Genomic DNA, 57,671 nt, shown 5'->3' with positions numbered 1-57,671 from the left:
AAAGCCCAGCTCCTAAGCGATCTCACGCGTCGACAACAAACCTCTCACTCGTAGATAAACGTGATCGGCGCATCGATATCGGGATGCAAACTTTGGTGGACGGGGCACTTTCGCGCCGCTGCTTCCAATCGATCTCGCATCGCCGCATCGTTCGCCAATCCGGCGGGGACCGTGACAATGGTTTCAAGTCGTCCGATTCGGCGAACCGGTTGCGCGATCATTTCTTTGGTCACGCTAACCTTGGTTCCCGTCAAGTCGACATCATGCCGCTGCGAGACCAGCCCCAGGATCGTTAGCACACAGCTGCCCAGCGCCGTGGCCACCAAATCGGTCGGTGAAAAACTGGTTCCCTGCCCACCGTTGTCCACGGGTGCGTCGGTCGTCAGCTGATTGCCGCTCGGCCCATGGGTTGCGCGGACGCCGAGATTGCCAGTGTAGACCGCTTGGATATTGACAGACATGTTTCAGAAAAACTCCGTTGGAAACGTTGCGGGTTGAAATCGGCCGAGGCCCCGAGGACCTGAGGAATGGCCAAGGAAGATGAAGTGAGCCAGGGAAAGGTGAGGGTCGCACATTCGTTTTCACCACAGAAGCGTTGTTACCCCAGTGGCGTTGCGACCGAACTTGCCAGCGACCGCGTCGCTGCTATTTGGTCGCTCGCAGATTCCGCCGATATTGCCCGGGGGTCATGTTGGTTTCGCGGCGAAACACGACGTGCATGTATTCGGGATGATCGAAACCGCAAAGCGCCGCAATCCGGTCCATCGGCAGATCGGTCTCCATCAACAATTGACGGGCTCGTTTGATTTGCACGTGGCGGATCTCTTGTTGAGGCGACCGGCTGAGCAGTTTTCGCAGTTGCCGTTCCAAGGTACTGCGTGAGAGTCCCGAATGAGCGATCACATCTTGGACCGTAATCCCGCTACAAGCGTTCTCGCGAATGTAGGACAGCGCGGTCGCGATCGAGGGGTCATCGATTGCCACGATATCGGACGATTGCCGAACTTCGATTCCAACCGGACGAATCACGTGCAGCAGTTCATCCGGCTTTTCGCCGTCCATCAATCGCGACAACAAACTAGCGGCCTGGAACCCCGTCTCTTCCGCATCGGGAATCACGCTGGTCATCGACGGATCACAAAGTTCGCAAATCACGCTGTCGTTGTCGGTTCCGATCACCGCGACTTCTTCGGGGATCACCAAATCGGCTTGGGCACACGCCTCGAGTACCTGTTGACCGCGGACGTCGCTGCAACAGTAGATCCCGACCGGCAATGGCAGACTGTGAAGCCAGCGGACGAGCTCGGTCCGCTCGTCCTCGGCCGTTCTCGCGTCGGGCCCCTGCCATACCGAGCGATAGATCGCGCATTGCTTGTCGGGCTGGGCAACGTACCGCGCGAAAGAGGTTTCCCGCCGCGTCGACCACTCTTCGTGCTCGAAACCACAATAGGCAAAATTCTGAAAGCCCCGTTCGATCAAATGTTCGGCTGCCAAGCGAGCAATTTCATCGTCATCGCTACGAATCACCGGGAACCCATAATCTTGACCACGGTCGGTCAATTCAACGATCGGAATGCCACTTTTGCGGACCGCCTTGGCAAACTCGGGCGTCGTGACACGCGAAATGATCCCACTTCCCTTCCAATCCGCCAGCCATGCCGGCGGTTTCGCGGTCAGATCGCGCTGTTCGAGAAAGATCGACCAATCGTGGTGCGTCTGCCGAAACCGTATGACTCCCTTCAGCAATTCCCGCCCATAAATCGTTGAAGTTTCGATCATCAACGCAACGCGTTTTTTCTGCAGCATGAGAATGAGTGAGGTAGAAAAAGGAGATCGAATCGAGCCAACCGCGGGGCAAGGTTTACAGTAACGCCTACGCCACCATACGGGTAGGCTAAAATGCAATCAATCACAGGGCGCATCTTGCCTCGCGATCCTGTATATAATGGGGCGGGATCGCCAATAAATTGCCTGTTTTGGGTATCTCACCGCCCGAGAGTCCCCCTAATTTGAAGTCGACCGGTTGATGTTGGCCGGTTGAATCGAAGCTCGCCGCGATCCCGAGTTCCCACCTCACTGGTTTCATCTTCCATGCGAATCCTGGATCTCGTCACCCCTCGCGAACTCTCACGTGTCGCGGCTCTGCAATTGTTGGCGCGGCAGATCGTCGAGGGGTTCTGCTCGGGACGACACCGCTCACCGCACAAAGGGTTCAGCGTCGAATTCAAAGAACATCGTCAATACGTCCCCGGTGACGAACTAAAAAACATCGACTGGAAGGCCTTTGGAAAGAGCGATCGGCTGTACATCCGCGAATACGAAGAAGAGACGAACCTGCGGTGCACATTGGTGGTCGACCGCAGCGGTTCGATGATGTATCGCGGCGAGCGATCGGGCGGACTAAGCAAGGACGAATATGCTCAGCGGTTGGGAGCGTCATTGGCCTATCTGATGCTGGCCCAACAAGACGCCGCGGGCGTGATCACCTTTGACGATCGACCACGAACGATGGTCCCCACTCGCGGTCGCCCATCACACCTGCGGCTTGTCATCGAAGCACTCAGCGGGCCGCCACCTGGGCTGGAAACGGATCTGGGCGGAGCGATCAGCATGTTAGTCCCCAAACTCGGCCGACGTGGGTTGGTTGTCATTCTGTCCGACGCGATGGGAGACCTTGATACGCTGAACCGATCGTTAGCACAAATTCGCTCGCGTAAACACGAAGTCATCTTCTTTCACATCCTGGATCCTGACGAAGTCGATTTTCCGTTCACCGGACGCGTTCAATTTCACGACCTCGAAGAACGTGCCGAAGATCAAACCGTCGACGCGGTCTCCATTCGCAAAGCCTACCTCGAGCGACTCGAAAAACACAACCTGCAACTGCGTGACATCTGCCGACGTCATCGAGTCGATTTGGTCAACATCCGCACCGACCAATCGTACGACGACGCGTTGCATCAATACGTTGCCCTGCGGAGGCAATTGTCATGATGTTTCTAAATGGGCTGCTCGCGTTTGGCGCCCTTGCCTTTACGATTCCGCTGGCCATCCACTTGCTGTACCGAAGCAAGTTCAAAACGATCCAGTGGGGAGCGATGCATCTGCTCGAACCGGTCGTCCGCATCAATCGGCGAAGGATCCAGTGGATGCATTTGTTGCTGTTGTTGTTGCGTTGCTTGCTTCCCGTACTGTTGGCGTTTTGTTTGTCACTGCCGCTGTTGACCGGTTGCCGAGCCTTGCCGGGTGATTCGCCACAAACCGTCGTGATGATCATCGACGATTCGCTCAGCATGGCGGCCCGCGACGATTCGGGAGTGTCCAACGTCGATCGCGTCAAAAACCAACTTGGCGATTACTTGGCCAAAATGTCCCGGCGAGACGAGATCATTTGGATGCCAGCCAGCCAAATTCAGTCCGTTGCGTCCACGGTCGGGCAAGCCACCATGGGGCGCGACGATGCACGCGACCGGCTCCGCAGACTGACCGCTTCGGCGGGCCCCTTCGATCTTGCCAAGCTGGTTCGCGCCGGCATCGCCGCAGCCGACAATGGATCACATCTCGAACGTCAAGTGTTGATCGTTTCCGATTTCCAGAGCTGCAACGTCAATGACGCGTCGCTCGAGGGGTTGAAGACACTGATGCAGGCATCGCCAAGCGATTTGGAACGCCCGGCGATCCATTTCTTGAATGTCGGAGGCATGTTGAACGACCAATCGAATCTGTCCGTCGATTCGATCGAGACGATGTCGCCTGCGTTGGTCCCCGATCGTCGCACGTCGTTTACGGCGCGAATCCGCAACGCCAGCGATAAAGCCGTCAACGATGCGCGAGTCATTTGGTCGATCGATGGCGTCAATGCCGAATCGGGCACGGTGTCGGTTGCGGCGCGGTCCACATCCACGATTAAACACACCGCCGCGTTTTCGACATCCGGTATCCACGAAACCGCCGTGACGGTCGAGCATCCCGACGCGCTGCTCGAAGACAACCGGCGAAGTGTCGCGGTCGAGGTGATTCGCGAGATCGATGTGTTGTTGGTCGACGGACAACCGGGAAAAGAACCTCTCGAAGGCGAGACCGACTTTCTGGCCATCGCACTAAGCCCGTTCGCCTTTGCCCAACAAGATCAAGTCGACGCGGTACGTGCCTCGGTGATTTCCGCATCCGAATTGTTAAAACGGATCAGCGAACAACCACCCAACATCTTGGTGTTGGCCAATGTCGCCTCGCTCAGTGACGAGCAACAAATTAAAATTGCCGACTTTGTTTACCACGGCGGCTCGTTGATTTTGTTCGATGGTGCGAACCTTACCGATGCTGCGTATACCAAATCGTGGACTCGCGGCGAGGGTCAGATGCCGCTTCCTGCTGAATTGGACGCAATTATCGGAAACACCGACAAGGACGGTGAAACACCGATTCGAATTGGCAACCTGAACTCGCAATACACCCCATGGTCGCGACTCGCCCCCGGCGACCAACGCCCCCTCTCGGGCGTGGACGTATTCGCCTATCGCAAATTAATTCCTCGCACGAAATCCAATAGCGACGACGAGGATGGCGAATCGGGGCGTTCGCCTGATTCCGACTCGATCGTGTTGGCTTCGATGTCGAACGGCGATCCGCTTGTCGTCTCGGCCCAGCGCGGCCGTGGACGTGTGGTCCAATTCGCGATTCCCGCGGACGATTCGTGGACGTCGCTTCCGCTGCGACGCGTCTACGTGCCGATGATGCAACAGTTGGCACTCGATTTGATCGGCAGCGGACGAGCGACCACCGTGACCACCGGTGAACCCATGATCGTAACGCTGGACGAATTCGAGCAAGAGGACGTCGAGACGGATGAGTCTGATTCAACCGATCCGAAAAATAGCCCCTTTCAATCCAAAGGCAAACAATCCAAGTCTCAACTTGCTGACAACTCGGATGCGGAACCGCCGATTTTCACGGTGCAGCCGCCACAATCCAGCGAAATCACGATTCCGCTGCCCACCGAATCGACGGCCGACGACGTGACTGAACTGGTTTGGACGCAAACACGCCAAGCGGGCGTTTATCGATTCCGCCAGATACGTCCACAAGCCGATGGTCAGCGAGTCGTGACGTCAACCGTCCGAGTCGCCGAGGTTCCCGCCGAGGAATCGCAGCTGCGTGACACGGAACCCGAACGGATTGCCGCCGCAGCCGAGATGATTGGGGCCACCGTGCACAGCGAACTTGATTCGATCGTCACCGCAGAACAAAACCGACGTTACGGCCGCGAGATATGGCGTTGGTTCTTGGTCGCACTCTTGTTGGCGATGATATTAGAGATGGTGGTGCAGCAACAAATTGTGCACAAAAACCACGGGAGCATCGCGTAATGGAGTTCATGCCGACGATTCGTTTTGCGGGTGAATTGCCATTCACCGTGGTGTTGGCGATAGCACTGTTGGCTGCGTTTGCCGTGATGTGGTATTACGCTCGCGAAACCCGCACGATGGCCAGTCCTTATTCGTACCTGCTGCCGGCACTACGAGCCGCCGCAGTCGCATTGGTAATCTTCATCCTGGCCGGCCCCGTTTGGCACCGTCGTCAAGAGATCGGCACGCTGGGAAAGGTCACGTTCGCCATCGACACATCGGCCAGTATGTCGATGACCGACAGCTCTGGTTCGGACACCTCGGAATCACGCATCCGGCGAGCCACGCGACTGTTGGTGGGGACGCCAGAGCATCTCGGACTGGTCGACCAGTTGAGCGAAACGCACGACATCGAAGTGATCGGCTTCGGTGCCGCGGCCCCCGTGCCGCTGTGGTCCAATCGTGACGAAGAAACGCTCGAAACATCATTACAATTGATCGCCGAGGACCGACGCACCAATTTGGCGTCAGCGGTGTCCGCTGCGATTGTCGAAGTCGACTCGGATGGTGTGCAATCAACGCTGGACTCCGTCGCCGAGGAGTCCGACCGTAACACGCCGCAAGCAAACGCCCAATCCTCGGACGAATCGGAATCGGAATCCAAACGCGTGCGTTCGGCAATCGTGATCATCAGCGAAGGTCGCCATAACCTTGGTCCTTCGCCCGTGGACGCCGCACGCCGTGTCGCAGCATCCGCCACCCAAGTGATGACGCTTGGCATGGGCTCCGAAGACGAGCCGGTTGACGTCGGGATCGCTCAGGTGATTCGTCCCGATTCCGTGGCCGCCGATGGCAGGCTTTCGGGAACGATCATCGTCAAGCAGTTTGGGATGACCGGCAAACCGCTGGGGTTGCGAATCGAGCATCAAAACCAAACCGTGTGGCAACACACCATCACACCAGACGTCGAGGGAGAGATCGAAGTCGACTATGACTTTGAGGTCAGTTCCTTGGTCGAGGCGACTCAGCAGGCGACCGTGCGCGGGGTCAGCCGCGATGCGGTCGCACTGGATTTGCGGGCGGTCGTCGACAGCGGCGTCAGCTCTGACTCGGTTGGACTCGATTCAGGTGCCCCCGGGAACTTGATGAGCGAGAACGACTCGATGCCATTTCGAGTGGCCGCCTCGGTACGAGATCGCCGCTTGTTAATTCTTGATGGCTCGAGCCGCTGGGAAACGCGTTACCTTCGCAATCTGTTCCAGCGTGATCCCGCTTGGCGAGTGGACACAGTGCTGTATGGCCCCGGGACCGATATGCCCAGTGTGACACGTGGCAGTCAATCGGGACAATTCCCAGCGGATGCCGAAGCGATCTCGCAATACGATGCAATCATCCTGGGTGAAATACCGCCCGAGCAATTCAAACATGCCGACGCGGCTCTGCTGCGTCATTTTGTCAGCCGTGGTGGCGGGCTAATTGTGGTGGATGGGCGTTACCAGCGAGTCCGCAAATTGGCAGAGACATTCTTGTCCGATCTGATTCCCGTGAACTACGCCGGGGGCGATGCGGTAATCGACGGCGCCAAGATTTTGCCGACGGTGACCGGTGGTGAACAGCCCATGATGCTGCTTCGCCAAAGCGAGAACTCCGACGTCACCCGCGTGGCCGACATGTGGTCACGGTTGCCGCCGCCGCAATATGTCAACCAGGTGCAGCCGCAAGCCGGTGCCGAAGTTTGGGCCAACACGGTCAGCCGCGACGGGAAACCCACCCCTTGGCTTGTCACTCGTCTATTCGGTGCAGGCCGTGTGTTCTATTTCTCGTCGGATCAATCGTGGCGTTGGCGTTACAAATTGGCAGACGAACTGCATGCTCGATTTTGGAACCAAGTGCTCAGCGCGGTGATGCAGCCGCCTTACTCGGCAAGCGATTCCTTTGTCTCGCTCGGGACGGATCGAGTCGAATACGCGGCTGGGGATTCGTCGCTGATTCGCGTGCGACTGCAAGGTCCCACGGGAAAACCCATCGGCGATGCCACTGTCGATGCTTTGTTGGTTACCGACGATCGCGTCGTTGCGACGGTCGCGTTGTCCATCGACGATCCATCGCGAGGAACCTACCAAGGCGAAACACAGCCGCTGGACCCCGGTGCGTATGAGGTGCGAATTCGTGCTAGCGGGTTTGATTCCACGGCACTTCAAGCAACGACGCCGATTTGGGTGGGGACCCCCAATCACGCCGAACTGCGTCGCGTGGGGCTTGATAAAAACGCCTTGATGCAAATTGCCCAGGCAGGCAAGGGCAGCTATTTCCATGAGTCATCGGCCGACCAATTGCTCGAACAACTCAAACCGTTGTCAAGTGGTTCAGTGATCGAGTCGGATGTTCTGATTTGGCAGTCGTTCTATTGGTTTTGGGTGGTCATCGCGTTGTTGACTGCCGAATGGTTGTTGCGCAAACGAGCAGGGTTGGTGTAAACGATGTCCGCAGCAGGCTCTTCATTCCTAAACCATTTAAAACTTGATCCCGCGACGGCGTCGGCGCTTCAGTCGTTTGCGCGTCGGCGTCGATGGTTAATCGGACTGCGATGTGCGGCAATCGCTATCTTGGCTTTTTTTGGGACGCTGTTTGTCGTTGCGATTGCGGATCATTTTTGGCTGCTGCCTGATTCGCTACGGATGACATTAAGTTTGGCGGCTTACGCAACGACCGCCGGAGTGCTTTGGTTCTTTGGACTGCGTCATCTACGTCACCAAGATCCACAAAAGCTTGCCCGTCAACTTGAATCGACCGCCCCACGCGTACGTGACGACCTGCTTTCAGCAGTGGAACTCGCTGATCCGCGGCTCGCCAACGGATCGGTTGAACTACAAAACCGGTTGCAAAACTCGGTGGGACGCCGGTTGCAAAAGGTTGACGTCACTGGGCTGCTGCCGATTGCGATGATTCGCAAATGGTTGATCGCAGGATCGGTGGTGCTGGCGATTTGCGTCCTGTTGGCGTTGATTCCGTCGCTGCAGTTTGGTCGCCGAATGGCAAGAGCCATGTTGCCGATGGCGTCCATCGAGCGTGCATCGGACATCAAAATTCAAATCATCCAGCCCACTCCGGCAACCCGCAATGTGGCCGAAGGGGATGCGGTCGCCGTGGTCGTCGAAGTCACTTGGCCACGTCCTTCGGAACGGTCGCCGTCGGCCGTAGCGAAACGGCAACAAATGATGGACGACGTGATCATTCAGTGGCGGGTCGACGGCGAGACATTCGAATCGACGATGTTATCACGTGCGCCGCTGCTAAACCCACATTCGGTAGATCCCACCCTCGCATCGGATAGCACGTCCACAAGCGACCCCGCCCCAAGTGCATTCGCAGCCAATCTTTCGATCAAAACGACGCCGGTTCAGTATCGCGTGCTCGCCGGAGACGCCGTGACACTTTGGCATACGTTGACACCCCTGCCCCGCCCGCGCGTCGTTTCGCTGGAAAAACGATACGAGTTTCCCAAGTACGCGAAACTTCCTGATTTAACGGAGACATCCGACCACGGTGATCTGACGGCCTTGGCCGGTACGACCGGGCACTTGACGATTCAATTTGACCAACCCGTTCGCGATGCGACGCTGCGTTATGGAACCCGGGGCGTGGTGTTACCTCTGAAACCACATGAGAACGATCCGACATCGTTCACGATCTCGCTACCCATCAAAACGCCTGGAAATTACCAGCTTGATGCCATCGGATTGGACTCGGATCTCGACAATCCGTTTAGTCCGCAGTACACGATCGTGCCCATCCCGGATACGCCACCTGTGGTCCGCTGGAGTGACGAGACAAAAACCAACATGTTGGCGTCACCGCTGGACGTGTTATCGCTCTCTGCGTCGATCGAAGACGATGTGCCGGTGGACGATGTTTTCCTCGAGTTTCAGGTCAACGCGTCGATTCCCGATCAATTTACGATCCCCATCGAATCGCCGCAAACGAAACTTGCTCCGACATGGAACTGGGATCTGATGCATCGCAACGACTCGCCGACCGATTCGACGACGTTGGTCAGCAGCGACATCATCCATATGCGGGTGGTTGCCGTCGACCGCAAAGGCCAACGTGGTGAATCGAGATTGATCGAGGTGTTGATTGTCGACGAAGGGTTCACGCAATCACGGCAAGATCACTTGGACCGTTTAAGCGAAGTCGTCAGCGAGACGATCGACTGGACAACCGATGCATATTCGCTGATCGATCAGTATCGGGAACACCTCAGCGATGACAACGCCAGTAAGTTGGACCAATCGAAGCTAAAAAATCTGCAAAACGACGCGTCGCTGTTGTCCGATGCCAGCGTGCCGTTGATCCAACGGATCATGACCGTCCTGCCTCACAGCGACGATCCAGTCCAATCCGCCGGACTTGAACAAATCGGTTTAGCAGTGGTCGATTTGCAATCCAAAATCAAAGGGTTAGTCAATCCAAGCGGCGACGAATCGGCGATCTTCGACGACAAACAGCAGTTCGATCGCAATGCGATCAAGCGTTTGGACAATCGATTGGCCAACACACGCAATGAAGTTTCACGAATCGAAGAATTTGCACGCTCGTTTCTTGCACATCACATGGACGTCGGCGTCCTGACCGACGCTGCTGCGTTGTTGCGTAGCGTCCAACCGATCGCTGACCCGCAGGCCAAGGTGCCGATTGAACTGTTCGAACGATACGTCAACGTCGCCATCGCTCGCATGAAAACAATCGATGCATTGATCGAAACTTATTCGGACCTTCTCACCGAATCTCATCGCAGTCATTTGCGACGATGGCACGAATTTTCGAGCACTTGGCAAATCCGACATCGCAACACCATCAATGACCCACCGGGGCGCGAGAACCTTCGCTCTTTGATGCAGCAATACGCCGACGAACTATCGTCGCATGTCACATCCAACTTGATCGACCAACAGCTCGAAGGCCGTTTAAAACATTTGCTCAGCGAGCTGAATTCACAGCGCCGCAAACCGCACGAGATCCTGCGTCAAGCAAACGATGATGGACGCGCCGCCAAGGCATTGCTGCAAAAACTTGAATCGATCGACGATGCCAACGAAGCCGCCACGACGAACCGTCAGTTGAAAGAGAAACAAGCCGCCTACGACGCGGCCATCTCGGATCTCATCGCACGACTCGAGCAAGAAGAATCGCTTCACCGGGCACGGCCGATCGTGGATCTAAGTTATGCTTCCGACACGAATCTGTTCTTACGCGCTGTCAAAAACGTTAGCGCCGAAGGATATCAAGACTATCACGAGGAACCGATTTCCGACGTCTACGAAAAGTTGTCCAAAGCATTTTCCGTGATCTTTGCAGCTCATCAAGTAACCACACTGCAGACCGAACTTGCGACGTTGCAATTGGCAGAAAACCGATTGGATCATTATGCCGACGCGAGATTGGAACATCCGATGTGGGTTGAACGCTTCATGCACGAAATGGAAAACGCGGTGCGTTCGCTACGTTCGGCCGGGGTTCCGTCGTCAGTCACCGATGCGATTGACCAATCTCGATACGGCGGTGCAATCCAACAAGCTGCCGAACAGATCCGTCCGCGTCGTTGGGAATCAAGCACCCTCGTCTCGGCATCCGCATTCTTACGAACCGCCGTGGCCAAACTCGACGCGGCGGTCCAGCCGCTGACGCCGCTGGTGGACGAAGCAAGGCAGGTGATTTTGAGTTACGTGCCCACGCTGGCGGAACAGGCTCGCCAAGCCGCAAAGAAAGCAGCCGAGGCGGAACAGCGCACCAAACAACGCGAGGACGCGTCATCGGAGACTGCAAAACAGCTTGACCAACAGCAACAAGCCGCCGAACAAGCCGCAACCGAAACGATGCAGCGGCTGGCCGACCGCGCGAACAACGTCGATTTGACCGATTCGGCTGAGCGTGAATTGGCTCGCGATGCCGACGCGGCGACGGCCCAAATCGCCGATGCGTTGAAACGCGCTCAGCAACAAATGGACGCCGCAACCACCACGTCTGCAGCAAAACCGCGTGAAGAGCGACTCGATGAAGCCGCCCAATCGCTCGAAGATTTAAAAGAAGCACTTGAGCAAACGGCGGAACACTTTGAGCGTGCGGATGCAGGCGAAGACGTTTCGGAGTCGCGAGATCAATTGCGAGAAGCGGAGCGTGAATTGCAGCAAGCCGCTGAACTGCAGCAACGTTTTGATCAAGCCGAAGCCTTGGCCAACGCCGCCAACCAATCCCCCGAAGCATTGATGCAGCAGCTCGAACGCGAATTGCAACGCAACGAATTGATGCAGGATGAATTGTCAGACATCGCCGCCAATGCGGCGGAAACGGCCGCGGCTTCGCTGAATCAAGCCGCCCAGGCGGAACGCGAAATCAACAAAAGCCTCGAGCGAAGCGATCCCGAAATTCAAGAACAAAAACAGCGAATGCGGCAACAGTTACAAGAGGTTGCAGAATCGATCAACACGGTTCGTGACGCGATGTTGCACCAAGCCGAACGCGCAGCCAACCTCGCACGCCAACCGCAGCTGAAAGACGACGTCGCCGAACTTCGTGACGACTTGCAGAAAGCGGCTCAAGCTGTGCAAAACAGCCGAAACGACGACGCGTTGATGTCCGAGATGAACCAAGCCGCAACGCAAGCCAAAGAAGCGATTGAATCGGCAAGCAAGGCGACCGAGCAGTTGAAGCAGCAAGCTGACGCCGCAGCGTCCGAGTCGGTCACCCCGCGCGAAAAAGAACGACAATCGCTGGAACAACAAGCCAGCCACTTGCAGCGAGAATCGCGGAACCGTCGTAGCCAGGATGCGGAAAACGAACGCAAACGATGGGACAATTTCGAAAGAGCCGCCGACAACCGGATCAGCCAAGCGAAGCGGGAAATTCAGAGCGCCGAACGGCAAAAAAGCGATTTGGAAAAGAAGCGGAAACAGAATTCCGACGAGACGTGGCGAGACCAAGAGATCGAGCGAGCTGAGGAACGCATTGCATTGGCCAAAGCGGCCGAAGCCGCGGCTCGTCAATCGAAACAGTTTGCTCAAGACAAGAAGAACGCTGCGGATAAAGCCCGCAAGGAAGCTCAGTCCGAAAGAACTGAATCGCTCGATAAAGCCAACCCCGCAGCACAGATGGCGGCGCAAATGGCAGCGAAAGCGAGTGCCGAGCTAGAGCAGGTCGAAAAGACACTGGATGAACTCGCCAAACAATCCGCGTCGACTCAGTCGCTACGTGCAGCACCCCCGGCGACCGAGCATGCGACCGCTAGTCAAGCGGCAATCACCGAGCAAACCGAAACCGCAGCGGAGTTTCTCGAACGGGCTGCGAGACATGAAGAACGTCTCGGAAAGGATCCGGTTGCCGAAAAATTGAGTGAAGCAGCCGAGTCAGTCCAACAAAATGCGGTGGCGAGTTCCAAGGCGGCCGAACAGTCACTTGCCGAGGCTCGCGCGGACCAATCCAAATCCGCGCAAGCGAACCAGCGGGTTGCCGAGGCAAGAGAGCAGATTCAAGCCGAAGCCGACCAATTGGCCAGCATGTTGGCCGAGGCGTTGCCGGAAGATCCCGCATCGCAAACCGCATCACCGGCCAGCTCATCACCGGCCAGCTCATCACCGGCCAGCTCATCGACGCCGCCATCGGCCTCGGAGTCTTCACCGTCCGCCCAGTCACCGTCAGCCCAGTCACCGTCGGCGCCGGCGCCCGCCGCCAATACGCCCGCTGGACGCGCCCGCCAACTTGCCCAAACGCTTGACGAATTGGACCAAGCGATGTCGGGTTCGACAGCCCAATCCGCCAGTGAATCGCAACCATCCAACGATCAACCTGGCGAGCAGGGTCAACCTGGTGAGCAAGGCCAATCCGGCGAGCAGGGGGAATCCGCTCAGGCCGCTGCACCAAGCCAGACCGGGCAACCGAACACGCCCGGGCAACAGGGCCAACCGGGGAAACCAGGGCAACCCCAAGGCCAAACCGCTGGCCAGGCTTCGCCGACGCTGGCGGCGGCAATGCAGCGACAGGCCCAGCAAATGGCGAAGCAACGTCAAGCCCAAGTCAACGCGGCGCAGCAGGGCAACCCGGCTGAGTCCCGTTCGCAATCGATGGCTCAATCGTCCAACAGCACGATGAGCACCTCGTCCTCCGACGGGATCGCCGACAGCGAGTCGATCGATGCCAAACAAGAAAACCGCAAGGGATCCCAGTGGGGCCAGCTTCGTGAACGAAGAACCGATGATGCCAAAGAGACCGAATCGAATTTGGGTGCCCCGGAATACCAGCAGCAAATCGAAGCTTATTTCCAAGCTGTTGCACGCCGAGCCGCCAAGCAGCAGTAACAGTGCCGCCGCCCCAATTGCGGCCGACCGACCTTAGGGTGCGGGGCAGTAGCGAGACAACCACTTTGGTTGCCGCGGACCCCACCGTTCACGAGTGAATCGAAACGATCCAATGAATTCCATCACAATCAATCGCCGAAGCGTTTTGCAAAAGTTCGTTGCCGCAGCCTGCTTGCCGCTCGCCACGGCCACCTTCGCCAAGCCGACGTTTGCGGATGACTCGCTACAAACGCTTTACGTTCCCGACGAAGTCGACCGTGCCGTCCGCAAGGCGGTCGAATACCTGGCGGGGACTCAGCGAGAAAGCGGTGCATTGGCTGATCGCAATCACCATGTCACAATGACATCGCTGGCGATCATGGCGATGGCGTCCATCGGAACTCAACCGGGAGACCAATCGGAATTGGGCCGAGTGATGCAGCGTGCCATCGATTTTGTTTTGACGCCCCGACATCAAGACGACAATGGGTACTTTGGCAAAAGCGATGGCTCGCGAATGTATGGCCACGGCATCATCACATTGATGCTGACCGAAGTGCTTGGAATGGGAGCGACGGTCGAGCAAAACGAACGAATTCATCAGGCGTTGGTGCCGGCGATCCAGTTGATTTTGGCCGCCCAAAAAGTACGCAAACCGGAATTGCATCAGGGCGGGTGGCGTTACGAACCCCGCAGCACCGATTCGGACCTGAGCGCGTCGGTTTGGCAATTGATGGCACTGCGTTCGGCCAAAAATGATGGCATGGAAGTCCCCGGTGAAGCCATCGATCAAGCGGTCCAGTACTTGAAAGCATCGTACACGTCGCCCCGAAAACCTCGCGGCAGCAACGTAGAGGTCAGCGGATTTAGCTATACCCCGGGGACGCACCAAGCCACATTTACCATGACCGCCGCCGGCTTATTGGCGATGCAGGTATGTGGACTCTATGATTCGCCGATGGTCGCGGGAGCCGCCGATTGGTTACTCGAAGATCCACCGCAACTGCATGAACGCTACTTCTATTACGGCATCTATTACTACTCGCAGGGCATGCATCAATTCGGAGGCAAACATGCTGAAACCGCCTCGAAATTGGTCTCCGACTTATTGCTAGGGGCTCAGCATCAAACCGGAGCCTGGCAACCCCAACGCGAAGAGCACAATTACGGTAGCGTCTACGCCACCTCGTTGGCGGTGCTCAGTTTGAGTGTGCGTTACCACTACCTGCCGATCTATCAGCGGTAACGTGATCGCGGCACGGGATTGTTTTGAATGAGCAAGCACGAAACACCACTGGATTGCCGCCGGATGCGGCAAGAAATCTGTATTGCATTCAAAAGCGGGTTCTGAGAACCTGTGCTTGGGGCGTGCAACGCAGCGTCCGACTAGCCCGATCTTTCTAGAGGATGGAGACTCTGACTGTGTATCGAAACATTTTCTTGGCTGCCGCGACATTTTTGGCCGTTGCTTCTGGTGTCAACGTCGATGCGGTGCACGCCGGCGATCCCACCACGGACGGAAAAAGTGTGCTCGAGCGATACACGCTGCGTTATTCGCTAGAAGCCGGCGAGAAGCTGCACTACGAAGTGACTCATGCGGCAAAAACCAAAACACGGATTCGTGGTGCCGAAGAAATTTCAACGGTTCACACCATCAGCCAACGTCACTGGGACGTTCTAGCCGTCGATCCCAATGGCGAAGTCACCATTGATCACGTCGTCGATTCGGTGGAAATGACTCAGCAACAAGGCGAACAAGAAGAAGTCCGCTGGGACAGCATGTCCAAGGAAGAGCCACCGGCGATCTTTGGCCGAGTGTCCGAACAGATTGGCAAAAAATTGACGACGTTGACGTTCGACCCGCGAGGCATCGAAGTCAAACGCGAAAACCACGGTGGCACCAAAGCATCGTTGGGAATGGGCACCTTGACGCTTCAATTGCCCGAGGAACCGCTTGCGATCGGCGACTCATGGTCGGTGCCACACGAGGTCAAAGCACGACTGGACAACGGCGAAGTCAAAGTCATCAAGATTCGAGAGCGATACACCCTGGATAAAGTCCAAACCGGCGTCGCCACACTTTCGTTACGCAGCGAACCGTTGACACCGATCACCGAAGAATCGGTGCGGGCCCAAGTCGTTCAGCAGCTTAGCAACGGCACGATCCGCTTTGACATTGATAACGGCCGCATGCTCAGCAAACAGCTGGATTGGGACGAAACCGTAGTCGGTTTTCAGGGCGCCAACAGCTTGATGGAATACCGCTCGCGAATGACCGAAAAACTGGTCGACGGCGTCGAGCGAACCGCGAAAAAGCCGTAATTACTCGGCTATGTGCACCGCTGCCCAATTGGTGCCTGCAAAGCATCTTAACTAAACGAGTTTGGCAATTTAAGCGTAGCGGAAGTCGTCAAGACTTTCGTTCCACCACCTATCGCTGCTCCGAAACTCTTGACGAGTTTCGCTACGAGATCCTTTCGCAGCGCTGGCCTGAACAGTAAATCAAACGTAGCGGAAGTCGTCAAGACTTTCGTTCCACCACCTGTCGCTGCTTCGAAACTCTTGACGAGTTTCGCTACGAGATCCTTTCGCAACGCCAGCCTGAACGGAAAATCAAACGTAGCGGAAGTCGTCAAGACTTTCGTTCTGCCACCTATCGCTGCTTCGAAACTCTTGACGAGTTTCGCTACGAGATCCTTTCGCAGCGCCCGCCTGAACGGCAAATCAAACGTAGCGGAAGTCGTCAAGACTTTCGTTCCACCACCTATCGCTGCTTCGAAACTCTTGACGAGTTTCGCTACGAGATCCTTTCGCAGCGCTGGCCTGAACGGTAAATCAAACGTAGCGGAAGTCGTCAAGACTTTCGTTCCGCCACCTATCGCTGCTTCGAAACTCTTGACGAGTTTCGCTACGAGATCCTTTCGCAGCGCCCGCCTGAACGGCAAATCAAACGTAGCGGAAGTCGTCAAGACTTTCGTTCCGCCACCTATCGCTGCTTCGAAACTCTTGACGAGTTTCGCTACGAGATCCTTTCGCAGCGCCAGCCTGAACGGCAAATCAAACGTAGCGGAAGTCGTCAAGAATTTCGTTCTGCCACCTATCGCTGCTTCGAAACTCTTGACGAGTTTCGCTACGAGATCCTTTCGCAACGCCAGCCTGAACGGCAAATCAAACGTAGCGGAAGTCGTCAAGACTTTCGTTCCACCATCTATCGCTGCTTCGAAACTCTTGGCGACTTTCGCTACGAGATCCTTTCGCAGCGTCAGCCTGAACGGCAATTCAAGCGTAGCGGAAGTCGTCAAGACTTTCGTTCTGCCACCTATCGCTGCTCCGAAACTCTTGACGAGTTTCGCTACGAGATCCTTTCGCAAACCCAGCCTGAACGGCAAATCAAGCGTAGCGGAAGTCGTCAAGACTTTCGTTCCACCATCTATCGCTGCTCCGAAACTCTTGGCGAGTTTCGCTACGAGATCCTTTCGCAGCGACCGCCTGAACGGTAAATCGAGCGTAGCGGAAGTCGTCAAGACTTTCGTTCCGCCACACCTATCGCTGCTCCGAAACTCTTGGCGAGTTTCGCTACGAGATCGTTCGCAGCGCTGCTCCGAAACTCTTGGCGAGTTTCGCTACGAGATCGTTCGCAGCGCTGGCCTGAACGGCAAATCAAGCGTAGCGGAAGTCGTCAAGACTTTCGTTCCGCCACCTATCGCTGCTTCGAAACTCTTGACGAGTTTCGCTACGAGATCGTTCGCAGCGCCGGCCTGAACGGCTTACTTCAATCGTACGCGACACACTTTGTCGTCGGCGGTGATGTACAGCGTCTTTTCGTCGTCGCTGAGCGTGCAATTGCTAACGCGGCCTTCGGTGATGATTCGACCGATCAATTTGCCGTCCGGCTGAATCACGTAGATCGCCCCTGGACCGCTGCCGTAAATTGTTCCGTCTTTGGCAACGTCCAATCCATCGGGAAGCCCCGGGTACTCAGCCATAAACCGTTTTGCATCCAACAAGACTTTGCCTTCGCCAAGGCTCTTGTCGTCGTTAATCGGAAACGCCATCCATACCGGAGCCGCAGGATCACTCTGAGCGACGTAAAGCGTTTTTTGATCCGGTGAGAGTCCGATCCCATTGGGACGAGCCAGCTGCTTGGTTAGCAGATTCAACTTGCCATCGGGATCCAGCCGATAGATCCCACAAAAATCGAGCTCGCGACGGGGATCCGATGCTCGTTCGGGAAGTCCATACGGTGGGTCGGTAAAGTACAGCACGCCGCCGTCACCGAACACCAAATCATTCGGGCTGTTCAAACGTCGACCTTCAAAACGATCGGCTAGCGTGATCTTGCCACCACCTCGCGTCAGCAAAGACACCCGGCGATCCCCGTGCTCGCAAGCGACCAGACGACCCTCGGAATCCAATGCCAATCCATTGCTGCCGGGTTCAAGCCCGTAGTAGCTAATCCCGGTATAGCCGCTTGGCTGCATGTACAATTCGATACCTCGCGACGCTGTCCAGCGGAAGATCGAGTTGCGTGGGATATCCGAGAACAACAAATACCCTTCGGCCGCATCGCTGACCCAAACCGGGCCCTCGCACCAAGTGAATCCGCTGGCCAATACCTCGATCTTCGTATCCTCGGAAATCCGAGCATCAAGAGCGGGATCGAGTCGCTCGATTCGCCCCAATGTGGTTGGCGTTTGAGCGCACGCGGTCGCCGCACATAGCATCAGCGGAGCGAGCAGGGTGGACAGAGCAACGAAAGAGAAATTTCGCATGATGAAGCGTAGGTCTATCGGTGGTGGCAAGCGGGTGGGATGCAGGCGAACAATCAGGGAGGGCGGCAAAAATCCGGACCGCTAATCGGGTGCGGAAACCGTGTGCAATTGTACTCAAAAAGTTTCTCGGTTGCCCTAAAACCCGGTATTTCTTGCTGGGAATCCCCTTCATGCGACCGGCCCGATCGTGTCGCGACGTTTAGGGGGGCCGCAACCGAAAATGCCGATCCTAACGATCACGCGAACACGGCGATCGCGATCTCACCAGGCAGATGACAAGTCCGATCGATGCCGCCCGCAGAACATCACCGACATGTAACGAAACGGTGGGCACTTTTCGCTACGATGGGAAGAGATTGAGGTGAGGACCGGTGAAACTCTCGGAGAGTTTCGCGATGATCGGCCCCCGTTTCGCAACCGAAAACCGAGACGTAGCCTTGACGATCTGGCCCATCCTTACGCTGGCGATCACCGCACTGTGCATACTGATTGGTCTCGGTTTCATCCGCACGTTCTACGTCGTTCAGTGGCTCTCGCCGACCGAGCACGCGGCCTCCAATCGACCTCGCATCGATGTGATTGTTCCGGCGCGTAATGAACAAGATGATATCGGTGACGCGATTCGCAGCATCCTGGCGCAACAGGACGTCGATGCTCAAATCACCGTGATCAATGATCATTCGACGGACCAAACCGGCGCGATCGCGGATTCGATTGCTGAAAACGATCCGCGAGTCCGTGTGCTTCACGATCCTCCGCTAGCAGACGGTTGGTTTGGCAAAGCCAACGCGATGCAACACGCGTATCGATCGACAAATCGGCACTACGTTGTTTTCGCAGATGCGGATGTGATCCATTCACCTCGCTGTTTCATCACCGCACTGCAGCACATGCAGGCAAAACCTTGCGACTTTCTCAGCTTGTTCCCCAACGTGCAACTGGTTTCATTCTGGGAAAATGCCATCGTGCCGCACCTGATGGTGTTCGGTCTTGTCACCTTTTTGAATTCGAAACTTGACGATCCCGATTCGCCTCATGCGGTAGCCGCGGGCGCATTTATGCTGACCCACCGCGACGTATTGGACACCATCGGCGGATTGTCGAGTGTTCGAAACGAAGCTCTCGATGACGTGATGTTGGCTCGAAATGTCAAAGCCCAAGGATTCAAGACGTGCATCGCGTTGGCGCCACAATTGCTGAGCGTCCGGCTCTTTAAAAACAACCGAGACGCATTTTGGGGATTCAGCAAAAACATCCTGGGCGCGGTTTCGCATATCGCGTTCGCATTCCCAGCGATGTTGGTGCCGATTGTCGTCTACTGGATCCCAATCACTGTGTTATTGATCGGTCTCTATCGGCACAACCCGATCTGGATCGCATCGGGGCTTAGTGCATACGTCGCGCAAGCTGCGATCCTGGTGTTGGCAAGTCGACTTGCTCAGATGCATCCGATCAAAGCACTCGCCTTTCCGTTGTCTGCGATCCCGATCGGCTGCTGTTTCGCGCGCGCGATCTATCACCATGTCGTTAGCGACGGGGTCGTGTGGCGAGGCCGTGTGATCCGTCGAGGCACCGAATGATCGATCCACGATCGTTCAATATCACTTGGGGAAACCCGGCAATTCAAACTTCTTTTCGGTGTTGGCGGTGTGTTCGCCGTAATGACGCTGCATTTGTTTCAGCAATGCACGCAGCGTCGGCCAACGGCTTCCAGGCGCCTTCGTATCAAGTTCCACTCCGTCAAGCAGGTAGGCGAAGCGGCGAGTGAAGTCGCTGACTCGTTGCATTTGCCGAGCCTCTTCGGCCCCATCCCAATCCGGATGTGCGAACTCATAATCCGGTGGCATTTGTTTGGGATTCAAGTCGAGCGTCGGAATCGCTGGATCGATTGCATGGTAGATCTGGGAAAAGAACAACAATTGACGTCCCATCATGTGCTCTGCATTCCAACGTGGCGTATGAGTTCCATTTTCGGGGCGAAAGTTCGTTTGTTCAACGGACAGCTTGGCAAAGACCTTTTGCGATTCGCGACAAGCTTGCTCCATCTTCGCAAACTCTTCGGCCAACGGTTGCGGCATGGTCCAAGCAGTATCACGTAGCAGCACGATCTGCGACTGCGTGGCTTTGTTGCCCGAGTGCGATACGGCAAACGTGTTGTGCGTTTGGCGAATGACCTTCGCTTTGAATTGCTCCGATTCAACCAGTGTTCTCACGGTTTCGTTCGCCGAATCGATTCCCAGCGGAATCACAAAACGCGGCCGCCATTGAGCCGCCCATTTTGCGATCGACTTATCGGTCGGCGTTGATCCGTCGCCGCTCGCCACCACAAGGACATCCACCCCATCAGGCACGTCGATGTCGCGGTCAGTCGTGCTGGGATGGACCACCACGACTACAATGCCGTCCACGGTGATGGTGACCACGCCGTTGCCCACCGACCGAACGCGAACTTGGTTCGCATCCTTGGTTGTGGCATCGGCAATTGGCAACCAAGAAGAATCCGAGGCGTTAGGCTCGCGAAACAATACATGATCCACGCGGTCGGACGTCGAGATCGTTTGATCCACGCCCCCCGGCAACTCCCCCACCGCCGCGTCCGGCGTCTTGATTGCCAACTGCAATCCCCAGTGAGTTTCCAGCGAAACCATGTCGCCGGACCATTTGCGAACCGCGACCGGATCGCCCTGGGCTGCTTCGCCGGATCGGCAACACATCAGAATCAGGAGGGCACAAATTAAATAACGCGGCATCACGATTTCTCTTACGGGTTTTTTAGGGGATGGTGAGTTCCGCTGGCCGTCCGCCTCGGAAACTCGCAGCTCAACGGGGCGGACCATTCGGCGAGATGAACATCCAATGTAAGTTGGGGCCCCCGTCTCGTCACGACCTGCGAGCCAATTGGATTTCATCGAACTTTTATGTTGGGTGACTCAGAAACTCAAATTGGAGTGTCTGAACGTTGGGGGGGACGCCAACGATGACCACTTCTTCTGACTCTGAAAATTCTTTCAAACCGATTAAAAACCCGGAATCGAACCATGCTCAAAATGCCGACCTTTTCTCTGCTCACTCTCGCTTTGACATTCACGCCGTGTTTCGCAGACGATCCACAGCCCAAAACGCTGCAACAAGAATTAAGCGACATCGCATCGACCACGGCAACACGGTTCAGCCCCGAGTTGGCAGCAAAATTTCGCGGCGGCGTTGCTGAGGTTAAGGCGAGCGGAATTGAAAAATCAGCCAAACAGGTCGGCGATGCCGCGGTCGATGGCAAGTTGACCGGATGGGACGGGAAATCGGTCCAATTGAGCGAACTGTGGAGCGAAGGCCCCGTGGTATTGATGTGGTACCGCGGCGGATGGTGCCCCTACTGCAACGCGCAGTTGCGGGCCATGCAGAAACAACTCTCCACGCTCGAGGGTGCCGGGGCGCGTCTGGTCATTTTGACCCCTGAACTGCCCGAGAAAGCAAAGCAGACGGCGGCGGCAAACAACTTGAACATGGTAGCGCTACACGACAAAGACAATCAGCTCGCCCGGCAATATGGAATTGTATTTTCGCTTCCGCAAACGATCGCGCCGATGTTCAAGGACAAATTGGCAGATTTCAATGGCAACAACGCCGCCGAGCTTCCTTTGTCCGCTACGTATGTGATCGACGCCAATGGCAAAATTACTTACGCCTACCTTAACGCAGACTACACAAAACGGCCCGAACCGGCTGATGTGATCGCCGCGGTGGAAAGCCTATAGGCTTCCCCAACCCATTTCGGGGCGAATTCTGGGTATCCTATGCGAGCTAGAGCACGTGTGCCGGATTGAATCCATGCGGACAAGACACCGTGCTGTTACCATGACACGCTCGCTCGCAACATTAGCCCAATGAATCTAGTAAACGCCCCTTCGACGCGTCGTGCTTTTGTCCTCAATGGAACGTTGGTCTTGGCCGCCACGTCCGCAGCGTCATTGCCGCTGTATGCGGCCAGCGCGGAGGATGATTTGTATGTCGGCTTGGTCACCGACCTTCACTACGCGGATAAACCTGCGGGCGGCAGTCGTCACTACCGCGAAACGTTGAGGAAACTCGAAGAAGCGGCATTGCAATTCGAACGTCAGCAACCTGCGTTCGTAGTCGAGCTAGGCGATCTGATCGATGCCGCAGATTCCGTCGACACCGAAAAGAAGTATCTACGTGCGATCAACCAACCATTCTCAGCAATCTGTGATTCGCGTCACTACGTGTTGGGAAATCACTGTGTCGACACGCTGAAAAAAGAAGAGTTCTTGGAGGGCGTCGGCCAAGAAAAATCATACTATTCGTTTGATCATGGTGACTACCATTTTGTCATCCTTGATTCCTGTTTTCGCAGCGATGGCGTCGCGTATGAACGCAAGAATTTTAAGTGGACCGACGCCAATATTCCGGCGGCCGAATTAGAGTGGCTCGCAGCCGATCTGGCGGCAACCAAGAAACATGTCGTCGTGTTCGCACACCAGCGACTCGACGTCAACAATCATCATGGCGTGCGAAATAACGCCCAGGTTCGTAAGGTGCTCGAGACGAGCGGGAATGTCAAAGCAGTATTCCAAGGCCATAGCCACCAAAATGACCTGAACGAGATCAACGGAATCCACTACTGCACGTTGGTGGCGATGGTCGAAGGATCCGGCGCCGAGAACAACGGATACTCGCTACTCCGCTTGGCGACCGATGGAACCATCCGGTTAACCGGATTTCGAAACCAGCTGGACCGTGACTTTCGCTAAGCGAAGTGAACCTCCATTCTTCGTTCGTCCCCCGAACTTGATCGTCCACCCAATTCACAGCCACGCTTTGCCGTAATAAGTATGCCGCTATAAGACGGATACGAATTCGACGCGTAAGAAACCACGCACGGCAAGTCGAATAAGGCGTTCGATCGATACTTCGCTTAGCACGACTTGCGATGCAAGCAGCAATCGGCCATTTTCCAATTGAATTGGGTCAGCCAGCACCATTCCGGGTTGCAATTGCGACAGCGACAGATGTCTCGGTCCCGTCTGAGGTTCCGGCAATGAAGCTGCTGCAGCCTCGTCAGCCAACGACTTCGTCGGTGGTTGCTTCTTGCTCGCCGCGATCGCTTGCACGGCCGTTTGCTGCATCGCCAACTGCATTGCCACCACCTTTGACAATTTGATGTGCGTCTTTGTATACGACTCGATCGACTTGCTGCTAAAAAACAAGAACCCGAGAGGCTTGTTTTTCGCGATCACAGGGCACGTCAGCGACGACTGCATTCCCTCTCGAATCATCAACCGTGTCGATCGAGAATTTGGACGTCGTTCTAAATAGTCATTCAAATTGTTCAGCACTCGCGGTTGCTGCATTTTCAGCACCACCGACAACGATGAATCGGCAATCGCGGCTGCGTAACCAAGTCGCAGATGCGTAGGTTCGTTCGAGCGGAGCCATCGCGATGTGGCATATTCCGCAATCTCGTCGATTTCGGCATATCCAATTCGATCGTACGGGATCAGCCCCTGAAAGGATTCAAACACGAAATTAAGCGATTCATCCAGCGTCGCACCGTTAACGATTCTGCTGGAGAGTCCGAATACACAATCAAGTGTCGATGTTTCGACAACGCTAATTCCCATTTCTAGCATCCTCGTTTAGTTAGCAGCTCGGGAGTAAGCCGCAGCGTAGTCCACGTAACATGGTGCCCTTAAAAGTTACGTCGCAATTAGACACCCCCCCGTGGGAATCGTTAAATTTCCGCGAACTGTTTCCAGCAGAACCGTGATCACGCTCGGTTTGGGTTGGTCGCGGGCGGCACCGTTCACGTCGCCGCGATGGATCGGGTACGATGGCGTCAAATGTCGCTCGAAAACACGGCGAAAACGCAGCGAAAACGGCGACGGATGACGTTCAAAAAATGAGCTGGATCCAACCTGGCTTTAAAAGTTCTGCAGAAGCTGTTACACGCTTACCCAAAGGAGCCCCTGAGATGAACAAAGAAGCATCCAGTGATCACCCTATTCATGAATTGATCCGCAAACGATGGAGCCCGTATGGATTCGACGAACGCTCGGTTTCCAAACAGGACATTGACGCGTTAATGGAGGCGGCGCGTTGGGCTCCGTCCTCGTACAACGAACAACCCTGGTCCTTTATCGTGGCGACACGCGACGATGGCGAGCGGTTCGATCAACTGCTGTCTTGCTTGGTCGACGCCAACCAAGCCTGGGCCAAGGCGGCCCCGGTACTGGTATTGTGTTGCACCCGTTTGAAGTTCTCGCGAAACGGTAAACCCAACGCAGCGGCAACCCACGATTTAGGACTCGCCGCTGGCAATATTTGCTTTGAAGCGACCGCCCGCGGATTATCCGTCCACCAAATGATCGGCATCCACTCAGACAAAGCACGTGAAGTGTTCGAGGTTCCCGAGGATATCCAACCGTTGACCGCGATGGCGATCGGATACGCGGCCGATCCCGAGTCGCTTCCAGAGGAGTTGAAGCAGCGAGACCAGGCAACACGACAGCGAAAACCGCTCTCGGAATTTGTCTTTTCAGGCAAATGGGGCCATCCGGCCAACTAGACAACATGGCCGCAACTAGGGCGACGTTGTCTTGAGTTCTAAGGACACTTTCTTGATATCCCGTTGGATGAGCGACGCCTCACGGGCGTCGACGGCAGGAACGATCCCCAATGTGTTCCCAAACCACGCCTTCGCCCGTACCGTCGCCGCGAAAGTGTAGGATCGGATTGACCTGTTTTCGGTTCAAACACTTGATCGTATCGCTTAACCGGCGTTTGGAATCCTGTTCCGCATGAGGCGGCAACGGATCGTCGATCCGTGCGGGCCAGTGCTCTTCCTGGAACGCACTCAGAATCGCTTCTTGGTTGTGGGCAGTCCACCTAAATTCTTTGACCGCTACCCCATTGAATCGCAACTGCCGCCGCTGGGGATCCCACTGCGGAAGCAGAATTGTTTTTGCCATTGGCTCGTTCGTCGCAGCGGTCGGCGGCGGTGCGACATCGCCTCCTTGCTCGGCCTCTGCCGGTGTGATCCGGTTGCCGTTTACTGCACTGGTTACCACACCATGGTGGATCGCACCATGATTGATCGAGACCGCGCAATAACTTCGGGCAAATTCAATCCCCAATTTTGTCAGCACAAAGCAGGTGCGATCGGGAAACGTTAAATCGCCCGTGGGCCGGAACGCGCGACCGTCATCGCGCTCGAGTGTCACTTCGCGTTGATGTTCGACGTAGTGGCACCGCACCAGCCAGCGAAAGTCATTGAAGGTCAGCCCGTAGGATGTTAAACGATCCAGTTCAACTGCGAATTCCCAGTAATCGCCGCTCGTCTGCTCGGCATACTCAACCGCTTCGAGCAAAGATGTCAGACCTGGACGAAATCGCTCAGGCAGTGACACGTCGCGAGAATGATGATTAGTGAACACGATGCCAACTCCAACGTAGTCCCCTGATTCTTTCCCGTCGGAAGGCTGGCGATTCACACCGCTGCAAGCGAAGCCCCCCGAACAGAACGAGCCTAACACCCCTCCAGTGCGCCGACAACAGTCTATTGTTCCAGATTTCGGGTTTCGCCATCATGTGCAACGACAAGTAACGGAAACCGTAGAGCGTTTGGCTGCGACAGCGATTTGGAAACAACGACGACAAAAGCCTGCGAAAACGACTTCGCGTTTGGTAAGTGCAGCAATGCCAAACGGGTTCCGACGCCAACTCATGCGCAAGAAATGCGCAACTCCGGTGTGTTGCACCTGTAACACTCATCATTCGTCCACCTGTACACTTTTCAGGCGGCAGCAACCGAGCACCTTACGTTCCGGATTCCTGCAGCCCCAGCGCAATGGAACTGGTCAACGGCCTGTTGTTTTTGTGAGCCGCGACGCGTCAGCGGCCGGGTACCATACGCTACCAAGTGCCTTACGGCCATTGTCATCGACTTTCGCACCAAACGTGTGGTGTTTGTAGCGTTGCGTTTTTCGTGAGCCGCTCGCAACTCCCTACCTCGCCCCTCAAACCTGCACGCCCCAAACGCGCCATGCAATGCCGCCGACGCGAATCCGTCGCTTAGAAATGCAGAGGCAATCTGGAGCGGATTTTCATGGGCTTAGTTTGAATTAAGCTGCCGAAATACTGCCAGAGTAGCCCTCTGCCCCACTTGCGTGATTGCGTTGGTGTGTCGGGTTGCTAAAGTGAGACTCCCTACCGCAGACCCGATATCCGAGTCTGACCATGCCTCTTGATCGACCGAGAGGCATTTCTATCCCCTCCCATTTCACTGGAATTCGCTTATGTACGCCGTTTTGTCTCGTTTCATGCTTTTCCTGACTGTGCTTTCGACGCTCTCATTCGGCACAAACGCGATGGCCGAAGACGCCGCCTGGACATCTCTGTTTGACGGAAAAACGCTCGACGGATGGCAGAAGGTTGGCAAGGAGAACAGTGTTTGGGAAGTCAAAGACGGCGCCATCCAAGGGTCCGGTTCGCAATCGATGCTGGTCACCACCACTGGCCCTTACAAAAACTTTCGCTACCGCGCCGAAGTCAAAATCAACGATGGCGGAAACTCGGGAATGTATTTCCGCACCACCGAGAAACCAGGATTTTCGGATGGCTACGAAGCTCAAATCGACAGCACTCATACCGACCCGATTCGTACTGGATCACTCTATGGAATGTGCCATGTCTACAAGCAACACGTCAAACCCGACACCTGGTTTACCTACGAAATCGAAGTGCGTGACGACGTATGGCGCGGTCGCGAAATGACGCGGATCAAAATTACGGTCGATGGAAACGAATTGTACGAATACCTCGACTTTGACAAGACGTTCAAAGAAGGTCACTTCGCGTTTCAACAACACGATCCCGGAAGCAAAGTCAGTATCCGTAAGGTCGAAGTGCAACCGTTGCCATAACCGCATTACTGGCGTGCAAACCAACGAGCGGCCGCGAAGCCATCGCGACCGCTCAATGGGTTGTCTTGGAAACAGTCCAGAGTATCACTCCGCAAATCGGATTGCCGCCGCACCGCCTGGTGGGCCCGGGCAACAAAATCCGAACTTGAAACAGCGTAAACTTTAACGTCTTCCTACCAATGGCCATGCGAATGTCGACTCTACGATCTTGGTTGCTTCTGTTGTTGGTTTCGCTCGCACCGTTCGCGGTGGCGGACGAGCCTGTCAAGCTACGGGTCCTCAGCTACAACATTCACCATGGCGAAGGAATCGACGGACAATTGGATTTGCAGCGGATTGCGGCGGTGATTAACTCGGTAAAACCCGACCTGGTTGCGCTGCAAGAAGTCGACCAGAACGTTGGCCGGTCGCAGTCGGTGGACCAGCCTGCCGAGTTGGCTCGACTGACCGACATGAACGTGGTATTTGGAGCCAACATTCCGCTGCAAGGAGGCCATTACGGGAACGCGATATTATCACGTTATCCGGTCCGCGCGCACACCAATCGCATGCTTCCCAATCTTGCCGACGGCGAACAACGCGGCTACATCGAAGCGACGATTCAAATCCCTGGCGTTGCCGAACCGCTGCTGCTGATGGCAACTCATCTGGATCATCGCCGCGATGAACGCGAGCGACTTGAATCCGCCGATGCAATCAACGCGAGCGTAAAGAAAGCGAAGCAACCGATTGCATTATTGGCGGGTGATATGAATGCGACCCCAGACAGCGAAACCATGAAACGGCTTGGTGCCATGTGGACATCGGTGACCGACGCCCCGATACCAACGATCCCGGTGACCGAGCCCAAGCGGCAAATCGACTTCATCCTCTATCGCCCTCAAAATCGCTGGAATGTCGTCGAAGTCAACGTACTCGACGAAGCAGTCGCTTCGGATCACCGAGCGATCTTTGCCGTGCTCCAGCTGCAGCCAATGCATACCCCTTAGCGATTTCGCGACGCCATCACCGCTGTTGAGTCCGCCGCCCTGGGCGAACGCGGTGAAGCAGTTAAAGTCGGCAGTTTCACCTCGTCATGGGGACCGTCGCCGCGCATTCACATTTTGAAGTTGCGCTATCGTCGATTTTCCCGGGGAATCACAACCCGACGCGTCAGTTTTGAAGTTGCGCGTTTTTCGTTCTTCGGGCCAAAGGCCCGGCCATTTGCTAGCCGCCCTCATTAGGTCCCAACAAACGGCCGGACCGTTGGCCCTACAATTCATTGGTTTTCTTGGTCCCAGCCCGTTGGGCTGGGCTGGGTAAACGTCCGGGGCTTTGCCCCTAAATAAAAACACGCAACTTCAAAACAAACACGAGGCCCCCTTTCTGGCGCAAGCTGCCACTAAGAAATGCGTCACGACGGGGCTTTGGCCTCAGGTGCAGTTGGCAGAATTGTCGCTTTCGATAGCCACAGTCGATGCGTTCACGCCCCACCGTATTCGACATTGCCGCCCCCCCATCCAGCGTCTTGCGACTCGCCTCTCGTGCAGACCAGCGATCGCAAAAGTCTATACAGTGTCCCCAGCAAAGAGGCGAGGCCTGTCCCCCCGGCAGGGATTCGCATTGGAGAAAGTAGGCGGCACCCCCGCAAATTCTCATTTACGGTTGCCTTGTTTGTCGTTAGACTGGCTTTAACGGAGCGACGCCCCTTCTTTAGGGGTGTCCCCTTTTCCCGCCTTTATCCCCCCTCCCTTTCCTTTTTAGGAGAATTGCGTTGCACGCTAGACTTCAGCGGCGAAATGCCGCATTTACTCTGGTTGAGCTGCTCGTTGTGATTGCCATCATTGGCGTATTGGTTGGCCTTTTGCTGCCCGCCGTTCAAGCCGCTCGGGAAGCAGCCCGTCGTATGAGCTGCAGTAACAACTTCAAGCAAATCGGCTTGGGGATCCACAACTATCACTCTGCCTACAACCAGTTACCAGTGTTAGGCACTGGGACTTATGTTGTGGGCGGACGTGACCTGTGGGATCAACCCTCGCCCACAACCCCCTCGGCAACGGGCTGCTCAAACCACCGACTGTCGATGCTGGTCGGCATTGTGCCGTTCATTGAACAACAAGCCTTGTGGGAGCAGATCAGCAATCCGCTCGCGATCAATTCGAACGGAACTCCAAAATCGCCACCATGGCAAGCAATGGGACCGCGTCCCGATGAGCGAAACTACCTGCCCTACGTGACCGAATTGGCGACGCTTCGCTGTCCGAGTGACCCCGGAACGGGATTGCCATCGTTGGGACGCACCAACTATGTGGCGTGCACCGGAGATTCGTCGTATCGATCGCGTGATCCGTATTTGAATGTCAACGAGCAATCCGAGGATTCGAGTGTAACCCTTCCCTACACACCTAGCACGGGTTCGGCACAACATTCCAACGCGGCCCACCGCGGGATTTTCGTTCTTACCAAGAACATGAAATTCCGTGACACGCTGGACGGGTTGGCTAACACCATCATGTGCGGCGAAATTGCAACCGATCTAGGCGACAAAGATGCTCGCACCTCGTTGCCAACCAGCGGTGGCGTCGGGGTGACGGGGGAACGTAAGGATTGCCATCTAAATCCATCGTTCATGAAGGCATCGCTTGATCCAGAGCGTCCACAGTTTTGGATCGCCAGCATCGGTGTCAATTCCAACTGGGGACGTGGATACCATTGGTACGACGCCATGCCGGTCTACGGACAAATGCACACCATTTTGCCACCCAACTCGGCGGTCTGTACCGACGCCGGCCCCGGAGCGGGTCACGGCGATTTGGTCGCCACCGCTTCGAGTCGCCACCAAGGCGGTGCTCACGTTTTGATGGGTGACGGAGCGGTCAAGTTCATCACCGATTCGATCGAAGCAGGGAATTCACAGAACCCCGTTGTTTATCTTGGCGGTAGCGCTGCAACCAAGAACCAAACGGGTGCTCAAAGTCCGTTCGGACTCTGGGGTGCACTGGGCACACGCGCTTCGAAGGAAGTGATCAGCAGCGAATTCTAAAATGCGGTCGTGCTGCAGACTTGAAAATTGATTCGCACTCTGCGTGCGAATCGTCGCAAAAAAAACAACCTCGGGCTTTTTCAAGCTCCGAGGTTGTTTCGTTGTAATCGTTCAAGGTTCGATAGGGTTACTTTTCGACTCCCTCGTAACCGTTCAACATCTTCTCGTTCTCAGCGGCCTGCGCGTCATACGCGTCAATCGCTGCTTGATCTGCATCTTCTAAGATGTTGGTGGAATCCGACGACGAGCATCCGGTGATTGCGAGTGCTGCAACGAGAATCGCAAATGAAAAAATTCGACTCATCATAAACCTTTAGGTGGGAAAGAAATGGGGGGCCAGCCATACATTTTGGCTTCTCTCTGATTTTACTTCATGTTCATTCTTTTGACGAGCTGAGTTGTTATTGTTTTCTTGTTGCAACTCCATGCACGCGTCGACAATGACCGCGATCGTCAATCGATCGTTCGTTGAAAATTTACGGTAATCGTAGCGTGATCTTCCAGACGACGACAGTGAGCTCACGTCGCGAGGAACATGCGACCGACTGGCATCGTTTCCGTTTTTGGCAATGCAATCGCGGTCGAGCTGTGCGATCAAGCGATCGTCTCACGCGTTGCTACTGATCACCAATCGCGAGGGAGAATTGGGCACGTCCACCATTTGGTTATTGCTGAACCCAGCCGCCGTAAGCATTTGCTTGTATTCAGCAAACGTGTAGGCATCACCTTGATCGGTACTCATTAGCATCGTCAGCGCGAACGTTGCGGCGGTCGGCGGAGAAACGCGATCTTCGTTCGGGATGAAATCGAGCAAGATGACAGCCCCCTGCGGCTTCAGTGCGAACCGCACTTTTTTGAGCAGGGTGTTGCAGGTATCGACGCCAAAGTGGTGCAAGAAATTGGTCAGCAAGATGAAGTCATAGTCGCTTCCGAAATCAACAGACATCGCATCGCCGGGCAGCAGCGTGTATCGATCCTGGACGCCGGCAATGTCGGCATTTTGCTCGGCGACCGCTAGAACTCGTTGATAGTCTTGAGCGACAATTTCGGCGTCCGGCATTTGTTCGGCGATCGTGATCCCGAACATCCCATGCCCCGCAGCGACATCCAACACCCGCAAGCGGCTGCCGGCGTGTTTCTCGGCGACGAGATTCGCGATGAAGTCTGCGGCGGGCTTCATCATTGGCGCCATCGTCTTGGCGAATTCGACCCACAGCGAAAAATCGACGTGGGTGCTGCCACCGCCGGGCAGCAAGGTGCCGCCGTGACGAACCGCTCCCGTGACGTCGCGGTAGGTATCCATGATCTCATCCGCGGCCACAAACCCAGCGACGCTGCCCATGTAATGGGGCGAGTTCTGATCCAAGAACACCGCGGCGGTGGGTGTCAATGAATACGCCGCGTGGGCTTTCTCGAGAAAACCAATCACCGTCAAATAGTCACACAGAATCCGCATTCCTCGCACGCTGGTGCCGCACGCCGTTGCGAGCGAGTTTGCATCTAGCGGTCCTGCACCAAGCGCCGTGAACACTTTCAATTCGATGGCTGCCTTGAGGGCTCCCGTTCGCTGAAACGCGTTCAATGTCTCAAAGATGATGACGGGATTGGGTTCGTTCATCGCGACTCCAAAAAGATCAAATGAGCACGCAGACTATTGCTGTTGTTGCAGCTCGCTTTGACGCTTCAAGATTGCCGTCTGCAACTCGCCCATGTTCGCTTGGACGCGTTGCATGCCAATTTGGGCGCCGGCGGCCGACAGCGTCGGCAACTTCTCGATCGCCTTTTTGCCTACAGGTGTGTTGTAGAAATCGGTCAGTGCTTTGATCTCGGGTTCGGTGAATTCCGTTTTGTAAAGCTTGATCAAATCGGGTTTGAGCGATTCGAACGAAAGATGTTTGTGCAGAAACGCTTTCATGACATCTTGGAATGCAGCCATCTGCGGTTGCTGTTGAATTTGCATCTGCAGCATCTGATCCACCGTCTGCTGCGTGGTCTCTTTCATATTCATACTGTCCAGCAGTGCTTCGACTGCGAGCGTATGAGAATCTTTTTCAACTTCCGCTTCGGCTGCAGCTTCAGCGGCGGGCGCTTCGGCGGCAGCGTCCGAAGGGTCTTGAGCGTGAACCCCTTCGGAAGCGAAGACCAGGGCAACGCCCAACGCGGAGGTGAGGCAGAAACGGACGGCGGGACGCAAGCAGACTTTCATCGTTGGCTCTTGATTACATTGCAAGGTAGATACAGACGATGAAGACCATCGTCTTTGTACCGGCAATTGTATACCAAAAACCGCTTTGATAGTCCCCCAGAGCTAGTTTGCGTTGAACTGGGTACCCGGAGGCACTAAACCGTAGATTCCGTCGGTAAAGACTTGTTGAACCCAGTTGTCAAAGCGGACAATGGGTCGAGCGGGAATGATGATCACGTCGCCGTCGCGAACCCAGATTTCGTCGGCCGGAGTTGGACGTTTGCCATAGATCGCCCCCTGCAGATCCAGCATGGTGGAAATCATACGCCAATCCTCGGCCCTGCGGAAAATCACGACCTGTCGCAAATTCCCACTGGGCAAATGACCACCTGCAGCAGCGATCGCCCCGAGCACGGTGGTTGGACCATCCAATAGGATTCGGTTCGGATTGCCCACCTCGCCCATCACATGAACAAAATGGGGAGCTTGAGCCGCCAAAATCGGTTCGACATCGAGCCCGACGACAATTTCGCGATAGCGTAGATTGATTTCCTTCTTCAATTCGTTCATCGAGAAGCCTTGCACACAGACTTCGCCGATCCCCGGCAGACGAATTTTCCCGTCGGGCATGACCGTCACCGTCACCGATTGCTCGTTGAACCCGCTTTGTCCACCCACGGCGTTGCGAATGTCTTCGGCCAACGTATTGGTGCGAACGGGCGTCACGTCGATCGCAGGTTTCGGATAGTATTTCATGTACTGATCATTGAGCAGTTCACGAAGCTGGTCGATCGTCATGCCGGCAGCACGAATTTGCCCGAGCAGACGCACAGTGATGGTGCCGTCGGGTTGGATGACCAAGCCGTTTTCGAGTGTTCCACGATTCAGTTCCACGTCGGCGAGCGATTCGATCAAGATGGAATCGCCCGGCGTCAAGCGGTACATCCCCGAGGATTGTGAGCGAGTGATCAAGTAAAAGGTTTGCAGTTGGTCACCGGGTCGCAGTCGATATTCACCAAGATGCGACAAACGCGATGGACCGGCATATTCACCAGGGCCGTAGGCGTCAAAGTTCAAGCGGCGTGAATCTGCCCACCGCTGTTCCATCCCACAGCCATCGCGGCAATCGACACCGATCATGCACTTTTGACATTCACCGCGACATGGATAGCCCCCGGGAACGTTCCGGCATCCGCAATCGCTCTGCCGAGGCGATATCTCGTTTGCCAATCGATTCTGTTCGCGTGTCGAATCGACATTCGCAGGCGACACCGTTGAGTCAAGTTGTTGCCCGTGCAGCGTTGCGGAAAACACCAACACCGTCATGGCAACGAATCCGTAAACCATCGCAATCCGAGCGTTTCGATGTCGTGTGGATTCGAACATGCAAAGGGTCCGCGAGTGAACAGGCGACATCGGTAGACGTGACATGGATGATTGGCCGCGTGATGAATGGCAACGTGATGATCGACGAAGGGATGATGGATTGTGATTCATGATGGCGACTACCACAAATTGCGAACCGAGTTCCAAGTGCGATGCAGCGCCGACGGCGCGGGGTCGGCAACGCTTTGGACGTCATTGACCGACGGAACCAAAGGTGATGCGGGAGCCGACATTTCGGTATACACCGTATTCGGTCGGTCACCCCGAGCGGGCGTGTTGGCTACACGATTTTGTTTTGCCGACGCAGGGATCATCGAGACTTCCGCTGCGGCCCTCGGCGAAGCAGCAGGCGACTGCATCACGGGACTTGAAACGGCGGCGAATTCCGCTGGTGTCAACTGAATGACCTCGGGGATACGAATTCCCTTTGGATATTCGGTGCTGGGATAGTTCGCCGCATGTAATTCCACTTGGACTTCTTGAGCCTGCTGGTATTGGCCGAGCTGTTGCAACACGCGGGCGAGGGCCGACTGAGTTGCCGGATCGTTCTGCAGCGATACCGAATGCTCGAGCACGCGTTTGGCTTCGGTCAACATGCCAACGCGAGCCAATTGCATTCCAAGATTTGAAGCCAACGTTGCATTGTGCGGTTGGCCCTGCAACGCGGCGCGGCGCAAACACAGCGACGTGCTGCTGGGTAACGTTCGCTCGTCTCCGCGGGTCAGATAAATGGCGGCCAACAAATCCATTGCTTCGGCCGCTTGAATGCTTTCGCCCGCCAATGTCGCAAGCGTTTGCCGTGCGTCATCCAAGTAGGCTTCGATCGCTTGGGTCGCCGTCACCCCGTCTAAATCGACGTGGCGAAGTACTATGGTGCGGTGCGATCGGACGATGGTTTCCATGTCGATCTGGTTCGACGACGTTGATTGGTCGGCGAAATCACGCACCTCGGTCAATGCGGTACGAGCACGTTGAAGTTCGCGGAGTGGATCTCGTGAATCAGCATCGCTATTAGCCGCTTCACGCGTCGCGATCTGAATTGCTTCGACCGCATGAGTCAACGCGGCCCACGTGGATGTCTCGGCCGACAGCCAAGCTTTGACGCGATATTCGTGAAACGCTTGATCGAGCAATTGTCGGCATTGCAATTGTGATTCCATTGACGTGGTGTACGGCAACGGCGCCGACACTTTCTTGCGACGGCTGACCGGAATTGGCAACAGTGGTGGCTCGGAATTGGAAACCTGGGTCACATTCCGATCGTCCAATGGATGCGTCGAAAATTTTGCTGGGATCGCTCGTTGCGAATCATTCGTAGATTCCACTGCGGCGACGGAGGTTCGATTGAACACGAACGACGCCGGTTTTCGAGTCACTGCGGCGGGTTCGCTAGACATCATCACTGCGGCGTCAACATCGAGTGCATGACTACAGTCGAGTGCATGACTACAGTCGAGTGCGTTATCGTCATCGGCTGCAACGTTGACAACGGATTCGGTGTGATTTGTCACCGGGCAATGTGGTACGTCTACGGCGCGTTTGTCGTCGGTCGGTGCTGCAGCGCGTGCCGCCGCGGCGACGTGATCGACCGTTGCATCGGCGGGCTCTTGTCCACGACTTTGGACTTCCGACGGCAACTGTGGCTTGGCATTCCGGATCGTCAGCGACACGTCGGCAATCACCAGTGCGGACAAAACGCAGCCCAAACCGAGCACCACGACTCTCGTCGAGTCGGATCGATTGCGATTGGGGCGGAGCCGGAAAGAAAAGTGGGTCACGTGCATATCGATTGAACCGTCTTAGTGTCGAAGTGGGCCAACGAGGAAGGCGTTGGCACGCTTTTTCGTAGCGATCAGCGGATTCGCTACGATGAGACTTCGAGGATTAGATCGGATAACCGCTACATCAGGAGCCTGTGAAAGTCGGATTCCGGTCTAGCAACAGACCGATCCGACAAGCACATCCGGCATAATCGATAGAGTTTGACAGGCGGCGACTGCAAAATGCCGGCAGCCGCTACGAGATGGCAGCAAAAGTGCGTCATCTCGAATAGCGGCGCGAAAGACGCCAATTGCTAGCGTGCGAAGCATCAAGCTCGAAAGCTTAATGGGGTGCCTGTGACGGATCGATTTTCTTGTTTTCCCAAAAGATGCCGTTGGCTCGCTGTTGCAAGATGCGTTGCGAACTTCCTTTGGCGAGCGCTCGTTCCTGTTTGGGCAACCAGCGGCGCAATCGATCGATGACGTCGGCATAGGGAGCCCGATCTTTACCGGGAGCGATCAGATTATCGAATTCGTTCGGGTCGCTCTCGTGATCGTAAAGTTCTTCGCCTCCATCGAGATAACGGATGTAACGCCATCGGGTATCGCAAACACTGTGGTTGCCTTTGTTGTGCGAGCTAACCGCCGGGCGTTCACGCGGGGTGCTCGGATCGACGAGCTGCGGTTTCAAACTGATGCCCTCGACGTCCTCTGGTTCCGGCAACCCTGCAAGTGCTGCGAGCGTCGGATACAAGTCCAGCAATTCGGCGGGTTGGTCACACTGGACGTCCGCCGGGATGCCCGGGCCAGCGAACAACAGTGGCACCCGTGTTGACCTCGCCCACAGCGAATTTTTTCCCGAGATCGCCTTTTCGCCCAAATGGTAACCATGGTCGCTCCAGAGCACGACGATCGTGTTGTCCGCGTAAGGCGACTTTTCCAGAGCATCGAGAATGCGTCCGACTTGGCTGTCGACAAAACTAATCGACGCCAGATAGGCGCGAACCAATGGACGCAATTGGTCGTTTGCTTCAAGCCAATCCGTACGCGGTTCGGGAAGTTCCCAGTGAAGGTACCATGACGACCGCGGTGTATCGCTGCGATCACCCGCCGGCATCGGAGGCATCGTCAGCGTGTCTTCGGGATACAGATCGAACCATTTTTGGGTCGCATAACAAGGAACGTGCGGCAAAAAGAATCCCGCCGCCAAAAAGAACGGCTTTTCATCCTGCATCGACTCGATCTCATTCACCGCCCACGACGCGACGTGCCAATCTCCTTTGTCTTCATCACGATGCGGGAACGTTCCCCAGTCCATCAACTTATGGTTGCCATTGGGTGTCGGCGGAATCAATTTCTGTGGGGGTTTGACGCCAATCGACGAAGCGGGCCCCCAAACATCACATTCCTGCGGATGGGATTGATTGCGGCCGTACACGTTGTGGTAGATCTTGCCACCAATGAAGGTTTGATAGCCGTGGTTGTGAAAATGTTGCAGCAGCGTCGTTCGCGACTTGAATTTGGGAAGGTCGCGGAACCAAGGCGTTAGCCCATAGATACCGGTCGATGTTGGTCGTAACCCGGTCATGATCGACGTGCGGCTAGGGTTACACAGCGGTGCTTGGCAGTGAGCATTACTGAACGTGACCCCACGCTTGGCCAACCGAGCCATCGCAGGCGTCTTGACGTCAGGGTGGCCTGCCAGCGGTTCCACCCAGTCGTTCAAATCGTCAATCGCGATCATCACCACATTCGGACGCGAAGAATCGGATTCGGCGGCCGCAGCAGGCGAAACGCCCAAAAGGAACAGCGAGGAGAACAGCGAGGCCTTTACCGCAAGCATTGCGATACATCGGAGAGGGTACTTCATGGCGGGATTCACAAGCAACAAAAACGTTCGAGGAAGTTGAAGGGAGGGATGGGGGAAGCCCGATGGGGCGTGGGGATTACAACGTCAACCGCCAAGCAAGGCGGCATGACGCCACGTTGTCCAGTGGCAGTCCGACAATGGTTTGTGTGACTATTCTGCCGAGAATTTAAACGTCGTCGTGGTTCGGTATTCTTCGCCCGGGCTGAGGATGGTTGAGGGAAAATTCGGTTGATTCGGGCTGTCGGGAAAGTGTTGCGTTTCCAAACAGAAACCGCCGCGGTGCACGTAGGGTTTGCCGGACTTACCACGCAAACGGCCATCTAAAAAGTTACCGCCGTAAAACTGAATCCCCGGTTCGGTAGTGTGGACTTCGAGCACACGGCCTGATTTTGGGTCTTTCACGCGTGCCGCCAACGTCATCGCTTTGTCATTGCCCGATTTGTCCAACACAAAATTGTGGTCGTAACCGAGTCCGAATCGCAATTGTTCATTGTCTTTACCCACGTCGCGTCCAATCTTTTTGGGCGTTCTAAAATCGAAGGGAGTTCCCTCGACATCACGCAGCTCGCCGGTCGGAATCAAGCCTTCGTCGACTGGCGTAAACTGGTTGGCGTTGATCATCAGTTCGTGATCCAGGATCGTGCCTTCGCCCTCGCCCGCGAGATTGAAATAGGTGTGTTGCGTCACATTGACGGGCGTCTTCTTGTCAGTCGTTGCAAAATAGTCGACCACCAATTCATTGGTCATGGTCAACTTGTAGGTCACTTTCAATTTCAAGTTACCGGGATAGCCTTCCTCCATATCCTTGGCCTTATAGGTCAATTCCAAACCAGACCATCCATCCCCTTCGAGTGGTTTGGCATCCCAAACGACTTTGTCGAAACCGACCACGCCGCCATGCAGGTGGTTTTCACCGTTGTTCACGGCAAGCGTGTAGGTTTCGCCATCGATCGTGAATTTGCCTTTGGCGATACGGTTCCCGTAACGTCCGACCACCGCTCCAAAGTAGGGTTTGTCTACCGCGTTGATGTAGTCTTCGACGCGGTTGTAGCCAAGTGCGACGTCGCCCATTTTCCCATCGCGATCGGGGACAATGATCGAGGTGATGATGGCACCATAGTTGGTGATTTTGACCGTCATCCCCGCTTCGTTTTTCAGCGTATAGAGCTTGATCGAATCAAAATCTTCGACGGAAACATGAGCCTCGGACGGCTTGATCCCCAAAGTGCATAGACCCAGCAGGGATAAACACAACAGTAGTGTCGATCGCAGTTTCATTTTGATGCCTATTATTACAATGGTTGCAGGGGGGAGCGTGATGTTGCGGATGCAGTAGGTGGGCTGGTTTACGTCGATTGTAATTCAAGTTGGCGGTGGTGGCATCCAATCGACGTCGACCATCCCAATTTCGAGGGGGAGACCCGCCCAGTGCCGTTTCCGCAAGTCGTGTTCGCGGCGTAAGCCGTCCGGTTGCGGCGAGTAGACGATTCAAAACTGAGCAGGCGGGGCCCCGCGCCGCTATAAAAACCACCCGGTCAGGGCCAAAAGAGATGGCATTGGCCGTAAGGCACCAAGTATCGCATGGGCCCCGGCCGCTGACGCGTCGCGGCTCGCTAAATCAACAATCCGTTGACGAATTCCACGACGCTTCTCTATTGGCAAAACGAATCGGAACACTGCTTCGTCTCGCTTCGCGATCGCGTTAAGACTTTGGCGTCAAAACACTGAAGTCGGCAAAGGAGACATAGATCGAGATCACGATCAAAATCAACACGATGCCGGCCGGGGTTGCGAGTCGCCACGGCGTCATATCGACCGCTTTGGCGTCCTCTTGAATGAACTCGGTCTCGCGAGGTCGGACCTCGCCAATGACCAACATCAAAATGACCAGCCAGGCGAACACCATTCCGAGGAAGTGAAAATCGTGCACCGACGCGACGATCGCATCAAACGGGCTGACAAAGTAACCGACCGCGATGACCACGAAACCGGTCACCAATCCAATCTTTGCTGCAATCGGCGGGACGCGGCGAGTCAACATGCCGACGATCACAACCGCAAAAATGGGGATGAAGTACATCCCGTTCATTTTTTGCAGGTAACCAAAAATACTGGTCGTTTGCGCCAACAGCGGCGCGATCGTCATCGCCACCACGGCGACAATCCAACCGAACCACTTCCCTGATCGAACCACGCTTTGTTCGGACGCATTCGGCTTGGCACTCTTGTAGAGCCCCAAACTAAACAGCGTACACGCACTGTTGAGTGCCGAGTTAAAACTGCTCAGGATTGCCCCGATCATCGCGGCGGCAAAGAAACCGGTTAACGGTCCTGGCAACACTCGATTGACAAGCAATCCGTACGCCTTGTCGGCTTTGATGTCGTCGCCGGCAAACATCGAATAAGCAATCATGCCAGGGATCACAAGGTACAGCGGTCCAAGCAACTTAAAGGCGCCTGTCAACAGCACCCCCTTTTGTCCTTCGGCCAAACTACTTGCTCCGAAGGTACGCTGAATGATTTGTTGGTTGGTGGTCCAGTAAAACAGATTCAACAAGAAAATGCCGGCAAAGATCGAGCCAAAGGGAACCGACGATTGATTGCTGCCGACCGAATTGAACCGTTCTTCTTGTTCTGCCCAAAGCAGGTCAGCACCGGCCGCCACCCCTTCGCCACCGCTGAGCGCGTTCAATGCGTAGTAGGTGATTAACAGACCGCCTACGAGTAGCCCGATGCCATTGAGCGTGTCCGAGACTGCAACCGTTCGAAGTCCACCGAACAGCGCATAGATCGAGCCGATGATGCCTACCATCCAAACGATCAACACCAAGGCAAATGTCTCAGGATCCACATTCAGACTTTCCGGAATCGACCCAAGCAAGCTTGGCACATCCAGGATGTCCAGCATCCCGCGGGCACCGGTGTACAGAATGATTGGCAACAAGATCCCGACGTACGCGACCAAGAAAATGATGTTCGTGATCACTTGGGTTTGATGGTCAAACCGAATCTCGAGGTATTGAGGCACCGTTGCCACACCGCTTTTCAAGAAACGTGGCAAGAAGAACCACGCCATGAAAACTAGCGCCACCACAGCGACCACTTCCCAAACCATCACACACAAACCGTCGGTAAAGGCAGCACCGTTTAGCCCCACCATTTGTTCGGTCGATAGATTCGTCAACAATAACGATCCCGCGATTAACGGGAACGTCAGCGAGCGGCCACCAAGGAAGTATCCCGAACTGCTCGCGTGGTCATCGCGTCGTGTGATCCACCATGTCAAAACACCGACAAGCGAAGTGAAGAACAGAAACCAAAAAATCGTGATTGCGCCCACCGATGCCTCGTTCTGATTGAAAGTTCAACGCATCATCCGTGCTGCGTCGGAAAGTAAAAAAATGCAGTTCTTCGCGAATCCCCAAACCACCTGATACTCGCGGCTAAAAAACCGACGCATGCCCGAGAGATCGCGCTTTCAGCGTTCACCCAAACCGGACGGCCCACATTGCGCTGAAGATGGATTGACGAAAGAGCGAATTGGTCGTGCGGATCTAGGACTAGCGATCCCAAGCGAATGTTTGCTCAATAATTTAATTGACACGGTATCGCGTGTGCACCCTTGGCAGGCAAACTTGCGAAAAGATGAGCATCAATGCCACTTTGTTTTTTGTATTGTTTCTGAATATGGTCACTGACCTCGACCGCTTTGTCGGATTCGACCAACGTGACCGTGCAGCCGCCGAAACCACCACCGGTCATCCGTGATCCATAGACACCTCCGGCCCGGCCAATGCCACGTGCTAATTCAACCAACAGGTCCAATTCACGGCAACTGACTTCGTAATCATGTTGCAGCGACCGATGGCTCGCGTACATCAATTCACCGAGTGTTTCCCATTGCCCCGACTCGATCGCGACCGCCGCCTTTTGCGTTCGATCGATCTCGGACACGACATGACACGACCGCGAATATTCGACGTCACTAAGTGACTCACGATTAGATTCGATGTCATCGACCGTCGCGTCACGCCATGACGCCACCCCGATTTTTTTCAGTGCAGCATCGCATTGAGCACGTCGCTGTGCATACTCGCCACCGCTCAATTCATGTTTGACGTTGCTGTTGGTGATCAGAATCGAAACATGGTCCGAATCAAACGGGACGTGGCGAATTTGTTGCGAGCGACAATCAAGCAACATGAAAGCGTTTTCTTTTCCAAAGACGCTACTGAATTGGTCCATGATTCCACAGGGAACGCCCGCATAATCATGCTCGGCTTGTTGGCACAGCAACGCTTTTTCATCGAGCCCCAGCGTGACTCCTGAAATGGTTTCCAACAGCGTTGCAGTTGCGACTTCAAGTGCCGCACTGCTGCTCAGTCCGCCACCGATAGGGACGTTCGACTCGAACAGGACATCCATCGCCGGGATTTGGCTAAACCGTTCGCTTCCAATTCGATCTTGGAATCCGGCAAAGACGCCGCCCATGTAACCCAGCCATTTCGGCGGCAACGAAGGCTTTGGCAGGTCATCCAAATCGAGCTCATCGCGTTCATTTAAATTAACGCTGCGAATCGATGCGACGCGAGCACTGTCTTGCGATCGCGGAGCTGCCGCGATTGCGACGTAGCGTTCAATCGCCATCGGCAGCACAAACCCATCGTTGTAATCGATGTGTTCACCAATCAAATTCACTCGCCCTGGCGCAGCGACAATCCATTCCGGAGGACGCGAATGTTCGGAAATGAAGGACTGGGTCAAACGATGGACTAAATCGCCAACGGGACCATCATAGCTGGTGTTTTCGAAAGAATTCATTGCGAGTCGATTTGCAAGGGACGTCGTACCGCCCCACATTATGAACTTTGCCTGTGTTTGACACAATCACTCGCACGATCACGTGTCTGAGATTTGTTGTCAAAAGAACCCCGTCGCTAGGATGATCCACACAGATGCCACGGTGGCCGACAACTGCCAAAGGTCGCGATATCGCTAAATTTGAAAAGACGTAAAACGCAGACCGATACCCTACCACATTGGGGAAACAGCATGCCATCCCCGCAGAGAAAACATTGAAAACTTTTGCCACCTTTGCGCTCGCTTGCCGCGTTTCGGGGTTACTGGCCGCGTTTTAGTCTTGCCGCAACCAGACGGGGCCCCGCGCCGCCAGCGATACCCAAAGTAGATCGCATTGCCAGTTGGCCGCCAATTCACACGCCGGAAAGATGGCTATAGCGCCCCGCATCGCAGGGTAAACGATGAATTTTTCAACCGCGGGTCATCCGATTGTGGCGGCCGTCTGCGGCACCCGCTAATCTAATCGCGTTGCAACGGATCCGCGTCCGGGTCCTTTGTTTTTCCATCCTTTGGAACTGCCACCCAAGATTGCCCACCTATGTCAAAAACAAAGTTTTTCCAGATTGCCTGTAGCGTTTTGGTCGCCGCCTCGATTTGCCTGCCGATTGTCAGCCCCTTCACTGCAATGGCTGAAGAAGAAGACGCGAAGAAGCCTTCGATCAAAGCGGTCATGAAAACCTGCTTCAAGGGTCCCCTTCTGAAGAAAGTTGCCTCGGGAACCGCGTCCGACGAAGAAAAGAAAGAGTTGCATGCGATGCTGGTTGCAATGAGCAAAGCAACGCCACCGCGAGGTAGCGAAGAAAGTTGGAACAAGCTGAACAAGCTATTGGTCGAAGCAAGCCAAAAGATCATCAAAGGAGATGCGCAAGCTGCGGCGATGCTGAAAAACGCCTCCAATTGCAAAGCTTGCCATAGCGAGCACAAACCCAGCTAAAAATCCTCTCGCGATTGATCATAACGACTTCGGATCGTCGATAGCCGTATGTTCGCCGACCGGTGAATGCACGACGATACGGATGCGTGACGAACGAAACCCACCACGACAGAGACAAGCGGTTTGCTTGTCTCTGTTTTTTTTTGTGAGGTCTAGCAGAACGGCTAGCGGAACGCTTGTTTGACTTCGGGACGCATCAGCACGATGGTCGCCCAAATTCCAAACGGGATGCCGATAAAATAGCAAGGGCTGATGCATGGGATTGCAGCCAAGATCGCGCCGGTCAACGCCAGCGGGTAGCTTCTCAGCGACTTCATTCGGATCGCGGTAAACAGGATGAAACTGTTGATCGCAATCAGCACCAATGAACCGATCACACGGACCTTGATCTGTGTTTCCTTGCTAAATCCCGCATTGTTTTCCTGCAGTCGATCCGCCATGCCACTGAACACCAGGAACGCGTCGACACCTAATGCGATCAGCAAACACAAGATGCAGATCAGCGACACCACGATCAGCGATATCGCCGGGGCGCTGACGGCATCGGCGGCGTTAGTGGCGTTTCCAGGACCTTGATATCCTGCCGAACCATGCGGATTGGGACTGTAGGGATTGGGTGGGAAAGGATCGTTCGACATTGATGTCCATCCGGGTTAAGGCAGCAGAACCTGCGTATCCATTTCGACGCGTCCAGCCAATGCAAACGAAGCACGTTTCGACAACAGGTTGACGAATTGCTCTACAGACAATCCAGGTTTCCCCCAGCTGAGCAAACCGGATTGCATGAATCGGATTGCGTGAACCATTGCTGAATGCATCGGAGATTCATAATAATAATCGCTCGTTGGCTTCAGTCGAAAGTAGGGTGTGTTAGGATTGGAATTCATTTCCCCAACCTTTCCCTCCCACCTATTAGTTTTGGAGCATACTTCCCATGACTTCTCTGACGCTTTCACGACGCGGTTTCCTCGCGGCAACGGCCACCACAGCCGCGGTCGCCGCGCTGCCATCGACCGGCATCGCCGCCGAGGCGGACCATGCCCCACTGGGCATCCAACTGTACTCGCTTCGCGGATACAAGGTGGACGAGGCCCTGCGTCACGCTAAGGATCTCGGGTTTGATCAAGTCGAATTCTATAGTGGCATGTTGTCGACCAATGCTTCGGCGGATGAGATCGCAAAAATGAAGGCCAAAGTCGCCGAATTGGGACTTTCCATCTCGGCTCATGGCGTCAATGGATTCGGCAAGAACGAAGCCGCCAACCGAAAGGTTTTCGAATTCGCCAAGGCCCTAGAAATTCCCACGATCACCGCGGATCCGAGCCCTGAATCGTTCGACAACCTTGATGATTTGGTCAAGGAGTTTGATATTCGGATTGCGATTCACAATCATGGTCCCGGCCATCGCTACAACAAGGTGGTCGACGTGCTTCGCGCCATCGAAGGACGTGATGAACGGATCGGCGCCTGTGCCGACCTGGGCCATTACATTCGATCCGGGGAAAACGCGACCGATGTCATCCGATCGCTGAAAGGCCGGCTGTATGGAATCCACTTGAAAGATTTCGCCGAGATGAAACAGAAGACCGAGGGAGTCATCTTGGGCAAAGGCCATCTCGATGTCGAAGGCGTCTTTTTTGCACTTCAGCAAGTTGGCTTTCCCAAAAATGGTGCCGTTTCGCTTGAGTACGAAGAGAATCCCCAAAATCCGCTGGCGGAAATCCGAGAGTGTGTCGCGGTCGCCCGCGCGGCAATGGCCAAGGTCGCGGGCTAAACAACGGTGCCCGGCTCGGGCACGCGGTCCCAGCATGGATCGGTCAAAAGAACGACGTCGACTTGGAATCCAAGTCGACGTCGTGTGCAGGGTTACCGTTGTGGTTACTCGGAATCCGAAGTGGAAGGAGGACGTTTCGGAGTCCTGCCACCTTCCTCGGCATCCGGGCGTCCTCTGCCACGCATGTCTCCTCGCTCACCACCTCGTCCCGCTTCGCCGAAACGCTTCATCGCGGTCGCCAATTCTTCTCGCGAGATCGCGTCATCGTTGTTGGTATCGATCCCTCTTAATCGCTCGCGCATTGGTTCTGGGATCTCGTCTCCGGTCAACTTATCGTCGGAATTGGCATCGCGTCGTTCAAACAACATCCGTGCGAACTGTTCAGGATTTTCCATTGCTTCGCGCGGTATCATTCCGCCGCCTTCTCCCCGCCGCGGACCGCGATCGCCGTTTTCACCGTCACGTGGCCGGCCTGCGAAATCGCCCTGCGGACGAAGCTCTTCGATCGTCAACGCACCGTCACCATTTTTGTCCAATTTGCGGAGGGCGACTGCGGCGTTGTCAATTTCTTCTTTCGAAATTTTTCCGTCGCGATTGGCGTCTAGCGCCGCGACGATCGGCAACCGTCTCATCATTTCAGCAGCCTCGGGACCACCCGGTCCTCGGTCGCGGGGACCTCGGTCTTCGGGGCCACGTTCACCACCAGCACGATCGCGGAAACCACGTTGCCCGCCTTCCCGTCGCTCACCGTCACGCCGACCACGTTCTTGCTGGCCGCTTTCCTGATCTTGATCCTGAACGGGAGTTGCAAACGAGGGCTGAATCGTTGGCAGCGACAACGCACCCGCCAACAGCACAAGTCCCGTTGCTCGTTTCCAGGTGAAACGAGAGTTCGCTTCGATCGGCACACTGCGGATTGGGATACAGCGATCTGGATTTTCTTCTGATACAGTCATCTTGGTTACCTACAAATCAGGGATGGGGGGCGGTCACACATCAATAGAACCCCTCGAAGATTGTCGGGTTCCGTCCGTTTTCCGTGACATGGGCAAAACCTTCGCAACCGGCATGCTATGATGGTGCCGCCAATTGGCCTTCGATAAACCCCAACGACAATTTTTAGAGGTCGGTTTAATGCGACAACCCTTGACGACTTGGGCTGCAGTCAGCTTCGTTGCGACAATGTTATTAAGTGCCAGCGGTTTTGCTGCGGATTCGCCGTTGGTGTACCAAGGCACCGACGGCATCGGCAGCGGCAAACACATCGTCTTCCTTGCTGGTGATCATGAATATCGCAGCGAGGAAACGCTTCCCGCGTTGGCTCGAATCCTCGCCAAACGGCATGGATTTAAATGCACGGTGCTGTTTAATGTCGATCCGAAAACGGGATACATTACCCCCGGCAACAACAACATGCCTCATACCGATGCCGTCAATTCGGCCGACTTGTTGGTGTTTGGACTACGCTTCCAAAACTTTCCCGCCGATCAAATGCAGCCGATTGCGGACTACTTGAGCCGAGGCGGGCCGGTTGTGGGCACGCGAACCAGTACGCATGCGTTTAAGATTCCCGCAACTTCACCGTTCGCGAAGTTCGACTATCGGTATAAAGGCGACGAAATGAAGGGCGGCTTTGGCCGACAAGTGCTTGGCGAGACTTGGGCGGGGCATTACGGCCGCAACCACGTGATGAGCACTCGCTTAGAGATTATTCCCGAGAATGCTGATCATCCCATTTTGCGAGGCGTCGAAAACCCTTGGGTCGAAGCCGGCGGCTATTGGACGGAACCCGAAGCGAACAGCGTTGTCCTTGCCAATGCTCAACCGCTGCAAGGAATGACACCGGACTCGCCCGAAGCCGACGACAAGAAACCTTGTCCCGGTGTTTGGGTGCGAACGTACGAGGGCGAAAACGGAAACCAAGGACGCGTCTTCACCACCACCTATGGTGCATCCGAAGACATTCAAAACGACGGGTTCCGTCGAATGATGATCAACGGCACTCTGTGGGCGTTGGGGATGGAAGACGAAATCACCGGCGATCTCAATATCGATTTCGTGGGCCCCTACGATCCATCGACCTTTAGCTTTGGCGGTCACCGCAAACAGGTGAAGCCGCAAGAATTGGCAGGCTGGGATTCGCCAATCATGCCCGCTCGCGACGAAGCCCCAGCAAGCGAAGCGAAACCTGCCGCGAAGAAGAAAAACGGCTCGGCAAAATAAGTGCCGCGCAGTCGACTTTCACGCCCATTCAGCATTCATGCCCAGTCGACTTTCACGCTAACTCGACCTTCACTCTCGGTCGAGCATTACACTTACACGGCGACGCGATCACGCGTCGCCGTTTCTTTTTGGCGAGTGAGCGGCCGGCAAGCCACCTCAAGCAAATTTGTCGCGTGATTTGCGAGTCATCAACGCGTTGGCTTGTTCATCGTCGACAAACTGCTCTGATTTTGGATCCCACTTCAATTCGCGGCCCAACATCAATGCGATGTTACACAGGTGGCACGAGGTCATCGTGCGATGATGAGACCAAACGTCCGAAATCGGTTTGCTCCGGTCTTCGATGCAGGCAAAGAAGTTGCCCATATGATTGCCTGGTTCCTTGCCATGACACAGCTCGACAATTTTTTCATCAAGCGTTTTGCGATCTTCATCGGTCAGCTGATCCACGGGCCGCCCTTCGAGCTTGCCGCGATTGACAAAGATGCGTCCTTTGTCGCCTTCGAACAAGATCCCGTTGGAAAAGTCGACGTTGTCGCCTTCGCGCTTGTAATGATGATTGACGCTGATCAGCGAACCACTGGCAAAGGTCAAATCGATATGGAACTCGGTCGCCGTGTTGTAACCGTTCGGCAGTGCAGCGTCGCCTGCAAAGAAGGCATTCCAATTGAAATCCGAAGGCACATGCTTGGTGAACTTGCCAGACCCGGCGACCTTGATGGGGCCATCCTCACCGGGCGCCAACGCCCACTGAGCAATATCGATATGGTGTGCCCCCCAATCCGTCATCTTGCCGCCAGAGTACTCGAAGAACCATCGAAACATGCGGCGGCGCTGTTCACAATAGCCCGCTTCGGGCGCCGGCCCGACCCACCTGTCCCAATCGAGATCTTCGGGCGGATTCTCGGTCTCGAACGGCCCATCGTCGGGCGCACCACCGATGGCAAGGTAGGCGTTGACGTTCTCACCAAGCATCCCGCAGTGGACCATTGCGACTGCGGTTAGGAACAACGACTTGCTGCTGCGTTGCTGCGTTCCGACTTGAAAAACCCGGCCGGTCTGTTCGACCACCTTGCGGATCTGTTTGCCTTCGTCGATCGTCAGTGTCAACGGTTTTTCGCAATACACATCGGCTCCGCTACGAAGCGCGGCGATTGCGATCGGAACATGCCAATGATCCGGCGTCCCAATCGTGACGACATCCGGCTTCTCTTTTTCCAACATCTCACGATAGTCGCGATACGTATTCAATTTGCCCGCAAACGCGTCGTTGAACTCTTGGGTATGCAAGTCATCGACGTCACAAACCGCCACCATTTCAGCATACTTTGCGGCGCTGCGAGCGATGTTGCCGCCTCGGTTGTAGCGTCCGCGGCTTCCGCCGACGCCGATCGCGGCGAGACGAAGCTTTTTACCAGAATCAGCGGCAATCGCAGGGCTGGCCACTGCGGCGATCGAGCCCGCTGCGGCCGTGGTTTTCAAAAAATGACGACGTGACGTTGACATAACACATTCCGTAGGTGGGGTAAACTAAAGACCGCTCGCAGCGTGGGGTGCCTGCTTGACCTCGGCTGACGCGGTGACCGTAAAGCAACGCATCTAAGATAACCAACGGTGACGACGCCGGGGAAATCAGCGGGCCCCTTTCCCTTTTTGAACAGATTCTCCGCAACCTTAACACCGTGGTGGGATCTTCTCTTACACAGACCCATCGTTTTCTGATACGTCGTCAACAACCTTGCCTTCGTCCCCTTTGCAACAAGCCAACATGAATTTGCCTTTTGAAGTACGAGTGGCGATCGCTTCGATTCTGGTCTCGCTGTTTTTCGCCAGCGTGGTGTCGTTGACGCTAAAGTGGCGACATCCCCAGCGAGATTTCACGGAACTGCGTGAACGGGTACGCACATGGTGGGTGATCGTTGGATTCTTCTCTGCTGCATTATTCGTCTCTCCTGCGGCCGCCGTCTGCTTCTTTGCCTTCGTGAGCTTCTTGGCGCTCAAGGAATTCTTGTCGATGACGCCAACGCGGCGATCGGATCGACGCGTGTTGTTTTACGCCTACCTTTCGATCATCGCACAATATTACTTTGCAGCGACGTCTTGGTACGGCATGTTTATCGTTTTCATCCCGGTGTTGATGTTTGTGTGGTTGCCGACACGCATGCTGATGATGGGCCAAACCGATGGCTTTCTTCGCGCCGCAGGATCGCTGCACTGGGCGTTGATGATCACGGTATTCTCATTGTCGCACGTCGCTTTTCTATTGAAGTTTCAAGTTGCCGCAGAGCCGCGGATCGGCCCTGATTTCCCATCCAGCGACGCGATCACCTATCCTGGATCGGGACTGCTTTTGTTTCTCGTGCTGCTGACCGAACTCAATGACATTTTTCAATACCTTTGGGGCAAATCACTGGGCACCCGAAAAGTCGCTCCCTCGATCAGTCCTGGAAAAACTTACGCGGGGTTGATCGGCGGCGTGGCCACGACCGTGGTGTTCGCTTGGGTGGTCGGTCCGCGATTGACAATCATGGACGACACTCGCTCGTTGATCGTCGGAATCATCATTGGGATGGCGGGGTTCGCGGGCGATCTCTGTATGTCGGCTGTCAAACGAGATCTGAATATCAAAGATTTTGGGGCCACCCTGCCCGGGCACGGTGGCGTTTTGGACCGAGTTGACTCGCTGATTTTTACCGCGCCGCTGTTTTTCCATTTCATTTACTACACGTATGGCTGAGCGACTGAATCGTGAATCACGTTTTGCGAACGCTTTTTTTTGCCCTGATCGTGCGACCAATCATGATGGTGGTGTTGGGAACCAATGTCCGCCGTCGTGAATGGTTGCCCAGTGAGGGCCCTGCACTGATTGTTGCCAACCACAACAGCCACTTGGATGTGTTTGCGCTGATGAACATCCTCGGGCTTAGCCGGTTGCGTCACGTCCGTCCGGTCGCGGCGGGCGACTATTTCCTGACCCGTCCGCTGCGTCGTTGGTTCTCGACTCGGATTGTGGGAATTTTGCCGATTGATCGAACCAAAACGAAACGTGACTGCGACGGAAAACACCCACTCGAACCGATCAGTGAAGTGCTTCGCGCTGGTGGGATCGTATTGTTGTTTCCCGAAGGAACACGTGGTGAGCCCGAGAAATTAGAATCATTTCAAACCGGGGTGGCTCATCTTGCCAAACGCCATCCGGACGTCCCGATCACTCCCGTATTCATGCACGGGCTTGGCAAGGCGTTGCCTAAGGGCGAAACGCTGCTGGTTCCCTTTTTCTGTGATGTTTTTGTCGGCGAACCACTGAATTCAACGTTGCCTAAAAAGGAATTCATGAACCAATTGGACACCGCGTTTTCAAAACTTTCCGAAGAACTGCCGGTGCAAACGTGGTAGCAAGTTTGTGATCGGGTGTGCCTCCTGCTGTACAATCGAAGAATCGTCCCCACAGCACCCCGAGGCAAAAACATGTCGAATGAGATCGTTGCGGATCCCGATCAACCTAGTCCACAGGCCAATCCCCAGCGTGATGATTTGTTGCAGTTTCGGTTATCAACCATCTTTGTGCTGACGCTGATCGCCAGCATCTTGGCGGCATTTTTGCGTCCGCGTGGAAACGATCTGATGATCGCCGGCATGGTTTCGACGATCAGTAGCCTTGCCTTCGGTGTGATTGTTGGCAAGATTCGCCCACCCATGATGCAACGCGTTTTTTGGGGAGTCGTCGTGGCTGCAATGATTCAGGCGGTCGCATCGAACACGATCTTGTTGGATCGCAAGGGGATCTATGGTTGGCCGATCGCGGCAGGCTTTGCCGCAGTGGTTGCATCAGGCAATTCGAATCTGTATCGGCGTATGTTCCAAGCTGCGATGGTTGCGGCGGCGGTCGTCGCGATCTATATGGCGTCCGTTCCTGCCAATGCGACAACCAGTATCGCAAATGCAATCTGCGCCGCGATTGGCGGAGCGTTATTGGCGGTGCTAGTAGAGGTGGTCAATGCGTTTCAGCGCAAAACTCATCTTCCAATGCCCGTCACCGGATTGGCCCTCGTGTTGGCAGCAATCGTGTTCGCAGTGATCGCGCCGATCATGATCCCAGGTTGGTAGCCGGTGCGTTGTCAGCGAACATGCCAATGCGGACATGTTATCTTCGTGCTGCAAACGTCCCGGATGCACCAAGGCAACGGTGACGGGTTACAATCTTGGCTCCAAATTCACTCCTGTAATTCACGATAGAGAATCCAATGCAAGGTAAAGACGCGATCCGATCGGCCATGAAATTTTGCGACATGGTCTACCGAGGCTACATGAGCGATTTGGACGACGCGGAATTACTGCGGCGTCCAAGCGAAGGCTGTAATCACATCGCTTGGCAAACCGGGCACTTGATTTCATCCGAAGTCTCGTTGCTGGACAGCATCGCTCCGGGCAAAGCCTACCAATTGCCTGATGGATTCGCCGAGGCACATGCCAAAGACAAAGCAGATAACGATGATCCATCTGCGTTTCTGGGACGTGACGAGTATCTGGCACTTTGGGACGAGGTGCGTGCGGCGACGCTGAAGGCAATCGACGAGATGAGTGACGAGGATCTTGATGCCGAATCGCCCGAGCATTTCCGAGGATTTTGCCCCACCGTGGGCGACGTGATCATCCTGATTAGCACGCACCCAATGATGCACGCCGGGCAAATCGTTCCTTTGCGTCGCCAACTAGGCAAACCGGTACTCTTTTAAAACCGGGTTGCCCCTTTATTCCAGCATCACGGGGGTGTGAGCATCGACATACGGATACCGCCGCTGCGGCGTCCCGTGTTGGTGACGCAAGATCGTGCCCATGGTTGCACTCGTATCACCCCCCCGGTCGCAAAGGCTTGAGGTAGTTTGGCGGTCGGATCGCCCGACTTGTTACCTGCTCATCCGGGGGGCGAACTTGCTGATTTAAGAAATTTACGAACCTTTTACGAAATTCTTAATGCCTAGACGGTCCTGGGACTTACGAAAAGAGCAATTCGTTGCTGCAACCCGTAAATTCGGTGATTTCAGCACATTCGGAGTTTGATCTGGCGTCTAGAAAACCATGGTGCTGTCTTTCGACCCGGCCGCTTCACTCTGACGATGCAATCGAGGCAAGCGGATGCTCCAATCCAGTGGTTTTCCGCAAAGGATGAGTCGTCAAGCTAGTGAAAATCACGGATTTTGATGTCACTGCGAACCTCGAGATGCCATCGCCGCGTCTCTTTGGGGACTTGCCTCGGCGGCATCGATCGCAAAAGATGATGGCGGAAGACGTGGGGTTTTGAACACTGCACTAGCAGTGCCTCGATCAGACTCGTAGTCAATTATTATCGCCACCAAATGTGCATTTGATCTTGTCGAAGGCTAAATGGCATCTACCCTTTGGAGGGGAAGATGTCGTTGATAATTGCAGTACAAAGACTCCGTTTTGGTTTTTCCGAAAGCCGTAAACACGCCCTTTGCGGTGTTTATGCTTGCCTTAAGTGGTATTCAAGGATAAAATCTCGGCATCTAACACGGATTGGACAGGTTCAAAGGATCTTATCATGACCTCTAACAGCAGTCTTCGCTTCACACACCCGTGCCCCCGATGTGGCCGACGTGTGGAAGTACGAGCTTCGCTATTAGGATGCACTGTCGCATGCCAACACTGCCACGCGGAATTTGTAGCGAGTGCGCGGGACGAGAGTGCCCCCCAAACGTTTGATCGCAGCCTGGATTTGCTTCAACGAGTCGAGAGTGCCCTTCGCCGCGCCGAGCAGCAGCCTTCCTCCACACCTACCCAGGCTAACCCTGTATCCGAAACGGTCTAAGCCTGGGGCTGCTAAGATTTGGACGTATTAGGCTCTGGTAAGTATTGGGGTTGGGTGTATTGGATTGCGTATGCTCTTATCCCGCTGCGAGGCAAAGTCGCCATTCGAGTGCTAATGCGCCATCATTGAATTGCGTTTGGATTCTCGCCCCCCACCGCTGGTTGGACCGGGGACTAATTCGGCAGCTCGCCAAGCCAAAGTTCTAAACATTCGATGGCGGTTGGTATCTCAGTCGGGCGGGCGGCGGCCAATGGCATCGTAACGGTCGCATCGCCACGAATGATCACCCCATCTCGATCGATCCCCACAATCGCCGCTGGCCAAAAGATCTCGGCAAATTGCCGCCCTCGATCGATTCCTCCGATTTGTATTGTCGCCGCCTGTGCGTGTTCAGCGGGACTGCCCAACCGGACATGAACCTCATCGTGAGGCGGATTGGTCACCGAGTCGACCAGCGTGTTGGATTGCCAGGCGGTCACCGCACGATTGGTTGCCGCCGCATCTAATTGTAAAACGATTGCGCGTTTGGTTTGATTGAGATACCACAGCAGCTTGCTGAGCATTTCTACGGTCGCGGTGGCTTCGCTCTCGACAAAAGCGTCCGCTCCCAAAATCACGGCCAAGTAGTTTGCCGATTCGATGGGCGCGACAATTGGTTTGAGGTTATCGTTGCTCTGAGAATTCGTGCGGAGCGAATAAAATATTTCCGCAAGCGGTTCGGCTGCGAGTGAATTGCTATGAACCGATTTTTTTGCTTCTGCATCGATTTGTTCACGCAAACGCGGCGTATCGCTTTCAACATCACCGATCGTCCAAACAACATCGGCGTGCATTCGAACGTCCCCTAGAGTGGCCGATAACGTTCCTTCGCGGCCCACGGCCGCTCGCCACGCTGTGGTGGAAACCGTGTCGTCGATGGCGATACGAATCCGATCGTGAGCTTGCAATCGATTCAATCGGCGAGCCGTATCCAGATCGGTTCCCGACGTGGCGACATGGATCACGCCGTGACCGGCCAATAGGTCTTTCGCCTTTTCAGCTGCAAGCGCCGGAGTGACCGCGGTGTCTGCAATGCGAGCGGACTGGGTTCCGGACAATGCGGTCGTGTATGCAACGGTCGCCTTGCTGCACTGGACCTTTGCAATCGGCTGACCTTCGGACGACGCTTCGATGGAGATGTCGTCACAATGCAGCGGACAAAACGGACAGACATGCAGGGTGGGCGGCATCACCGTTGGCTCAATTCTTTGACCGTTTCAACAAGTGCAATGACGTTTTCCACGGGCGTTTCTTTAAGCACGCCGTGTCCCAGATTGAAAATGTGTCCGGGGCGACCGTCGACCGACTGCAGCAATTGGTCGACCGTTTCGCGAATCACATCAGGGTCGGCCAGCAGAACGGAGGGGTCCATGTTGCCTTGGACTGCACAATCGTGTCCGATCCGCTGCCACGCGACATCAAGCGAAATACGCCAATCGACACCGACCACTGTCCGTCGATCACCGCGGAGCAAAGGAAGCAGTTCTGGGTTCCCCGTGGCAAAGTTAATCACGGGAACCGAAGGATCGATTCCAGCAATGATTTGTTTCATCCAAGGCAATACGAACTTGCTGTAATCCATGGGCGACAAGCAGCCTGCCCAACTGTCGAACAACTGGACGCACTGAGCCCCGGCGGCAATTTGATGATTCAAATAAACCGTGATCGATTCGGACAATTTGTTCATCAAATCGGCCCACGCACCGGCGTCGCTTTGCATCAGTTTTTTGGTGTGCGTGTATTGCCGGCTTCCGCCGCCTTCGATGGCATAACTAGCTAAAGTAAAAGGGGATCCCGCGAATCCGATCAGCGGAATCGACTCAGGCAAATCGGCACGTGTCTGGCGAACGGTTTCGTAGACAAAGTCGAGTTTTTCTGGTTTGTCTAGCGCGCTGACGCGAGCCAGATCATCGCCGCTTCGCACTGGATTGTGGATGACCGGACCATCGCCGGCGACAAACTCCAGATCGAATCCCATAGGCACTAATAAAGGCAGCAAGTCTGAAAAGATGATTGCGGCATCCACCCCCAACCGATCCACGGCGGTGCACATCACTTCGCTGCACAGTTTTGGATTCGCACAAAGTTCCAAGAACGACTGTTTCGCTCGGACTTCGCGGTATTCCGCCATATAGCGTCCCGCTTGACGCATCAACCACACCGGAGTCCGTTCCGTCGCCTCGCCGCGACACGCCTTCATAAACAAACTGTCGTCGGACGGGTGAGGAGGCATATTGTTGCTCTGTGGCTTGGATTCTTCGGACCAACGGATTTGTTTGACGCGTCGTTTGGATTTGGTCAGCTCGTTGGATTGACGAGCGGCTTCGGTGACCAAGTGCCCCATTTTCGGATGCGAGGGTTCAAAGTCGACGTGCAAATCGCACTCGCGGAGCATCTCGCTCGTCGTCGGCCCAATCGACGCAATGACGGTAGAATGCAAACCGCGACGCAGATCGTCAACCATGTTTAATTCTTCGGCCATTCGGAGCATGTTGACGACTTGATGAGCACTGGTCACCAGCAGCATATCGCGTTTGCCATCGGCCAACGCTTTCACATTCTCTTCCAAAGCCGCGGTGGACTCGGGGAACTCCCAGCCGTAAACACGCACGGTTTCAACGGTTGCCCCGCGTGCTTCCAGACCCGCGACGAGCGAAGCGTTGCTAACGCCATACTCTTGGACCCCGACGACTTGGTTTGCAATGGAAACATTGGCGTCGATGGTCTGCAATAATTCTCGCCATGTATTGGGTTCAGGAACGCGGTAGGTCGCCGTCAAGCCCACGTCTCGCATTGCGGCGGCCGGTTTAGGCCCGCGGCAAATCGTCGTGATATCGGACAAGGCGTCGAGAAAACGCTGTTGGTCAACATGCCTCTCGATCGCCTTGAGCAAGAATCGGAAACCGACTCCGGTCATCAACACGACCACATTGACCTCGCCCGTCATGACACGATAAGCAAAGTCAATGGCTGGCCGATTGGGGTCGATCGCCACTTCCCGCATCGACGGGCTCACATGGGCGACGCCGCCATGGCGAGTGATCATCCGAGCCATGTCGTCTGCACGACGACTTTCCAAGGCAGCGATATTCAGTCCGTCAAAATTGGCAGGGGCCTTTTCCATGGGAGTCGATTCGTTGAGGGTTGCGTGAAGGGGGGGATGTAGAAACAAGCAGTTCGGATTTGGCCGTCAGACCCGTCAAAGGAAACTCAAATAAAATCGTTCCGCGTGATGGCTCCACATGATGAACAGATCTGCAGTGGCCGACCGACGACGCTGGGCAACATCGTGAGCCGAGGGCTGCGGGTCCAGGCTACGTCACCTTGCAGAGCGGGTGGGCTCCTGGTGAATGAGGGTGGTCCCAGGGCTCGAACCGTCCGAATTGTGCTGCGGAACCGTGCATAGCCGCCGCTTTATCACGACCGCGGCCGAACGACCTGCGAAAACGAGCGGTCATTGTAGAGAATTTGTGCTCGGTTACGATGTGCATAGATCGGTTCCAAACTAAGTTTCCCTCGTTTTGGTCCTGTTTGCGCGATTGGGGCGCGGATCGGTCCCCATTTCCATTCCTTTTTTATAGACAGAAGTCCCAGCGTGTCTCGAAGTCCCATTCGCCGCCCCCCAGCCAGTCTCGACTTATCGAAGGTATTTCGGTTGGTTGATTCGCTTCCAGAAGTCCTTTCTAGCGATTCGATGTTTGGTAATACGAAGCCGTTAGAGATCGAAGTTGGTTCCGGCAAGGGGCTGTTCATGTCCACTGCATCGGCGAAGAATCCTCAGCACAACTTTCTCGGCATCGAGATCAATTCCAAGTGTGCTGAGCATGCAGCGGGTCGATTGGCGAGGGCCGAAGTCAGCAACGCGATCATGATCAGTGGCGATGCCGAACCGTTGTTCAAAGAGCGGGTGCCTGCGGAGAGTTTAGAGGCGGTGCACGTTTATTTCCCGGACCCTTGGTGGAAAAAGAAGCAGCGGAAACGTCGTGTGCTGAACGAACGCAGCATTTTAGATTTCGCCAAAGCGCTGCGTGTTGGCGGACGCTTGCATGTGTGGACCGACGTGCTGGACTATTTCGAAGAAACGGTTGAAATCATTGCGGAAATCGCACCGGAATTAGGGGTGCCGATTCCGGAAGAAGAAGTGGAAGCGCAGCACGACCTCGATTATCGCACCCACTTTGAGCGTCGGAGCCGTCGGCATCGCATCCCGGTGTACCGAGTCCGCTACGAGAAACGGGCATAAACCTCATCCTATTTCGGTGCCACCCACCATCTAATTCGGTGCCAGGCACCTAAATTTAGGTGCCTGGCACCGAAAATTTGACAGGTTTTCAATTTCCGCTCTAATCACGGTAGCCCTATCACATCCCTCGAGCCTGCGGAGGTGACCTGATGCCGCGGCCAC

At 55.2% G+C, this 57,671-nt stretch carries 44 protein-coding genes (1 of these 44 running past the window's edge); 22 read left to right on the top strand and 22 right to left on the bottom strand.

Annotation, left to right across the window (positions count from 1 at the left end; genetic code table 11):
- Positions 1-16, top strand: the 3' end of a protein-coding gene (locus ABEA92_RS22920; RefSeq protein ID WP_345686584.1) for an efflux RND transporter periplasmic adaptor subunit. The gene continues 1,190 nt to the left of window position 1, outside the view; 16 of the gene's 1,206 nt are visible here — the last part of the coding sequence; its start codon lies off the left edge, out of view; it ends in the stop codon at positions 14-16.
- A gap of 28 nt (positions 17-44) precedes the next feature.
- Here ABEA92_RS22920 and ABEA92_RS22915 read toward each other — a convergent pair whose 3' ends face one another.
- Complete coding sequence (locus ABEA92_RS22915) at positions 45-461, bottom strand: OsmC family protein (RefSeq protein WP_345686582.1); 417 nt, start codon at positions 459-461, stop codon at positions 45-47.
- Between the two features lie 184 nt (positions 462-645).
- Positions 646-1,806, bottom strand: coding sequence for an AraC family transcriptional regulator (locus tag ABEA92_RS22910; RefSeq protein ID WP_345686580.1), 1,161 nt, complete (start codon positions 1,804-1,806; stop codon positions 646-648).
- 285 nt (positions 1,807-2,091) lie between these two features.
- Between ABEA92_RS22910 and ABEA92_RS22905 the strand changes: the two genes are divergently transcribed.
- The 6 genes from ABEA92_RS22905 (at position 2,092) to ABEA92_RS22880 (ending at position 15,997) form a co-directional block, all read left to right on the top strand.
- Complete coding sequence (locus ABEA92_RS22905) at positions 2,092-2,994, top strand: DUF58 domain-containing protein (RefSeq protein WP_345686578.1); 903 nt, start codon at positions 2,092-2,094, stop codon at positions 2,992-2,994.
- Positions 2,991-5,366 (top strand): BatA domain-containing protein, encoded by a 2,376-nt coding sequence (locus ABEA92_RS22900; RefSeq protein WP_345686576.1) that lies wholly within the window; start codon positions 2,991-2,993, stop codon positions 5,364-5,366. Before ABEA92_RS22905 ends, ABEA92_RS22900 begins: the two co-directional genes overlap by 4 nt.
- A gap of 8 nt (positions 5,367-5,374) precedes the next feature.
- Positions 5,375-7,822: a glutamine amidotransferase gene (locus ABEA92_RS22895; RefSeq protein ID WP_345686574.1), complete on the top strand. Its 2,448-nt coding sequence runs from the start codon at positions 5,375-5,377 to the stop codon at positions 7,820-7,822.
- 3 nt (positions 7,823-7,825) lie between these two features.
- Positions 7,826-13,696: a hypothetical protein gene (locus ABEA92_RS22890; RefSeq protein ID WP_345686572.1), complete on the top strand. Its 5,871-nt coding sequence runs from the start codon at positions 7,826-7,828 to the stop codon at positions 13,694-13,696.
- 112 nt (positions 13,697-13,808) lie between these two features.
- Positions 13,809-14,921 (top strand): prenyltransferase/squalene oxidase repeat-containing protein, encoded by a 1,113-nt coding sequence (locus ABEA92_RS22885; protein ID WP_345686570.1) that lies wholly within the window; start codon positions 13,809-13,811, stop codon positions 14,919-14,921.
- A 176-nt stretch (positions 14,922-15,097) separates the two neighbouring features.
- Entirely contained in the window at positions 15,098-15,997 is a 900-nt protein-coding gene (locus tag ABEA92_RS22880) for a hypothetical protein (protein WP_345686568.1), read from the top strand.
- Positions 15,998-16,044: 47 nt separating this feature from the next.
- On the opposite strand, the gene ABEA92_RS22875 is transcribed toward ABEA92_RS22880, so the two are convergent.
- Complete coding sequence (locus tag ABEA92_RS22875; protein ID WP_345686566.1) at positions 16,045-17,199, bottom strand: hypothetical protein; 1,155 nt, start codon at positions 17,197-17,199, stop codon at positions 16,045-16,047.
- 243 nt (positions 17,200-17,442) lie between these two features.
- Positions 17,443-18,447, bottom strand: coding sequence for an SMP-30/gluconolactonase/LRE family protein (locus tag ABEA92_RS22870; RefSeq protein WP_345686564.1), 1,005 nt, complete (start codon positions 18,445-18,447; stop codon positions 17,443-17,445).
- 395 nt (positions 18,448-18,842) lie between these two features.
- Here ABEA92_RS22870 and ABEA92_RS22865 point away from each other — a divergent pair, with 395 nt between their 5' ends.
- Positions 18,843-20,027: a glycosyltransferase family 2 protein gene (locus ABEA92_RS22865; RefSeq protein ID WP_345686562.1), complete on the top strand. Its 1,185-nt coding sequence runs from the start codon at positions 18,843-18,845 to the stop codon at positions 20,025-20,027.
- Positions 20,028-20,048: 21 nt separating this feature from the next.
- Here the strand turns inward: ABEA92_RS22865 and ABEA92_RS22860 are convergent, their stop codons facing one another.
- The gene (locus ABEA92_RS22860) at positions 20,049-21,197 is read right to left on the bottom strand and encodes a DinB family protein (RefSeq protein ID WP_345686560.1); all 1,149 of its coding nucleotides are present in this window, start codon (positions 21,195-21,197) and stop codon (positions 20,049-20,051) included.
- Between the two features lie 288 nt (positions 21,198-21,485).
- Between ABEA92_RS22860 and ABEA92_RS22855 the strand changes: the two genes are divergently transcribed.
- Positions 21,486-22,199 carry a peroxiredoxin-like family protein gene (locus ABEA92_RS22855; protein WP_345686559.1) on the top strand — a complete coding sequence of 238 codons (714 nt, stop codon included), beginning with the start codon at positions 21,486-21,488 and terminating at the stop codon, positions 22,197-22,199.
- A 129-nt stretch (positions 22,200-22,328) separates the two neighbouring features.
- Positions 22,329-23,213 (top strand): metallophosphoesterase family protein, encoded by an 885-nt coding sequence (locus ABEA92_RS22850; protein ID WP_345686558.1) that lies wholly within the window; start codon positions 22,329-22,331, stop codon positions 23,211-23,213.
- Positions 23,214-23,300: 87 nt separating this feature from the next.
- Here the strand turns inward: ABEA92_RS22850 and ABEA92_RS22845 are convergent, their stop codons facing one another.
- Positions 23,301-24,083: a GAF domain-containing protein gene (locus ABEA92_RS22845; protein WP_345686557.1), complete on the bottom strand. Its 783-nt coding sequence runs from the start codon at positions 24,081-24,083 to the stop codon at positions 23,301-23,303.
- A 350-nt stretch (positions 24,084-24,433) separates the two neighbouring features.
- Between ABEA92_RS22845 and ABEA92_RS22840 the strand changes: the two genes are divergently transcribed.
- On the top strand, positions 24,434-25,027 hold the full coding sequence (locus tag ABEA92_RS22840) for a nitroreductase family protein (RefSeq protein WP_345686555.1): 594 nt from the start codon (positions 24,434-24,436) through the stop codon (positions 25,025-25,027).
- Between the two features lie 79 nt (positions 25,028-25,106).
- Here ABEA92_RS22840 and ABEA92_RS22835 read toward each other — a convergent pair whose 3' ends face one another.
- Complete coding sequence (locus ABEA92_RS22835) at positions 25,107-25,895, bottom strand: hypothetical protein (RefSeq protein WP_345686553.1); 789 nt, start codon at positions 25,893-25,895, stop codon at positions 25,107-25,109.
- 885 nt (positions 25,896-26,780) lie between these two features.
- Here ABEA92_RS22835 and ABEA92_RS22830 point away from each other — a divergent pair.
- The 3 genes from ABEA92_RS22830 (at position 26,781) to ABEA92_RS22820 (ending at position 30,405) form a co-directional block, all read left to right on the top strand.
- Positions 26,781-27,383: a 3-keto-disaccharide hydrolase gene (locus ABEA92_RS22830; RefSeq protein ID WP_345686551.1), complete on the top strand. Its 603-nt coding sequence runs from the start codon at positions 26,781-26,783 to the stop codon at positions 27,381-27,383.
- A 191-nt stretch (positions 27,384-27,574) separates the two neighbouring features.
- Complete coding sequence (locus tag ABEA92_RS22825) at positions 27,575-28,372, top strand: endonuclease/exonuclease/phosphatase family protein (protein ID WP_345686549.1); 798 nt, start codon at positions 27,575-27,577, stop codon at positions 28,370-28,372.
- A gap of 764 nt (positions 28,373-29,136) precedes the next feature.
- On the top strand, positions 29,137-30,405 hold the full coding sequence (locus ABEA92_RS22820) for a DUF1559 family PulG-like putative transporter (protein ID WP_425572482.1): 1,269 nt from the start codon (positions 29,137-29,139) through the stop codon (positions 30,403-30,405).
- Positions 30,406-30,532: 127 nt separating this feature from the next.
- Here ABEA92_RS22820 and ABEA92_RS22815 read toward each other — a convergent pair whose 3' ends face one another.
- The 9 genes from ABEA92_RS22815 to galK all read right to left on the bottom strand — a co-directional run bounded on the left by ABEA92_RS22815 (position 30,533) and on the right by galK (position 42,427).
- Positions 30,533-30,712, bottom strand: coding sequence for a hypothetical protein (locus tag ABEA92_RS22815; RefSeq protein ID WP_345686547.1), 180 nt, complete (start codon positions 30,710-30,712; stop codon positions 30,533-30,535).
- 300 nt (positions 30,713-31,012) lie between these two features.
- Positions 31,013-32,023 carry a methyltransferase gene (locus ABEA92_RS22810; RefSeq protein ID WP_345686545.1) on the bottom strand — a complete coding sequence of 337 codons (1,011 nt, stop codon included), beginning with the start codon at positions 32,021-32,023 and terminating at the stop codon, positions 31,013-31,015.
- Between the two features lie 33 nt (positions 32,024-32,056).
- Positions 32,057-32,611, bottom strand: a complete 555-nt coding sequence (locus tag ABEA92_RS22805) for a DUF2059 domain-containing protein (protein ID WP_345686543.1) — start codon at positions 32,609-32,611, stop codon at positions 32,057-32,059.
- 102 nt (positions 32,612-32,713) lie between these two features.
- Positions 32,714-33,976, bottom strand: coding sequence for a polysaccharide biosynthesis/export family protein (locus ABEA92_RS22800; RefSeq protein ID WP_345686541.1), 1,263 nt, complete (start codon positions 33,974-33,976; stop codon positions 32,714-32,716).
- A 119-nt stretch (positions 33,977-34,095) separates the two neighbouring features.
- Entirely contained in the window at positions 34,096-35,754 is a 1,659-nt protein-coding gene (locus ABEA92_RS22795; protein ID WP_345686539.1) for a tetratricopeptide repeat protein, read from the bottom strand.
- A gap of 325 nt (positions 35,755-36,079) precedes the next feature.
- Positions 36,080-37,606 (bottom strand): sulfatase, encoded by a 1,527-nt coding sequence (locus ABEA92_RS22790; RefSeq protein WP_345686537.1) that lies wholly within the window; start codon positions 37,604-37,606, stop codon positions 36,080-36,082.
- 150 nt (positions 37,607-37,756) lie between these two features.
- Positions 37,757-38,884, bottom strand: a complete 1,128-nt coding sequence (locus tag ABEA92_RS22785; protein WP_345686535.1) for an aldose epimerase family protein — start codon at positions 38,882-38,884, stop codon at positions 37,757-37,759.
- A gap of 424 nt (positions 38,885-39,308) precedes the next feature.
- Positions 39,309-40,946: a solute:sodium symporter family transporter gene (locus ABEA92_RS22780; protein WP_345686533.1), complete on the bottom strand. Its 1,638-nt coding sequence runs from the start codon at positions 40,944-40,946 to the stop codon at positions 39,309-39,311.
- 245 nt (positions 40,947-41,191) lie between these two features.
- Positions 41,192-42,427, bottom strand: coding sequence for a galactokinase (gene galK / locus ABEA92_RS22775; RefSeq protein WP_345686531.1), 1,236 nt, complete (start codon positions 42,425-42,427; stop codon positions 41,192-41,194).
- Positions 42,428-43,004: 577 nt separating this feature from the next.
- Between galK and ABEA92_RS22770 the strand changes: the two genes are divergently transcribed.
- Positions 43,005-43,400, top strand: coding sequence for a hypothetical protein (locus ABEA92_RS22770; RefSeq protein ID WP_345686529.1), 396 nt, complete (start codon positions 43,005-43,007; stop codon positions 43,398-43,400).
- Between the two features lie 164 nt (positions 43,401-43,564).
- Here ABEA92_RS22770 and ABEA92_RS22765 read toward each other — a convergent pair whose 3' ends face one another.
- Positions 43,565-44,038: a hypothetical protein gene (locus ABEA92_RS22765; RefSeq protein WP_345686527.1), complete on the bottom strand. Its 474-nt coding sequence runs from the start codon at positions 44,036-44,038 to the stop codon at positions 43,565-43,567.
- A gap of 15 nt (positions 44,039-44,053) precedes the next feature.
- Complete coding sequence (locus tag ABEA92_RS22760; RefSeq protein WP_345686525.1) at positions 44,054-44,287, bottom strand: hypothetical protein; 234 nt, start codon at positions 44,285-44,287, stop codon at positions 44,054-44,056.
- Between the two features lie 47 nt (positions 44,288-44,334).
- Between ABEA92_RS22760 and ABEA92_RS22755 the strand changes: the two genes are divergently transcribed.
- A complete protein-coding gene (locus tag ABEA92_RS22755; RefSeq protein WP_345686523.1) occupies positions 44,335-45,174 on the top strand; it encodes a sugar phosphate isomerase/epimerase family protein in 840 nt (279 codons plus the stop codon).
- Positions 45,175-45,278: 104 nt separating this feature from the next.
- Here the strand turns inward: ABEA92_RS22755 and ABEA92_RS22750 are convergent, their stop codons facing one another.
- Entirely contained in the window at positions 45,279-46,130 is an 852-nt protein-coding gene (locus ABEA92_RS22750) for an EF-hand domain-containing protein (protein WP_345686521.1), read from the bottom strand.
- A gap of 178 nt (positions 46,131-46,308) precedes the next feature.
- Between ABEA92_RS22750 and ABEA92_RS22745 the strand changes: the two genes are divergently transcribed.
- A complete protein-coding gene (locus tag ABEA92_RS22745) occupies positions 46,309-47,397 on the top strand; it encodes a ThuA domain-containing protein (RefSeq protein WP_345686519.1) in 1,089 nt (362 codons plus the stop codon).
- A gap of 156 nt (positions 47,398-47,553) precedes the next feature.
- Here ABEA92_RS22745 and ABEA92_RS22740 read toward each other — a convergent pair whose 3' ends face one another.
- The gene (locus ABEA92_RS22740; RefSeq protein ID WP_345686517.1) at positions 47,554-48,903 is read right to left on the bottom strand and encodes a Gfo/Idh/MocA family protein; all 1,350 of its coding nucleotides are present in this window, start codon (positions 48,901-48,903) and stop codon (positions 47,554-47,556) included.
- 262 nt (positions 48,904-49,165) lie between these two features.
- Between ABEA92_RS22740 and ABEA92_RS22735 the strand changes: the two genes are divergently transcribed.
- The 4 genes from ABEA92_RS22735 to ABEA92_RS22720 all read left to right on the top strand — a co-directional run bounded on the left by ABEA92_RS22735 (position 49,166) and on the right by ABEA92_RS22720 (position 52,133).
- A complete protein-coding gene (locus ABEA92_RS22735) occupies positions 49,166-50,134 on the top strand; it encodes a phosphatidate cytidylyltransferase (RefSeq protein ID WP_345686515.1) in 969 nt (322 codons plus the stop codon).
- A gap of 50 nt (positions 50,135-50,184) precedes the next feature.
- On the top strand, positions 50,185-50,793 hold the full coding sequence (locus ABEA92_RS22730; protein ID WP_345686513.1) for a lysophospholipid acyltransferase family protein: 609 nt from the start codon (positions 50,185-50,187) through the stop codon (positions 50,791-50,793).
- A gap of 72 nt (positions 50,794-50,865) precedes the next feature.
- On the top strand, positions 50,866-51,504 hold the full coding sequence (locus tag ABEA92_RS22725; RefSeq protein ID WP_345686511.1) for a hypothetical protein: 639 nt from the start codon (positions 50,866-50,868) through the stop codon (positions 51,502-51,504).
- A gap of 137 nt (positions 51,505-51,641) precedes the next feature.
- Positions 51,642-52,133, top strand: coding sequence for a DinB family protein (locus ABEA92_RS22720; RefSeq protein ID WP_345686509.1), 492 nt, complete (start codon positions 51,642-51,644; stop codon positions 52,131-52,133).
- A gap of 1,267 nt (positions 52,134-53,400) precedes the next feature.
- On the opposite strand, the gene ABEA92_RS22715 is transcribed toward ABEA92_RS22720, so the two are convergent.
- Both ABEA92_RS22715 and hemE read right to left on the bottom strand, forming a co-directional pair.
- A complete protein-coding gene (locus ABEA92_RS22715) occupies positions 53,401-54,459 on the bottom strand; it encodes a hypothetical protein (RefSeq protein WP_345686507.1) in 1,059 nt (352 codons plus the stop codon).
- Positions 54,456-56,390: a uroporphyrinogen decarboxylase gene (gene hemE, locus ABEA92_RS22710; RefSeq protein ID WP_345686505.1), complete on the bottom strand. Its 1,935-nt coding sequence runs from the start codon at positions 56,388-56,390 to the stop codon at positions 54,456-54,458. Before hemE ends, ABEA92_RS22715 begins: the two co-directional genes overlap by 4 nt.
- A gap of 570 nt (positions 56,391-56,960) precedes the next feature.
- On the opposite strand from hemE, the gene trmB reads away from it, so the two are divergent.
- A complete protein-coding gene (gene trmB / locus ABEA92_RS22705; protein ID WP_345686503.1) occupies positions 56,961-57,509 on the top strand; it encodes a tRNA (guanosine(46)-N7)-methyltransferase TrmB in 549 nt (182 codons plus the stop codon).
- Positions 57,510-57,671 lie beyond the last annotated feature (162 nt).

The organism is Novipirellula caenicola (assembly GCF_039545035.1).
GTDB classification, from domain to species: domain Bacteria; phylum Planctomycetota; class Planctomycetia; order Pirellulales; family Pirellulaceae; genus Novipirellula; species Novipirellula caenicola.
This window is presented reverse-complemented; position numbering and strand designations above follow the sequence as displayed.

Bases quoted from the DNA above. Each gene is read 5' to 3' on its own strand.
- ABEA92_RS22850 (WP_345686558.1), top strand. From the start codon at position 22,329: ATGAATCTAGTAAACGCCCCTTCGACGCGTCGTGCTTTTGTCCTCAAT.
- ABEA92_RS22760 (WP_345686525.1), bottom strand. From the start codon at position 44,287: ATGAATTCCAATCCTAACACACCCTACTTTCGACTGAAGCCAACGAGC.
- ABEA92_RS22870 (WP_345686564.1), bottom strand. From the start codon at position 18,447: ATGCGAAATTTCTCTTTCGTTGCTCTGTCCACCCTGCTCGCTCCGCTG.
- ABEA92_RS22885 (WP_345686570.1), top strand. From the start codon at position 13,809: ATGAATTCCATCACAATCAATCGCCGAAGCGTTTTGCAAAAGTTCGTT.
- ABEA92_RS22735 (WP_345686515.1), top strand. From the start codon at position 49,166: ATGAATTTGCCTTTTGAAGTACGAGTGGCGATCGCTTCGATTCTGGTC.
- ABEA92_RS22855 (WP_345686559.1), top strand. From the start codon at position 21,486: ATGCTCAAAATGCCGACCTTTTCTCTGCTCACTCTCGCTTTGACATTC.
- ABEA92_RS22790 (WP_345686537.1), bottom strand. From the start codon at position 37,606: ATGAAGTACCCTCTCCGATGTATCGCAATGCTTGCGGTAAAGGCCTCG.
- ABEA92_RS22755 (WP_345686523.1), top strand. From the start codon at position 44,335: ATGACTTCTCTGACGCTTTCACGACGCGGTTTCCTCGCGGCAACGGCC.
- ABEA92_RS22720 (WP_345686509.1), top strand. From the start codon at position 51,642: ATGCAAGGTAAAGACGCGATCCGATCGGCCATGAAATTTTGCGACATG.
- ABEA92_RS22740 (WP_345686517.1), bottom strand. From the start codon at position 48,903: ATGTCAACGTCACGTCGTCATTTTTTGAAAACCACGGCCGCAGCGGGC.
- ABEA92_RS22745 (WP_345686519.1), top strand. From the start codon at position 46,309: ATGCGACAACCCTTGACGACTTGGGCTGCAGTCAGCTTCGTTGCGACA.
- ABEA92_RS22750 (WP_345686521.1), bottom strand. From the start codon at position 46,130: ATGACTGTATCAGAAGAAAATCCAGATCGCTGTATCCCAATCCGCAGT.
- ABEA92_RS22785 (WP_345686535.1), bottom strand. From the start codon at position 38,884: ATGAAACTGCGATCGACACTACTGTTGTGTTTATCCCTGCTGGGTCTA.
- ABEA92_RS22840 (WP_345686555.1), top strand. From the start codon at position 24,434: ATGAACAAAGAAGCATCCAGTGATCACCCTATTCATGAATTGATCCGC.
- ABEA92_RS22865 (WP_345686562.1), top strand. From the start codon at position 18,843: ATGATCGGCCCCCGTTTCGCAACCGAAAACCGAGACGTAGCCTTGACG.
- ABEA92_RS22890 (WP_345686572.1), top strand. From the start codon at position 7,826: ATGTCCGCAGCAGGCTCTTCATTCCTAAACCATTTAAAACTTGATCCC.
- ABEA92_RS22810 (WP_345686545.1), bottom strand. From the start codon at position 32,023: ATGAACGAACCCAATCCCGTCATCATCTTTGAGACATTGAACGCGTTT.
- ABEA92_RS22825 (WP_345686549.1), top strand. From the start codon at position 27,575: ATGTCGACTCTACGATCTTGGTTGCTTCTGTTGTTGGTTTCGCTCGCA.
- hemE (WP_345686505.1), bottom strand. From the start codon at position 56,390: ATGGAAAAGGCCCCTGCCAATTTTGACGGACTGAATATCGCTGCCTTG.
- galK (WP_345686531.1), bottom strand. From the start codon at position 42,427: ATGAATTCTTTCGAAAACACCAGCTATGATGGTCCCGTTGGCGATTTA.
- ABEA92_RS22910 (WP_345686580.1), bottom strand. From the start codon at position 1,806: ATGCTGCAGAAAAAACGCGTTGCGTTGATGATCGAAACTTCAACGATT.
- trmB (WP_345686503.1), top strand. From the start codon at position 56,961: ATGTTTGGTAATACGAAGCCGTTAGAGATCGAAGTTGGTTCCGGCAAG.
- ABEA92_RS22830 (WP_345686551.1), top strand. From the start codon at position 26,781: ATGCTTTTCCTGACTGTGCTTTCGACGCTCTCATTCGGCACAAACGCG.
- ABEA92_RS22800 (WP_345686541.1), bottom strand. From the start codon at position 33,976: ATGTTCGAATCCACACGACATCGAAACGCTCGGATTGCGATGGTTTAC.
- ABEA92_RS22915 (WP_345686582.1), bottom strand. From the start codon at position 461: ATGTCTGTCAATATCCAAGCGGTCTACACTGGCAATCTCGGCGTCCGC.
- ABEA92_RS22725 (WP_345686511.1), top strand. From the start codon at position 50,866: ATGTCGAATGAGATCGTTGCGGATCCCGATCAACCTAGTCCACAGGCC.
- ABEA92_RS22905 (WP_345686578.1), top strand. From the start codon at position 2,092: ATGCGAATCCTGGATCTCGTCACCCCTCGCGAACTCTCACGTGTCGCG.
- ABEA92_RS22900 (WP_345686576.1), top strand. From the start codon at position 2,991: ATGATGTTTCTAAATGGGCTGCTCGCGTTTGGCGCCCTTGCCTTTACG.
- ABEA92_RS22770 (WP_345686529.1), top strand. From the start codon at position 43,005: ATGTCAAAAACAAAGTTTTTCCAGATTGCCTGTAGCGTTTTGGTCGCC.
- ABEA92_RS22860 (WP_345686560.1), bottom strand. From the start codon at position 21,197: ATGCCGCGTTATTTAATTTGTGCCCTCCTGATTCTGATGTGTTGCCGA.
- ABEA92_RS22805 (WP_345686543.1), bottom strand. From the start codon at position 32,611: ATGAAAGTCTGCTTGCGTCCCGCCGTCCGTTTCTGCCTCACCTCCGCG.
- ABEA92_RS22765 (WP_345686527.1), bottom strand. From the start codon at position 44,038: ATGTCGAACGATCCTTTCCCACCCAATCCCTACAGTCCCAATCCGCAT.
- ABEA92_RS22845 (WP_345686557.1), bottom strand. From the start codon at position 24,083: ATGGGAATTAGCGTTGTCGAAACATCGACACTTGATTGTGTATTCGGA.
- ABEA92_RS22815 (WP_345686547.1), bottom strand. From the start codon at position 30,712: ATGATGAGTCGAATTTTTTCATTTGCGATTCTCGTTGCAGCACTCGCA.
- ABEA92_RS22895 (WP_345686574.1), top strand. From the start codon at position 5,375: ATGCCGACGATTCGTTTTGCGGGTGAATTGCCATTCACCGTGGTGTTG.